The organism is Streptomyces sp. NPDC107562, from assembly GCF_055657325.1.
Window position 1 is genome coordinate 1 of record NZ_JBVKBE010000018.1, and the last position, 54,698, is coordinate 54,698.

The 54,698-nt window shown below is 71.5% G+C and carries 55 protein-coding genes and 4 tRNA genes (1 of these 59 running past the window's edge); 25 read left to right on the forward strand and 34 right to left on the reverse strand.

Features of this window, described 5'->3' with window-relative positions:
• Window positions 1-136: 136 nt before the first annotated feature.
• Both ACZ7LV_RS34110 and ACZ7LV_RS34115 read right to left on the reverse strand, forming a co-directional pair.
• On the reverse strand, window positions 137-1,603 hold the full coding sequence (locus ACZ7LV_RS34110; RefSeq protein WP_471945203.1) for an aminopeptidase P family protein: 1,467 nt from the start codon (window positions 1,601-1,603) through the stop codon (window positions 137-139).
• A gap of 81 nt (window positions 1,604-1,684) precedes the next feature.
• Window positions 1,685-3,193, reverse strand: a complete 1,509-nt coding sequence (locus ACZ7LV_RS34115) for a PP2C family protein-serine/threonine phosphatase (protein ID WP_471945360.1) — start codon at window positions 3,191-3,193, stop codon at window positions 1,685-1,687.
• A 504-nt stretch (window positions 3,194-3,697) separates the two neighbouring features.
• Between ACZ7LV_RS34115 and ACZ7LV_RS34120 the strand changes: the two genes are divergently transcribed.
• Window positions 3,698-4,363 carry a bifunctional DNA primase/polymerase gene (locus ACZ7LV_RS34120; protein WP_471945205.1) on the forward strand — a complete coding sequence of 222 codons (666 nt, stop codon included), beginning with the start codon at window positions 3,698-3,700 and terminating at the stop codon, window positions 4,361-4,363.
• 55 nt (window positions 4,364-4,418) lie between these two features.
• On the forward strand, window positions 4,419-5,048 hold the full coding sequence (locus ACZ7LV_RS34125) for a hypothetical protein (protein ID WP_471945207.1): 630 nt from the start codon (window positions 4,419-4,421) through the stop codon (window positions 5,046-5,048).
• 396 nt (window positions 5,049-5,444) lie between these two features.
• On the opposite strand, the gene ACZ7LV_RS34130 is transcribed toward ACZ7LV_RS34125, so the two are convergent.
• The 3 genes from ACZ7LV_RS34130 to ACZ7LV_RS34140 form a co-directional block, all read right to left on the reverse strand.
• Window positions 5,445-6,410, reverse strand: coding sequence for a DUF5926 family protein (locus ACZ7LV_RS34130; RefSeq protein WP_471945209.1), 966 nt, complete (start codon window positions 6,408-6,410; stop codon window positions 5,445-5,447).
• Between the two features lie 798 nt (window positions 6,411-7,208).
• Window positions 7,209-7,847 carry an ATP-binding protein gene (locus ACZ7LV_RS34135; protein ID WP_471945211.1) on the reverse strand — a complete coding sequence of 213 codons (639 nt, stop codon included), beginning with the start codon at window positions 7,845-7,847 and terminating at the stop codon, window positions 7,209-7,211.
• Between the two features lie 139 nt (window positions 7,848-7,986).
• Window positions 7,987-8,814 (reverse strand): glycerophosphodiester phosphodiesterase, encoded by an 828-nt coding sequence (locus tag ACZ7LV_RS34140; protein ID WP_471945213.1) that lies wholly within the window; start codon window positions 8,812-8,814, stop codon window positions 7,987-7,989.
• A gap of 237 nt (window positions 8,815-9,051) precedes the next feature.
• Here ACZ7LV_RS34140 and ACZ7LV_RS34145 point away from each other — a divergent pair, with 237 nt between their 5' ends.
• The 4 genes from ACZ7LV_RS34145 (at window position 9,052) to ACZ7LV_RS34160 (ending at window position 12,254) form a co-directional block, all read left to right on the forward strand.
• Window positions 9,052-10,542 carry a S1C family serine protease gene (locus ACZ7LV_RS34145; protein WP_471945215.1) on the forward strand — a complete coding sequence of 497 codons (1,491 nt, stop codon included), beginning with the start codon at window positions 9,052-9,054 and terminating at the stop codon, window positions 10,540-10,542.
• Between the two features lie 133 nt (window positions 10,543-10,675).
• Complete coding sequence (locus ACZ7LV_RS34150; protein WP_471945217.1) at window positions 10,676-11,545, forward strand: GNAT family N-acetyltransferase; 870 nt, start codon at window positions 10,676-10,678, stop codon at window positions 11,543-11,545.
• A gap of 84 nt (window positions 11,546-11,629) precedes the next feature.
• Window positions 11,630-11,716, forward strand: a tRNA-Ser gene (locus ACZ7LV_RS34155).
• A 181-nt stretch (window positions 11,717-11,897) separates the two neighbouring features.
• Window positions 11,898-12,254, forward strand: coding sequence for an antibiotic biosynthesis monooxygenase family protein (locus ACZ7LV_RS34160; RefSeq protein ID WP_471945219.1), 357 nt, complete (start codon window positions 11,898-11,900; stop codon window positions 12,252-12,254).
• Window positions 12,255-12,389: 135 nt separating this feature from the next.
• Here the strand turns inward: ACZ7LV_RS34160 and ACZ7LV_RS34165 are convergent, their stop codons facing one another.
• Both ACZ7LV_RS34165 and ACZ7LV_RS34170 read right to left on the reverse strand, forming a co-directional pair.
• A complete protein-coding gene (locus tag ACZ7LV_RS34165) occupies window positions 12,390-12,821 on the reverse strand; it encodes a hypothetical protein (protein ID WP_471945220.1) in 432 nt (143 codons plus the stop codon).
• A gap of 9 nt (window positions 12,822-12,830) precedes the next feature.
• Complete coding sequence (locus ACZ7LV_RS34170) at window positions 12,831-13,706, reverse strand: bifunctional DNA primase/polymerase (RefSeq protein WP_471945221.1); 876 nt, start codon at window positions 13,704-13,706, stop codon at window positions 12,831-12,833.
• A 362-nt stretch (window positions 13,707-14,068) separates the two neighbouring features.
• Between ACZ7LV_RS34170 and ACZ7LV_RS34175 the strand changes: the two genes are divergently transcribed.
• The 7 genes from ACZ7LV_RS34175 to ACZ7LV_RS34205 all read left to right on the forward strand — a co-directional run bounded on the left by ACZ7LV_RS34175 (window position 14,069) and on the right by ACZ7LV_RS34205 (window position 20,591).
• Complete coding sequence (locus ACZ7LV_RS34175) at window positions 14,069-14,392, forward strand: hypothetical protein (protein ID WP_471945223.1); 324 nt, start codon at window positions 14,069-14,071, stop codon at window positions 14,390-14,392.
• A gap of 218 nt (window positions 14,393-14,610) precedes the next feature.
• A complete protein-coding gene (locus ACZ7LV_RS34180; protein WP_471945225.1) occupies window positions 14,611-15,678 on the forward strand; it encodes a bifunctional MaoC family dehydratase N-terminal/OB-fold nucleic acid binding domain-containing protein in 1,068 nt (355 codons plus the stop codon).
• The gene (locus ACZ7LV_RS34185) at window positions 15,675-16,070 is read left to right on the forward strand and encodes a MaoC family dehydratase (RefSeq protein WP_471945227.1); all 396 of its coding nucleotides are present in this window, start codon (window positions 15,675-15,677) and stop codon (window positions 16,068-16,070) included. Before ACZ7LV_RS34180 ends, ACZ7LV_RS34185 begins: the two co-directional genes overlap by 4 nt.
• Window positions 16,067-17,206 (forward strand): lipid-transfer protein, encoded by a 1,140-nt coding sequence (locus ACZ7LV_RS34190; RefSeq protein WP_471945229.1) that lies wholly within the window; start codon window positions 16,067-16,069, stop codon window positions 17,204-17,206. Before ACZ7LV_RS34185 ends, ACZ7LV_RS34190 begins: the two co-directional genes overlap by 4 nt.
• A 208-nt stretch (window positions 17,207-17,414) precedes the next feature.
• Window positions 17,415-17,972, forward strand: coding sequence for a SigE family RNA polymerase sigma factor (locus tag ACZ7LV_RS34195; protein ID WP_401674816.1), 558 nt, complete (start codon window positions 17,415-17,417; stop codon window positions 17,970-17,972).
• Window positions 17,973-18,123: 151 nt separating this feature from the next.
• Window positions 18,124-19,779: a long-chain fatty acid--CoA ligase gene (locus ACZ7LV_RS34200; RefSeq protein WP_471945231.1), complete on the forward strand. Its 1,656-nt coding sequence runs from the start codon at window positions 18,124-18,126 to the stop codon at window positions 19,777-19,779.
• 71 nt (window positions 19,780-19,850) lie between these two features.
• Window positions 19,851-20,591 carry a hypothetical protein gene (locus ACZ7LV_RS34205; protein ID WP_471945232.1) on the forward strand — a complete coding sequence of 247 codons (741 nt, stop codon included), beginning with the start codon at window positions 19,851-19,853 and terminating at the stop codon, window positions 20,589-20,591.
• A gap of 83 nt (window positions 20,592-20,674) precedes the next feature.
• Here the strand turns inward: ACZ7LV_RS34205 and ACZ7LV_RS34210 are convergent, their stop codons facing one another.
• Entirely contained in the window at window positions 20,675-25,018 is a 4,344-nt protein-coding gene (locus ACZ7LV_RS34210; RefSeq protein WP_471945234.1) for a hybrid sensor histidine kinase/response regulator, read from the reverse strand.
• Window positions 25,019-25,303: 285 nt separating this feature from the next.
• Window positions 25,304-25,798 (reverse strand): SSI family serine proteinase inhibitor, encoded by a 495-nt coding sequence (locus ACZ7LV_RS34215; protein ID WP_471945236.1) that lies wholly within the window; start codon window positions 25,796-25,798, stop codon window positions 25,304-25,306.
• A gap of 180 nt (window positions 25,799-25,978) precedes the next feature.
• On the opposite strand from ACZ7LV_RS34215, the gene ACZ7LV_RS34220 reads away from it, so the two are divergent.
• Both ACZ7LV_RS34220 and ACZ7LV_RS34225 read left to right on the forward strand, forming a co-directional pair.
• Window positions 25,979-26,069, forward strand: a tRNA-Ser gene (locus tag ACZ7LV_RS34220).
• 194 nt (window positions 26,070-26,263) lie between these two features.
• Window positions 26,264-26,336 (forward strand) — tRNA-Arg (locus ACZ7LV_RS34225).
• 77 nt (window positions 26,337-26,413) lie between these two features.
• Here ACZ7LV_RS34225 and ACZ7LV_RS34230 read toward each other — a convergent pair.
• The 11 genes from ACZ7LV_RS34230 to ACZ7LV_RS34280 all read right to left on the reverse strand — a co-directional run bounded on the left by ACZ7LV_RS34230 (window position 26,414) and on the right by ACZ7LV_RS34280 (window position 33,658).
• Entirely contained in the window at window positions 26,414-27,640 is a 1,227-nt protein-coding gene (locus tag ACZ7LV_RS34230; protein ID WP_471945238.1) for a site-specific integrase, read from the reverse strand.
• A complete protein-coding gene (locus tag ACZ7LV_RS34235; protein ID WP_070388538.1) occupies window positions 27,637-27,840 on the reverse strand; it encodes a helix-turn-helix domain-containing protein in 204 nt (67 codons plus the stop codon). The genes ACZ7LV_RS34230 and ACZ7LV_RS34235 overlap by 4 nt, the downstream gene beginning before the upstream one ends.
• Window positions 27,837-29,228: a replication initiator protein RepSA gene (gene repSA, locus ACZ7LV_RS34240; RefSeq protein WP_471945240.1), complete on the reverse strand. Its 1,392-nt coding sequence runs from the start codon at window positions 29,226-29,228 to the stop codon at window positions 27,837-27,839. Before repSA ends, ACZ7LV_RS34235 begins: the two co-directional genes overlap by 4 nt.
• A complete protein-coding gene (locus ACZ7LV_RS34245) occupies window positions 29,225-30,292 on the reverse strand; it encodes a DNA cytosine methyltransferase (protein ID WP_471945242.1) in 1,068 nt (355 codons plus the stop codon). The genes repSA and ACZ7LV_RS34245 overlap by 4 nt, the downstream gene beginning before the upstream one ends.
• Window positions 30,289-30,534 (reverse strand): hypothetical protein, encoded by a 246-nt coding sequence (locus tag ACZ7LV_RS34250; protein ID WP_386119057.1) that lies wholly within the window; start codon window positions 30,532-30,534, stop codon window positions 30,289-30,291. The genes ACZ7LV_RS34245 and ACZ7LV_RS34250 overlap by 4 nt, the downstream gene beginning before the upstream one ends.
• Before the next feature lie 5 nt (window positions 30,535-30,539).
• The gene (locus tag ACZ7LV_RS34255) at window positions 30,540-30,722 is read right to left on the reverse strand and encodes a hypothetical protein (protein WP_355469287.1); all 183 of its coding nucleotides are present in this window, start codon (window positions 30,720-30,722) and stop codon (window positions 30,540-30,542) included.
• Between the two features lie 92 nt (window positions 30,723-30,814).
• Entirely contained in the window at window positions 30,815-31,111 is a 297-nt protein-coding gene (locus tag ACZ7LV_RS34260; RefSeq protein WP_355469289.1) for a hypothetical protein, read from the reverse strand.
• 13 nt (window positions 31,112-31,124) lie between these two features.
• Entirely contained in the window at window positions 31,125-31,307 is a 183-nt protein-coding gene (locus ACZ7LV_RS34265) for a mobile element transfer protein (protein ID WP_125494957.1), read from the reverse strand.
• A gap of 16 nt (window positions 31,308-31,323) precedes the next feature.
• A complete protein-coding gene (locus ACZ7LV_RS34270; RefSeq protein WP_471945245.1) occupies window positions 31,324-31,965 on the reverse strand; it encodes a DUF2637 domain-containing protein in 642 nt (213 codons plus the stop codon).
• Between the two features lie 23 nt (window positions 31,966-31,988).
• A complete protein-coding gene (locus ACZ7LV_RS34275; protein WP_471945247.1) occupies window positions 31,989-33,326 on the reverse strand; it encodes an FtsK/SpoIIIE domain-containing protein in 1,338 nt (445 codons plus the stop codon).
• 2 nt (window positions 33,327-33,328) lie between these two features.
• Complete coding sequence (locus tag ACZ7LV_RS34280; RefSeq protein ID WP_471945248.1) at window positions 33,329-33,658, reverse strand: SCO3933 family regulatory protein; 330 nt, start codon at window positions 33,656-33,658, stop codon at window positions 33,329-33,331.
• Window positions 33,659-33,816: 158 nt separating this feature from the next.
• Here ACZ7LV_RS34280 and ACZ7LV_RS34285 point away from each other — a divergent pair, with 158 nt between their 5' ends.
• A complete protein-coding gene (locus tag ACZ7LV_RS34285) occupies window positions 33,817-34,611 on the forward strand; it encodes a GntR family transcriptional regulator (RefSeq protein WP_228951651.1) in 795 nt (264 codons plus the stop codon).
• Window positions 34,608-35,273 (forward strand): YdcF family protein, encoded by a 666-nt coding sequence (locus tag ACZ7LV_RS34290; protein WP_471945249.1) that lies wholly within the window; start codon window positions 34,608-34,610, stop codon window positions 35,271-35,273. Before ACZ7LV_RS34285 ends, ACZ7LV_RS34290 begins: the two co-directional genes overlap by 4 nt.
• 750 nt (window positions 35,274-36,023) lie before the next feature.
• Here the strand turns inward: ACZ7LV_RS34290 and ACZ7LV_RS34295 are convergent.
• Both ACZ7LV_RS34295 and ACZ7LV_RS34300 read right to left on the reverse strand, forming a co-directional pair.
• Window positions 36,024-36,215 (reverse strand): hypothetical protein, encoded by a 192-nt coding sequence (locus ACZ7LV_RS34295; RefSeq protein ID WP_471945251.1) that lies wholly within the window; start codon window positions 36,213-36,215, stop codon window positions 36,024-36,026.
• A 245-nt stretch (window positions 36,216-36,460) separates the two neighbouring features.
• On the reverse strand, window positions 36,461-36,967 hold the full coding sequence (locus ACZ7LV_RS34300; protein WP_471945253.1) for a hypothetical protein: 507 nt from the start codon (window positions 36,965-36,967) through the stop codon (window positions 36,461-36,463).
• 330 nt (window positions 36,968-37,297) lie between these two features.
• Here ACZ7LV_RS34300 and ACZ7LV_RS34305 point away from each other — a divergent pair.
• Window positions 37,298-37,371, forward strand: a tRNA-Ala gene (locus tag ACZ7LV_RS34305).
• Between the two features lie 280 nt (window positions 37,372-37,651).
• Here the strand turns inward: ACZ7LV_RS34305 and ACZ7LV_RS34310 are convergent.
• Entirely contained in the window at window positions 37,652-38,221 is a 570-nt protein-coding gene (locus ACZ7LV_RS34310; protein ID WP_471945255.1) for a hypothetical protein, read from the reverse strand.
• Window positions 38,222-38,356: 135 nt separating this feature from the next.
• Between ACZ7LV_RS34310 and ACZ7LV_RS34315 the strand changes: the two genes are divergently transcribed.
• The 5 genes from ACZ7LV_RS34315 to ACZ7LV_RS34335 all read left to right on the forward strand — a co-directional run bounded on the left by ACZ7LV_RS34315 (window position 38,357) and on the right by ACZ7LV_RS34335 (window position 43,367).
• Complete coding sequence (locus ACZ7LV_RS34315) at window positions 38,357-38,689, forward strand: hypothetical protein (protein WP_471945257.1); 333 nt, start codon at window positions 38,357-38,359, stop codon at window positions 38,687-38,689.
• Between the two features lie 379 nt (window positions 38,690-39,068).
• Complete coding sequence (locus tag ACZ7LV_RS34320) at window positions 39,069-39,971, forward strand: DUF2797 domain-containing protein (RefSeq protein WP_471945259.1); 903 nt, start codon at window positions 39,069-39,071, stop codon at window positions 39,969-39,971.
• An 81-nt stretch (window positions 39,972-40,052) separates the two neighbouring features.
• Window positions 40,053-40,793 carry a response regulator transcription factor gene (locus tag ACZ7LV_RS34325; protein ID WP_471945261.1) on the forward strand — a complete coding sequence of 247 codons (741 nt, stop codon included), beginning with the start codon at window positions 40,053-40,055 and terminating at the stop codon, window positions 40,791-40,793.
• A gap of 163 nt (window positions 40,794-40,956) precedes the next feature.
• Window positions 40,957-42,465, forward strand: a complete 1,509-nt coding sequence (locus ACZ7LV_RS34330) for an MFS transporter (protein WP_471945263.1) — start codon at window positions 40,957-40,959, stop codon at window positions 42,463-42,465.
• Between the two features lie 140 nt (window positions 42,466-42,605).
• On the forward strand, window positions 42,606-43,367 hold the full coding sequence (locus tag ACZ7LV_RS34335) for a TetR/AcrR family transcriptional regulator (protein ID WP_471945265.1): 762 nt from the start codon (window positions 42,606-42,608) through the stop codon (window positions 43,365-43,367).
• 42 nt (window positions 43,368-43,409) lie between these two features.
• Here ACZ7LV_RS34335 and ACZ7LV_RS34340 read toward each other — a convergent pair whose 3' ends face one another.
• From ACZ7LV_RS34340 to ACZ7LV_RS34350, 3 genes are all read right to left on the reverse strand, one after another.
• Window positions 43,410-44,825 (reverse strand): FG-GAP repeat protein, encoded by a 1,416-nt coding sequence (locus tag ACZ7LV_RS34340; RefSeq protein WP_471945266.1) that lies wholly within the window; start codon window positions 44,823-44,825, stop codon window positions 43,410-43,412.
• Between the two features lie 145 nt (window positions 44,826-44,970).
• Complete coding sequence (locus ACZ7LV_RS34345) at window positions 44,971-45,441, reverse strand: PPOX class F420-dependent oxidoreductase (protein WP_471945267.1); 471 nt, start codon at window positions 45,439-45,441, stop codon at window positions 44,971-44,973.
• A gap of 56 nt (window positions 45,442-45,497) precedes the next feature.
• Window positions 45,498-45,851 carry an STAS domain-containing protein gene (locus ACZ7LV_RS34350; RefSeq protein ID WP_471945268.1) on the reverse strand — a complete coding sequence of 118 codons (354 nt, stop codon included), beginning with the start codon at window positions 45,849-45,851 and terminating at the stop codon, window positions 45,498-45,500.
• A gap of 299 nt (window positions 45,852-46,150) precedes the next feature.
• On the opposite strand from ACZ7LV_RS34350, the gene ACZ7LV_RS34355 reads away from it, so the two are divergent.
• The gene (locus ACZ7LV_RS34355) at window positions 46,151-46,831 is read left to right on the forward strand and encodes a GAF and ANTAR domain-containing protein (protein WP_471945269.1); all 681 of its coding nucleotides are present in this window, start codon (window positions 46,151-46,153) and stop codon (window positions 46,829-46,831) included.
• Window positions 46,832-46,843: 12 nt separating this feature from the next.
• On the opposite strand, the gene ACZ7LV_RS34360 is transcribed toward ACZ7LV_RS34355, so the two are convergent.
• The 3 genes from ACZ7LV_RS34360 to ACZ7LV_RS34370 all read right to left on the reverse strand — a co-directional run bounded on the left by ACZ7LV_RS34360 (window position 46,844) and on the right by ACZ7LV_RS34370 (window position 50,714).
• The gene (locus ACZ7LV_RS34360; protein ID WP_471945271.1) at window positions 46,844-47,665 is read right to left on the reverse strand and encodes a YceI family protein; all 822 of its coding nucleotides are present in this window, start codon (window positions 47,663-47,665) and stop codon (window positions 46,844-46,846) included.
• 76 nt (window positions 47,666-47,741) lie between these two features.
• Window positions 47,742-50,165 carry an MFS transporter gene (locus tag ACZ7LV_RS34365; protein WP_471945361.1) on the reverse strand — a complete coding sequence of 808 codons (2,424 nt, stop codon included), beginning with the start codon at window positions 50,163-50,165 and terminating at the stop codon, window positions 47,742-47,744.
• 99 nt (window positions 50,166-50,264) lie between these two features.
• Entirely contained in the window at window positions 50,265-50,714 is a 450-nt protein-coding gene (locus ACZ7LV_RS34370; RefSeq protein WP_471945273.1) for a MarR family winged helix-turn-helix transcriptional regulator, read from the reverse strand.
• Between the two features lie 182 nt (window positions 50,715-50,896).
• On the opposite strand from ACZ7LV_RS34370, the gene ACZ7LV_RS34375 reads away from it, so the two are divergent.
• Window positions 50,897-51,091: a hypothetical protein gene (locus tag ACZ7LV_RS34375; protein ID WP_401674770.1), complete on the forward strand. Its 195-nt coding sequence runs from the start codon at window positions 50,897-50,899 to the stop codon at window positions 51,089-51,091.
• An 8-nt stretch (window positions 51,092-51,099) separates the two neighbouring features.
• On the opposite strand, the gene ACZ7LV_RS34380 is transcribed toward ACZ7LV_RS34375, so the two are convergent.
• From ACZ7LV_RS34380 to ACZ7LV_RS34400, 5 genes are all read right to left on the reverse strand, one after another.
• Window positions 51,100-51,903 carry a hypothetical protein gene (locus tag ACZ7LV_RS34380; protein WP_471945275.1) on the reverse strand — a complete coding sequence of 268 codons (804 nt, stop codon included), beginning with the start codon at window positions 51,901-51,903 and terminating at the stop codon, window positions 51,100-51,102.
• Between the two features lie 39 nt (window positions 51,904-51,942).
• Window positions 51,943-52,878, reverse strand: coding sequence for an RNA polymerase sigma factor SigF (locus tag ACZ7LV_RS34385; RefSeq protein ID WP_365450011.1), 936 nt, complete (start codon window positions 52,876-52,878; stop codon window positions 51,943-51,945).
• A gap of 337 nt (window positions 52,879-53,215) precedes the next feature.
• Window positions 53,216-54,106, reverse strand: a complete 891-nt coding sequence (locus ACZ7LV_RS34390; protein WP_471945277.1) for an RNA polymerase sigma factor SigF — start codon at window positions 54,104-54,106, stop codon at window positions 53,216-53,218.
• Between the two features lie 145 nt (window positions 54,107-54,251).
• On the reverse strand, window positions 54,252-54,545 hold the full coding sequence (locus ACZ7LV_RS34395; protein WP_471945279.1) for a Dabb family protein: 294 nt from the start codon (window positions 54,543-54,545) through the stop codon (window positions 54,252-54,254).
• Window positions 54,545-54,698 carry the 3' portion of a hypothetical protein gene (locus ACZ7LV_RS34400; RefSeq protein WP_471945281.1) on the reverse strand. Its footprint extends 23 nt past the window's final position, so 154 of the gene's 177 nt are visible here — the last part of the coding sequence; the start codon falls outside the window, past its right edge — the gene reads right to left on this strand; the stop codon is at window positions 54,545-54,547. The genes ACZ7LV_RS34395 and ACZ7LV_RS34400 overlap by 1 nt, the downstream gene beginning before the upstream one ends.

Here is a 54,698-nt window from a genome sequence, read left to right on the forward strand (position 1 = left end):
GCAAAAAAGCAGAAAGGGGGAGGAGGGGGTCTGCGGTGGAGGGGTGGGGAAAAAACCACACCCCCAACAAAGGCAGGGGTGGCCAAAAACACCCCCCTCTTCCCCCCCCCCGCCGCCGCATGTCACTCGGCCCGGTTCAGCCCTTGAGCGAGGCCATCCACTCCTCGACCTCGTCCGACCGCCGGGGAAGCCCCGCCGACAGGTTGCGGTTGCCGTCCGCGGTCACCAGGATGTCGTCCTCGATCCGGACGCCGATGCCCCGGTACTCCTCGGGGACGGTCAGGTCGTCGGCCTGGAAGTACAGGCCCGGCTCGACGGTCAGGCACATCCCCGGCTCCAGGACGCCGTCCACATAGGTCTCGGTCCGCGCCGCCGCGCAGTCGTGGACATCCATCCCGAGCATGTGCCCGGTGCCGTGCAGCGTCCACCGGCGCTGCAGGCCGAGCTCCAGCACCCGCTCGACCGGGCCTTCGACGAGCCCCCACTCGACCAGCCTCTCGGCGAGCACGCGCTGGGCGGCGTCATGGAAGTTCCGGTACTTCGCCCCCGGCTTGACCGCCGCGATGCCGGCCTCCTGGGCCTCGTACACCGCGTCGTAGATCTTCCGCTGGATCTCGCTGAACCGCCCGTTCACCGGCAGCGTCCGCGTCACGTCCGCCGTGTAGTACGTGTGCGTCTCCACGCCCGCGTCCAGCAGCAGCAGATCACCCGAGCGCACCGGCCCGTCGTTGCGCACCCAGTGCAGCGTGCAGGCGTGCGGCCCGGACGCGCAGATGGAGCCGTAACCGACGTCGTTGCCCTCGACACGCGCGCGGAGGAAGAACGTGCCCTCGATGTAGCGCTCGCTGGTCGCCTCGGCCTTGTCGAGGACCTTCACGACGTCCTCGAAGCCGCGCACGGTCGAGTCGACCGCCTTCTGCAGCTCGCCGACCTCGAACTCGTCCTTGACCAGCCGCGCCTCGGAGAGGAAGACCCGCAGCTCCTCGTCGCGCTCGGCGGTGACCTTGTCGGTCAGCGCGGCCTCTATGCCGGCGTCGTAGCCGCGCACGACGCGCACCGGGCCGGTCGCCTCGCGCAGCGCGTCGGCCAGCTCGCGGACGTCGGAGGCGGGGATGCCGAGGAACTGCTCGGCCTCGGCCAGCGAGTGCCGGCGGCCGACCCACAGCTCGCCCTGGCCGTCCAGCCAGAACTCGCCGTTCTCGCGGTCGGAGCGGGGCAGCAGGTAGATCGTGGCCTTGTGGCCGTCGTTCGTGGGCTCCAGGACCAGGACGCCGTCCTCGGTCTGGTCGCCGGTGAGGTAGGCGTACTCGACCGAGGCGCGGAAGGGGTAGTCCGTGTCGTTCGAGCGGGTCTTGAGGTTGCCCGCGGGGATCACCAGGCGCTCGCCCGGGAAGCGGGCGGAGAGCGCGGCGCGGCGGGCGGCCGTCTCGGCGGCCTGCGGGATCGGCCGCAGGTCGTGCAGTTCGGTGTCGGCCCAGCCGGACTTCATGTTCTCGGCCAGCTCGTCGGACACGCCCGGATACAGTCCGTTCTTCCGCTGCTTGATGGGCTCTTCCTCAGAAGTCTCCACCGGGGTCTCCGGGAGCTCTTCGGCCACGGTCATCCTCCTCGATACGGCACTCGACCTCCTCCATCGTACGGTCGCACGAAAGGGGGCCCAGGGCCGGAAGACCCATGACCGGCGTCACTCGAACCGCGCCGCCAGCAGCACCACGTCCTCCTCGCTGTCGGCCGAGTCCAGTCCGTCCGGCAGCACCGTCCGCAGGACGTGGTCGGTGAGCGCGTCCGGGTCGCGCCGCTTGGCCCGCGGCACCCCGGCCGCCGCCGCGTGCAGCCGGGCGAACGCCCGGTCCATCGGGTCGCCGGTGCGCTGGAGCAGTCCGTCGGTGTACAGCAGAACCGTCTCTCCGGGCTCTGCCTGCACCTCCACGCTCGGTGCCTCCCAGCAGGCGAGCATGCCGAGCGGCGCCGAGACCGAGGTCTCCACGAACTCCGTGCGCCGCTCCCCGATCAGCAACGGAGGACAGTGCCCCGCACCGGCCAGCGTGATCTTGTGCAGGGCCGGCTCGACGTAGGTGAACAGGGCGGTGGCCGAACGCGCGGGCTCGGTCAGCCGGAGCAGCAGCTCCAGGTCGGACAGGACGGCGACCGGATCCTCGCCCTCCATCACGGCGTACGCGCGCAAGGAGGCCCGCAGCCGCCCCATCGCGGCGACCGCGCTGGGCCCCGACCCGGTGACGGACCCGACGGCGAGCCCGAGGGCCGCGTCCGGCAGCGGCAGCGCGTCGTACCAGTCGCCGCCGCCGCGCGGGCCGGTGCGGTGCCGGGCGGCGAGCTGGACGCCGGAGACGCGGGGGAGGCGGGAGGGGAGCAGTTCCTCGGAGATGGTCGCCATGTTCGCGCGGGTGCGCTCGACCTCCAGCAGCCGGGCGAGATGCTCGGCGGCGTAACGGGTGTAGAGACCGGCCAGATGGCGCTGCCGCTCGACCGGCTCGGCCGGTTCGTCGTAGAGCCATACGGCGGCGCCGAGGCGGCCCGCGGCCTCGGCCGACAAGGGGAGCGCGTAGCTCGCGGCGTAGCCGAGACGGTGGGCCACCTCGCGGTGGCGTGGGTCGAGACCGTCCTCGGCGAACAGGTCGGGCCGGACGATCTCCCGCGCACCACCTGGCGGGCCCACCGGGGTGTCCAGCAGGTCGCCGTAGGGCATCGCGCCGCGCGGCACGGTCTCGATGTGTCCGAGATCCGCCTGGGCGAGGCCCAGACCGATGGTGCTGCACGGGCCGAGGCCGTCGGCCGGTTCCAGTACGACGAGACCGCGCCGGGCGCCCACCAGGGCGGCTCCGGCGCGCAGCAGTTCCTGGAGGGCGGCGGCCAGGGAGTCCGTCCGGGCCAGGCGTTCGGTCAGTTCGTGCAGCGTGGTCAGGTCCGAGACCCAGCCGGCGAGCCGATCCTGCAGGAGGGCACCGGGGCCGGTGGTGACGGCGGCGGTGGCCGGTGAGGAGGGCGCGACAGTGTGTGCGGGGGGCGGAACGGCAGAATCGATTCCGGCCACTTTCGGAGGGTGCGGGGCGTTCATGGCGTCCGGCTTTCCGACCGGTGCGTTTTGCTCAGAAGCATCGCAAACCCCCATGTCATTTTGCGCCGCTAGCGGTGTCTCCACATGTACACGCACTCGTGAGGGGATGTCCAGCATTGTCCTGCTGGGATTCCTGGTGTCCATGGGCTTGTTGTGGTTCCGGGACGGATCTCCCGGGATCTCTTGCGGAAAGCGGAAGTTGGCTGAAAACTGCTTCGGGTAATGCCCTATTGCGGTCGACTGGGCTTGCTCGACGGAGCGTCACAGCGGTCGTGATGGGTACGTACTCGGTGAAGGCCAGGGGTGGTTGGGGGACACCCGGAACCTGGTGACGGAGCCGGGCGTCCTAGCCATCGACGACCGAGCCCCATCCTCCCGTGACGGCGGCGAAGAGAAATACGCGCGACGGCAAACGCCATACTTCGCCACCCCACGCCACGCCCGTGCATTTGATGGACTGCGTAGGGGCGCGGCACTGCCCACGCTCGGCCCATAGGGGTTAGCCCGTGCTGGATAGCCGGGATGTGATGCGCCAACAGGTACGCACAGTGAAGTGATCGACACATGATGTGATGTGGACCACGGTGTTGCCAGGCGTGCAACGGAAAGGAACGAGCGCTCATGCGCGAGATCCTCGGAAGGCGACGCAGGCTCCTGACCAGGCGTAACGACGGGAAGCCTGAAATGCTCAGCGCGGCCCTGACCTTTGCGACGGAATGGAAATGGCCCGTACTCCCGGGCGTCACGGCGGACCCGCAGGGCCGGGCCCGTTGCGGCTGCCCCGATCCGGAGTGCACGGTGCCGGGAGCGCACCCCTTCGACCCCGGCCTCCTCGCGGCCACCACCGACGAGCGCATGGTGCGCTGGTGGTGGACCAACCGGCCCACGGCGCCGATCGTCCTGGCCACCGGCGGCACGGCACCCTGCGCGGTCAGCCTGCCGGCCCCCGCGGCCGCCCGCGCCCTGGCCGCGCTGGACCGCTCGGGCATGCGCCTGGGCCCGGTCCTCGCCTCCCGCACCCGCTGGGCCGTGCTCGTCAGGCCCTACTCCATGGAACAGCTGGGCGAACTGCTGTACGCGAAGGACTTCGTGCCCGGCTCGCTGCGCTTCCACAGCGAGGGCGGCTACGTCGCGCTGCCGCCGTCGGAGACCGGTCAGGGGCAGATCCACTGGGAGCGTGCCCCGCTGCCCGGCTCGGCCGCTCCCTGGGTGCCCGACGTGGAGGCCGTGGTGGACGCCGTGGTCGACGCGCTCACTCGTACGGGTGTGAGCGCACCCGAGTTCTGAGGGTGTCGGGCGCGCGCGGAACCGGGTGCCCGGCACCAGTCGTTATCGTCCCCTCATGAATCTCCGCCTGCTCGCTCTCGCGGCCGTCGTGACGTGTGCGGTGGCGCTGCCGCTGGCCATGGCGTCCGCGGGGCCCGCGGGCGACGACCGTGACGCCAAGGCCGCGCCGGCTCCTGGACGCGGTGCCGTCAGGGCGCCGGTCGACGAGGGGCCGCGCGGCGACGCCGGGTCTCCCGGCGAGGACGCCGCCGTGCCGGACCCCGCCCGCTCGGCCCACCTCCTCGGGCTGGGGCTCGCCACCGCCACCCGCTGCGGCCCCGAGGTCACCTCGCCCGACGGCATCGAGGCGCAGACCTGTGTGCTGACGCAGGGCGAGGAGACCTGGGCGCGCACGTACTACCGCAACGCGACGGGCGACGCCCTGGACGCCGTGCTCAGCATGATGGGGCCGGACGGGCGGACCGTGCAGATGCGGTGCACGGTGAGCGCCGAGGACGAGCCGGCCAGCTGCGAGACCCCCCGGGAGCGGTCGCACGGCGAGCCGGCGGCCTACTCGGCGATCACGGAGTTCGGTGCGCGTGGCGGAGCGGGACCCGCTCTGCTGCGCTCGGGAAGCCACTCCGGGCACACCTCGGCGGGCGACCTCGGCGGCGACTCGGGCAGTGAAGCCGACCTCGGGCAGTGACGCCGGTCTCCGGCAGTGACGCCGGCCTCGGGCAGTGACTGCGGCAATCGCTTCGCGCGCGACTCCGAAAGTGGCATTCGGAAGTAATTCTGCGAGCAACTCCGCCGCGCATACGCGCAGTTGATGCGTCGCGCCGTTCCGTGAGTGGCGCCGCACATGGAAAGACCCGGTTGCTGGCGACGGGGGATGCACCAGCAACCGGGATACTGAAACGGTAACAAGAGATCGGCGGTTCGCAAATTCGATCTCTTGTTTTCCTCGGCCTTTCGGACACCGACTGGCTTGTCCACAACGGGAGTTGCGGCGGGACGCACCCGTTCCGGGGGAGTTCGTTCGGCTGACCGACCGGTCAGCCGAACGCGTCTGAGGCCTCGAGGGGCGTCGAGGGGCTGTGCGTCAGCTGAGCGTGACCTGCCGGTTGGTCAGGCCGCCACGCGCACGGCGCTCGTCCGCGGTGAGCGGCGCGTCCGTGGTCAGCGCGGCGGCGAGCCGCTCGGCGAACTCGGCCGCCGGCTTCTCGATGTCGTCCGCGGTGACCCCGCTCGGCAGGTCCCACACCGGCACGGTCAGGCCGTGCCCGCGGAACGAACCGACGAGCCGCGTGCCCTCGCCGAGGCCGGACCGCCCCGCCGCGTGCAGCCGCGCGAGAGCGTCCAGAAGCTGCTCCTCCGGGTGCGGCATGACCCAGCGCAGGTGGTTCTTCTCCGGGGTCTCGCACCAGTACGCCGAGTCGACGCCCTGGAGCTTGACGGTCGGGATGGCGGCGGCGTTGGCCCGCTCCAGGGAGGCGGTCACGTCCGGCGTGGCGTTCTCCGGGTCCGGCACCCAGAACTCGAAACCGGGGTGCACCACGGGCTCGAACGGCGCCTCGGGGTCGAGCAGGTCCTGCAGGCGGGGCCCGTCGGCGGGGGCGCGGCGGCCCTTGACCGGCGTGCCGGGCTGCACCTCCAGGGCGCGCGTCAGGGTGTCGGCGAGGTCGCGGCTGATGTCGCCGGACGCCGTGTCGTTCTGCAGGCCGAGCAGGACCGAGCCGTCGTCGCGGCGCAGGGCGGGCCAGGCCATCGGCAGCACCGTGGCGAGCGTCACCGAGGGGACGCCTTCGGGGAGGCCGTCCTTCAGCGTCAGCTCGGCGGTCGCCGCCGGGACCAGCTCGCGCAGGGCCACCCAGTCGCACTCGCCGGGCAGGCCCTCGAACGGGCGGTGCACCAGCTCGGTCGCGGCCTGCGCGGCGGCCCGGCCGTGGCACGCCTTGTAACGGCGCCCGCTGCCGCAGGGGCAGGGCTCACGGGCGCCGACAACCGGGATCTCTCCGTCCGTGAGCTGCGGGCGCTTGGCCTTCGTCTGGGGGCGCTTCTTGGCCATGTGGGTGTCTCCCGGTTACGGCTCGTCTGGTACGGCGGGAGCCTAGCCGCTCGCGCGCGAGGTGACGGGACCCTGTGGACGCGCGGGGCGTTGTGGACAACCGGCACGGCATCCAGGGCAAGGGTGCGGTCCCCCTGAGGCGAAGGCTGCGCAGGCGGGGCTGCGCCCGGCGGGAGCGGGCGGGTCGGTGCCGTGGGTGGCCGGCGGGCGCCTGCCGTCCGGCGGGGCGCGGAGTGCGCGGCGATCCGCAAACCCTGCGCTGGGTTCTTCCGGCGGACGGTCCGTGTCGGCCCTGGGCCGCTGACCGTGACGGTCCCTGCTGTCCTCGGGCGGTCGACGGAAGGGCCCCTGTCTGCCTCGGCCAGGGCAGGGGGCCCGGCAGGGGCCCCGTGCCGCCGGGGGCACGCAGCCGACCCCTGGCCGTTGACGGGGCTGCCGACGCTGGTCAGTGACGTGGGGGCCCCGCCGACGCCGGGCCGTTGACCTGGACCGGTTCAGTCGGCCCGGGCCGTGAGACGGGACCGGTTCAGTTGGCCCGGGCCGTGAGACGGGACCGGTTCAGTCGGCCCGGGCCGTGAGACGGGACGGGTTCGGTCGGCCCGAACCGTTGACGGGGACGGTCCCTCCGCCCTCGGGCCATCCATGGCCACGGATGGGGTCCCAGCCGACGCCGGGCCGTTGATCAGGGCGGGTCCGGCCGGCCACAGGCTCGTCGCAGCAAGCCCCCGCAGGTGCGGCGCGCTGCCGGAAGGTGCTCCGTCGTGGCCCGGTCGTGTCGGCCGAAGGCCGCAGCACGGCTCAGTCCAGGTCGTCGAACGCGTCCGTGAAGTCCAGCTCGGGCAGGGCCGAGACGGGCGGGGCTGTGACACGCGTAGCGAAGTCCTCGCGGCGGTGCCCCGCAGCCGGATCGTGCACGCCGTCGTGGACCACCACCCACACCGTGACCTCGCCCTGGGTGTCGTCCCGTACGCCCCAGTCGTCGGCCAGCGCCGTGATGATGTTGAGCCCGCGGCCGCCGTGGGCGGTCACCGAGGGTGTCGCCGGGGCCGGACGCGTCGGTCCGCCGCCGTCCGTCACCTCGACCAGCAGCCTGCCGCCCTGGTCCACGCGCCACGCGGCCCGGACGTCACCGTCCCCGGCCAGGGCCTCACCCAGCGGCCGCCCGTGTTTGCACGCATTGCTCAAGAGTTCGGAAAGGATCAGAACGGCGTCGTCGATGACCGATTCCGGCACACCGCCCCTGCGCAAGTGATCGCGCATTCGGTGCCGCGCCTTGCCCACGCCCGCAGGGCCATGGGGTACGGCCATGCTCGACGACGTGGGCACCTCCTGTGCCACCACCAACGCCACCCCCGAGACCTCCTTCGCCCCACGCCACGGTGTGGATGCCCCATTGGCCTGTACCGGAAACCGGCCGTTCCAGGTCCGGAGACGCATTCGCAACGTTCGAACACGGACCGAACGCGCCGGAGCACTCCCTGTGACGGGCCGGTCAGCGTATGGCTGGAATTCGACGGTGTGGCCGAGATCGGAGAATGGTGCAGGAAAGCCCGGAGGTCAAGGTTCGTTTCATGGGTCAGCGACCCAGTTGGTCCAGTACCGCTCGCGGGCGGTTGGTGATGATGGCGTCGATGCCCAGGTCAACGCAGAGATCCACGTCCTCGGGCTCGTTCACGGTCCACACGTGCACCTGGTGCCCGGCCTTCTTCAGGCGCTGGATGTACGCCGGGTGATTGCGCACGATCCGCATCGAGGGGCCCGCGATTCGGACACCCGCGGGCAGTCGCCCGTCCCGCAGCCGGGGGGACAGGAACTGCACCAGGTAGACGACGGGCAGCGTCGGCGAGGCGATCCGGACACGGTTCAGCGAGCGCGCCGAGAAGCTCATGACCCGTACGGCGGACTCCTCGGGGGCGGCCGGGGCGTCCAGCCCGAACCGCTTCAGGAGTATCAGCAGCCGCTCCTCCACCTGCCCGGCCCAACGGGTGGGGTGCTTCGTCTCGATCGCCAGCTCCACCCGGCGCCCGGCGTCCGCGACCAGCTCAAGCAGCCGCTCGAGGGTGAGGACGGAGGTCTCGGCCGGGTCCTCCGGGCGGTGCACCCAGTCGGGCTCCTCGTCCCGGTGGTGCAGTGACCCGCGGTACTTCCAGGAACCGAAGTCCAAGGTGGCGAGGTCGGCCAGCTCCAGGGCGGAGACCGCGCCGCGGCCGTTGGACGTACGGTTGACGCGACGGTCGTGGACGCACACGAGGTGTCCGTCGGCCGTCAGCCGGACATCGCACTCCAGGGCGTCCGCCCCGTCCTCGATCGCCCTTTTGTATGCGGCCAGGGTGTGCTCGGGGGCGTCCTCGGAGGCCCCGCGATGGGCGACGACCTGGATCTGGTGCTGTCGTGCGTGGGTCACCCGCGTCATGGTGCCACCGGCCCTGGGTAGCCGGGGAGGCGGAGTGATTTTGGCCGCGGTCGGAATGCGACTCTTTAAGCGGACTGGTCCCATATAAAGGTGAGTCGAACACCCACAGCTACCGCTTATGGTGCCCTGACGGCCTGTGGGAAAAGCTGACGGCATACAAACGCACCAGCGAGCGCAGAGACAGCGGCATCGCGCCTGACCAACAGCAGTGGACCGAGGAGACAAGCTGTGAGCACCGAGAACGAGGGCACTGCGGTACCCCCGGCCCCGTCCGCACCTCCCGTGCCGGTGGACACTCCCGCAGCCTCCCCGCAGCAACCCGCACACGCCCCCTACGCCTCCGCCGAGGACGGCCCGACGGCGCAGATGCCGGTCACACCGCCCGGTGCCCCGGGCACCGCGGGCGCCCCGGAGCAGCCGCCCCATGCCCCTGGGATACCGGCGTACGCGTCCGCGAACCCCCAGGGCGGTGCCCCGGGCGGGGCCCCCGAGGGTGGCTGGCCGCCCCCGCCGCCCCCCACGCACGCCTACCCCGAGCCCGGCCCCGGCGGCCCGGGTGACGGCTCCGGCTGGGGAACGCCGTACGCGCAGCCCGAGCCGAAGCCCCGGAGGCGGCGCGGCGGACTGCTCGCCGCGGTGGCGGTGGCCGCGCTGGTGGCGGGCGGACTGGGCGGCGGCATCGGTTACACGCTGGCCAAGGACGACGACTCCAGTTCCACCACCGTCTCCGCCTCGGACAGCGGTGGCGACCTCAAGCGGGACGCCGGCACGGTCGCCGCGGTGACCGCCAAGGCGCTGCCGAGCACGGTCACCATCGAGGCCGAGAGCAGCAGCGGCGAGGGCGGCACGGGCACGGGCTTCGTCTTCGACACCGAGGGTCACATCCTCACCAACAACCACGTGGTGGCCGACGCGGTCGACGGCGGGAAGCTGACGGCGACGTTCCCGGACGGCAAGAAGTACGACGCCGAGGTCGTGGGCAACGCGCAGGGCTACGACGTCGCGGTCGTCAAGCTCAAGAACGCGCCCTCGGACCTGAAGCCGCTCACGCTGGGCGACTCCGACAAGGTGGCCGTCGGCGACTCCACGATCGCCATCGGTGCCCCCTTCGGTCTGTCCAACACCGTGACGACGGGCATCATCAGCGCCAAGGACCGCCCGGTGGCCTCCAGCGACGGCACCGGCAGCCAGGCGTCGTACATGAGCGCGCTGCAGACCGACGCCTCGATCAACCCGGGCAACTCCGGCGGCCCGCTGCTGGACGCCAAGGGCAATGTGATCGGCATCAACTCCGCGATCCAGTCCAGCAGCAACGGCGGCTTCGGCACCGGTCAGTCCGGCTCCATCGGACTGGGCTTCGCCATCCCGATCAACCAGGCGAAGTACGTCGCCCAGGAACTGATCAAGACGGGCAAGCCGGTGTACGCGAAGATCGGCGCGTCCGTCTCCCTGGAGGACTCGAGCGGCGGCGCGAAGATCACCGACACCGGCGCGGGCGGCACCGACCCGGTCGAGGCGGGCGGCCCCGCCGACAAGGCCGGTCTGAAGCCGGGCGACGTCATCACCAAGCTCGACGAGACGGTGATCGACAGCGGCCCGACCCTGATCGGCGAGATCTGGACCCACAAGCCCGGCGACAAGGTGACGATCACCTACGAGCGCGGCGGCAAGACCGACACGGTCGACGTCACGCTTGGTTCACGCGTCGGCGACAGCTGAGCCCGGCGGGCGCGCCCGCCGGCCGACGGGGGTGTCCCTCACAGAGGGGCACCCCTTCCGCATGGCTTCCCGGGGGTGCGAGACATGGAGGAGAGTCACGGACGCGCGCCCGCGGGATGCGAAAGCATGAGGCATGCGACCGGATGACTGGCACCTGACCGACGACGTCGACGAGTTCCTCGCCCGGGCCGGGGACTTCCTGCGCTCCCGGCCCGGCCGGCACGTCATGCAGCTGACGTGGGCCGAGCGAGTGCGCAAGCGGGGGGCGCACGCGTTCGGACCCGGGTCCCCCGTCTTCGGCGCGCTGGAGCGGGCGGGGAAGGTCGAGGCCACCTTCTACCGCCTCCCCTCCCGTGGTTACGGCCTCTCCCCCCTCACACCCGAGCAGGCCGACTCCCTCGCCGCCCGCCTGGCCGCTCTCGGGCACCCCGTGCCCTCCGTCGGCGCGGACCAGGGCACCGTCACCGCCTTCGCCGAGGCCTGGCAGCGGCACACCGGCGTGACGCCGAGACCGCGCGACATACGGCTCCGTCTGTACCGCCTCGGCACGCTCACCCCACCCGAGCCGCCGCCGGCCGGCCGGAGCCGCGTCCTCGGCGAGGGGGACCTCGACGAGGCGATGTTCTGGTGCGGCGAGTTCGCGAAGGCCGTCGGGGAGGACGTCACGCTCGACGCCGGCACATGGGCCGAGAGCCGCTTCGCCGACAAGCGGTACACGCTCTGGGAGACCCCGGACGGCACCGCGGTCTCCGTCGCGGGCATGAACCCGCTGATCGGCGGCCAGATCCAGGTGGACATCGTCTACACCCCGGCCGACCTCCGTGGACGCGGCTACGCGGCCGCCGTGACGGCGGAGGTGAGCCGCGCCGCGCTGGCCGCGGGCGCCCAGGACGTCGTCCTGTTCGCGGACCGGTCCAACCCCACCAGCAATGCCCTCTACCAGCGACTCGGCTATCGCACGCTCGACGACTGGGGGTCCTGCGACTTCCCCGACGGCGACTGAGAACCCCGCGGCCCGCCGGACCACCGCCCCACGCACCGGCACCTCCCGGTACGCTGTATCCGCTCCGCCACTGGTGGGCGCGGAGGTGGGTTGCCCGAGCGGCCTAAGGGAACGGTCTTGAAAACCGTCGTGGCAGCGATGTCACCGTGGGTTCAAATCCCACACCCACCGCATGTGCACGGCCCCTGACCAGGAACGTCGGTCAGGGGCCTTCGCCCTGCGCGGTGTCTGTCAGTGACCGTCGTTCCCTACGGCATTGCCTGGCGGGTGGAGGGCGATCGCGTCCTCGTACCCGGTAAGGCGGCGGAGGTAACCGCTGGAGGGTTGGGGTGTCCCGCCCTACGGTGGCGGCATGAGCGATCACTCGGAAGGGTCTGTCGCACCCGTCGCGGCCCATGAACCCCCTTACTACGTCGCTGTTTTCACCACGGTTCGAACCCAGGACCAGAGCGGCTACAGCGAGACCAGCGCACGCATGGAAGAGCTGGTCAAGGACATCCCTGGGTTCCTGGGGATGGACCACGCGCAGACTCCCGGCGGGCTGGGCATCACCGTCGGATACTTCCGCGACGCCGACGCGCTCACGCAGTGGCGGAGCAACGCCGAGCACCGCGCGGCGCAGAAGCGCGGGCGGGCCGAGTGGTACCGGAGCTACACGCTGCATGTGGCGAAGGTGGAACGGAGCCACGACTTCACGCGAGCGCACTGAGCCGTGGTCGAACACGAAGTCTGTCCGGGCGTCGAACTCCTCCTTCGACAGGCCTTCTCCTCTTTCTTCCACAACCCACTGGGCCTTCGTGCCCACCTTCCTGGTGTTCCGGTGGAGGCCGTGCGGGGTGCGGGGTCAGAGTTCGTGGTCCTGGGCCAGTTCTTCCCAGTCCAGGTCCAGTAGGGCCGGATCCGCCTCGTGTCCCGACGGCGTCGTCGGTGTCGGCTGGAACCAGACCACCGTCAGCCGCGAGCGGTACAGGACCGGGTCGTGGGACCCGTCCACCGGTGTGGAACGGAACGCCCCCGCACAGGCCACCGCCGGCAGCACCTCCACCGGCCCGAAGGCACCGGCCGTTTGGTCGGGGTACTCGCGCGGCGGTGGCACCAGGTGGACCCGCGTCGTCGGGTGGGCCCGTTGGGTGCTCCGGACCAGCGCGTTGATCCTCATGTCGTTGACCGGCGCGCAGGGATAGCCCTCCAACAGGTCGCCGTACGTCGACGACATGAGCAGCTCCGTCAGTTCGATCGAACGGCCGCGGGCGAGGACGATCCGGGTCAGCGACATGGGCCCACCCTACGGGCGGTGCCCGGTCAGGCGGGCGGCCGAGGCGATCGTCGCCCGCGCCTCCCGTTCGCTCAGGCCCGTCCCGAGCGCCGCCGCGACGAGCGCGGGGATCAGGTCCGGGGTCAGCCCGTTCTCGTAGGCGCGGCAGGCCGCCCAGAACAGGCGGGTGTTGCGCTGCCCCTCGTGCGCGGCGAGGACGAACTGGACGAGGCCCTGACCGTGGCCGCCACCGTGAGCGGACCCCGCGTTCGGCGCGGTGGGCGTACGGGGCGGTGGCAGGAGCAGGCGGAGCAGCGCCGGTGGGCAGGGGGCCGGGCCCAGGTGGGCCGTGCCGGGTGCGGTGCCGTAGACGCCGTGGTCGGTGCGGGAGCCGGGGCCGACGAGGTAGCCGCCGGCGCCGCGGATGTCGATGCCGGGTGCGAGGCGGCCGGCCGAGTTGGGGACGACGGTGTCCGGGGGGCCGGTGAGCCACAGGTGGCGGCCGCCGCTGGGGGTGAGGACGACCACCGTCTGCGGGATGGTGAAAAGGTGCCGCAGCGCCAGTTCGCGCAGGGCGGCGGAGGAGTCCGTGCCCGACTTGGTGTCCAGGTCGAGGCCGATCAGATGGTGCGGGGGCAGCCCGCAGGCGATGCCGTATCCGGTCGCCCAGGGGGCGGCGGCGAACAGTTCGCGGATCCGGCGCGGGTCGGTCGAGGCGTCGTACACCCCGTGTCCGAAGCGGCCGCACTCACCGTGGCACGCGGGGGCCGACGGATCGGTGCGGTGGGGGGAGCGGAGGGCCGGGAGCTTGGTCCGGGACAGGGGGATGACGGCCAGACCGCGTTCGGCGGCTGACAGGGCGTGTGCGAGGGCCAGCGTCGTGGCCTGCCGGTCGATGGTGGCCATGCCTCTATTTTCGTACGAGTGTTCGAAGAAGGGAAGAGGGGGTGTGTTCGACACGCCGGTGACCAGGCGATTGTCGGAAAAGTTGGCGGAACGCTTCCCCTCTTGTGCCGCTTGGAGGGGAGGCGCCCCCTGTGCCCTGAAGCGTGGACTCGACATGGCCTTAGGGGTTTATCGACTTGTCATCACGCTTGAGGGCGAATCACCGCTTCCGGGGTGGTTCGCCGGGGATTCGGTGGGCAATCCTGATCTCGCGACGTCGTGCTCACACCGCCGGGGTGGTCGGCCAACTGCCCTGGTGAAAGCCGTACTTCACGCGCTCCAGGCCGTCCGGCCGGGCGTATTTGCTACTGGAGGAACCCAACATGGCAAGCATCCGTACCGCTCGCGTGGTCGCCGCCGTCTCCGCCCTTCCGCTCGCAGCCGTCCTCTTCGCCGGTGTTGCGACGGCGGACAACGGCGCCTTCGCGGACAACGGATCGACCGCCTCCGCCACCAGCGCGCTCGCCGGCATCGTCGGCAGCGGTGTCGGCGGCAACAACAACGGCAACTCGTCCACCACGCAGCAGCAGGCGGTCGGCGCCGGCGCCTCGAACCAGAGCAACACCGCGCAGGTCGACGACTCGGCGTACACGGCCGTCCAGCAGGGCAACGAGAACGTCGCCGTCAACTTCTACCCCTGGTGGTGAGCTGAGGGGTCGGCGCGCGGCGCCGGTCCTCTCGACTCACGCGTGGGGCGTGTTCATTGGGGTGAACAAGGTCAGCCGGCGCGGCGGTGCTCCTGCACCGCCGCGCAGGCGTTTTCCCGTGCCGCCCGCGGACGGCCCGTGCCGCGTGTTCACCGGCCTTGACAGTCCTCCTGATCTGACGGACAGTCAGAAACTGTCCTCGGGAAGGGGTACGGGCCATGGCTGACGACGACGAGCTGTTCGCGCGCCTCAAGGCCTGCGAAGGGCGCCCCGCCACGCTCGCCGGCACCGGCAAGGACCCCGTCAACCTGCCGATGATCCGCCACTGGTGCGAGGCCCTCGGCGACACCAACCCGGCGTACACCGGCCCCGGCGCCGTCGCCCCGCCCACCATGCTCCAGGCCTGGACGATGACCGGCTTCCCCGGCCCCGCCACCTACGCACCTGCCGCCTCCGCCGCCTCCGCCGCTTCCGTCGGCCCCGCCTCCGCCGGCCCTGCCGCCTCCGCCGGCCCTGCCGCCTCCGCCGGCCCTGCCGCCTCCGCCGGCCCCGCCTCCGCACCTGCCACCTCCGCCCACCCCGCCCACCCCTCCGGCCCTCCCGCCCGGACCCCGGTGTACGACGAGCTCCTGCGGCTGCTCGACGAGGCGGGCTGCACCTCGGTCGTCGCCACCGACTGCGAACAGGAGTACCTGCGCCCCCTGCGCCCCGGCGACGAGATCACCTTCGACACGGTGATCGAGTCGGTCTCCGCGAGAAAGACCACCAGGCTCGGCACCGGCTACTTCGTCACCACCCGCACCCGCGTCCACGCGGGGGGCGAACTCGCCGGGACCCACCGTTTCCGCATCCTCAAGTACGCCCCTGCGCGACGGCAGGCCCCGGCGGCGATCCGCCCCCGTCCCGTCGTCAGCCGCGACAACGCCGGTTTCTGGGAGGGCGTCCGGCGGCACGAGCTGCTCATCCAGCGCTGCTCCGGCTGCCGCGCCCCGCGCTTGCCCTGGCTGCCCGGGTGCCCCACGTGCGGCGGCCTCGACTGGGACACCGTGCGGGCGTCCGGACACGGCACGGTCCATTCGTACGTCGTCATGCACCATCCGCCCTTCCCGGCCTTCGACCCGCCCTACGCCGTCGGCCTGATCCACCTGGAGGAGGGGGTGCGGATCGTCAGCAACGTGGTCGGGGTGCCGTACGACAAGGTGCGGATCGGGATGCCGGTGCTGCTGGAGTTCCGCAGTTACGACGACGAGCTGGTGCTGCCCGTCTTCCGAGGAGGACCGTCGTGAACGTGGGGGACGAACTGCCGCCCCTGGCCGTCGAGATCACCCGCACCCTGATCGTGGCCGGGGCGATCGCCTCGCGCGACTACCAGGACGTCCACCATGACCCGGAACTCGCCCGGCAGAAGGGGTCGCCGGACATCTTCATGAACATCCTGACCACCAACGGCCTCGTCGGCCGCTACGTCACCGACCACTTCGGCCCCGCCGCCGTCCTGCGCAAGGTGGCCATCCGGCTCGGCGCGCCCAACCACCCGGGCGACACCCTGGTGCTGAGCGGCCGCGTCGAGGCGCTCGACGGGCCGACGGCCGTGGTCCGGGTCACCGGCGACAACGGCATCGGCCGGCACGTCACCGGCACGGTGACGCTCACGCTGCCCAGCGGGGGCACTCCGTGAGGGCCGCGATCGCCGGCGTCGGCGCCACCGAGTTCTCCAAGGACTCCGGCCGTAGCGAACTGCGGCTGGCCGTCGAGGCGGTGCGTGCGGCGCTCGACGACGCCGGGCTGACGCCCGCCGACGTGGACGGCATGGTGACCTTCACCATGGACACCAACCCGGAGATCACCGTCGCCCAGGCGTGCGGCGTCGGCGAGCTGTCCTTCTTCTCCCGCGTCCACTACGGCGGTGGCGCGGCGTGCGCGACCGTGCAGCAGGCGGCGCTCGCGGTGGCGTCCGGGGCGGCGGACGTGGTCGTCTGCTACCGCGCGTTCAACGAACGTTCGGGCCGCCGCTTCGGTTCCGGCGTCCGGCACCGGGAGCCGACGGCCGAGGGGGTGGCGCTGGGCTGGGTGATGCCGTTCGGGCTGCTCACGCCCGCGTCCTGGGTGGCGATGGCGGCGCAGCGGTATCTGCACACGTACGGACTGACCGCCGAGGAGGCCTTCGGACCGGTCGCCGTCATGGCCCGACGGCACGCCGCGGCCAATCCGGCGGCGTACTTCCAGGGCCGCCCGATCACCCTCGCCGACCACGCCGCCTCGCGCTGGATCGCCGAACCGCTGCGGCTGCTGGACTGCTGCCAGGAGACGGACGGCGGCCAGGCCCTCGTCGTCACCTCGCCCGAACGCGCCCGGGACCTGCGGCACACCCCGGCCGTGATCGCGGCCGCCGCCCAGGGCGCGGGCCGCGCGCAGGAGCAGATGACGAGCTTCCACACCGGCGACCTGACCGCACTGCCGGAGGCCGCGGTGGTGGCGCGGCGGCTCTGGCGGACGGCGGGCTGCGGCCCGGCCGACATCGACGTGGGGATCCTCTACGACCACTTCACGCCGTTCGTGCTGATGCAGCTGGAGGAGTACGGGTTCTGCGGGCGCGGTGAGGCGGCCGGTTTCGTCACCGAGGACCGGCTGCCGATGAACACGCACGGGGGACAGCTCGGGGAGGCGTACCTGCACGGCATGAACGGGATCGCGGAGGCGGTACGGCAGCTGCGCGGCACGTCCGTGAACCAGGTTCCGGGGGCGGAACGGGTGCTGGTGACGGCGGGGACCGGTGTGCCGACGTCGGGACTGGTGCTGACCTCCGGCACGTGAACCCACCCGGCGCCGGTCGGGGAAACCACCGGAAGCCCGCGTTCCGTACGCCCCCTAGGGGGAGCAGAGGGGCGCACCCGCAGTCGGGGTCCATCGCTCGTCCACCTCCAGGAGGTGCAGCGGGCCCCACCTCTACACCCTGAGGGGGACCCGGCTTCGGGACCTGCGGGCGATTCGCGCGAGGGGGTCCCGAACCTAGCTTGGAGCCATGACCGCACCCGTCTGCACCACCGCATCGAACGCGGCCGCACCTCGCACGCAGACCCTCACGTACCCGTCCTTCGCGTCGTACGTCCGGGCCCGCCAGCCCGTGCTGCTGCGCACCGCCCGGTCGCTCACGGCGAACCCGTGCGACGCGGAGGACCTGCTGCAGACCGCGCTCACCAAGACGTACGTCGCCTGGGAGCGCATCGAGGACCACCGCGCGCTGGACGGCTACGTCCGCCGCGCGCTGCTCAACACCCGTACGTCGCAGTGGCGCAAGCGCCGGGTGGACGAGTTCGCCTGCGACGAGCTGCCCGAGCCCGAGCCGCTGCCCGGCGGTGACGACCCGGCCGAGCAGCAGGCGCTGCGCGACGCCATGTGGCGCGCGATCACGAGACTCCCGGCCCGGCAGCGGGCGATGGTTGTCCTCAGGTACTACGAGGATCTGAGCGAGGCCCAGACGGCCGAGGTGCTCGGCGTGTCCGTCGGCACGGTGAAGTCGGCGGTGTCCCGGGCGCTGGGCAAGCTGCGCGAGGACGCCGAACTCGGGCTGGTCCGCTGAGCTGAGCTGGGAGTTGTTCTCTCTCGCGGCCTTCTGTTCGGCAACGTGAGGTGATCGATCAGCCGGATCTAGTGACATACCGCTCGGTATGTGCGCAGAATCAGCGCACGCCTTACCGCCGCGTAGGCAATGTCGCCCCGGGAGGACCGCCGTGCTGAGCACCATGCAGGACGTACCGCTGCTGATCTCGAGGATCCTGGCCCACGGGTCCACGATCCACGGATCGTCACAGGTGATCACCTGGACCGGCGAGGGCGATCCGCAGCGCCGCTCCTACGCCGAGATCGGCGCCCGCGCCGCCCAGTTGGCGAACGCCCTGCGGGACGACCTCGGGGTCGAGGCCGACGACCGGGTCGCCACCCTGATGTGGAACAACGCCGAGCACGTCGAGGCGTACTTCGCGATCCCCTCGATGGGCGCGGTCCTGCACACCCTGAACCTTCGGCTCCCCCCGGAGCAGTTGGCCTGGATCGTCAACCACGCCGCCGACCGCGTGGTCGTCGCCAACGGCTCCCTGCTCCCGCTGCTGGCGCCCCTGCTTCCGCACCTGAAGACGCTCAAGCACGTCGTCGTGGCCGGCCCGGGCGACCGCTTGCTGCTCGCCGACGCGGACGTCCAGGTGCACGAGTACGAGGACCTGATCGCCGACCGGCCCGTCACCTACGACTGGCCGGAGCTCGACGAGCGTCAGGCCGCGGCCATGTGCTACACCTCCGGCACCACGGGCGACCCCAAGGGCGTCGTCTACAGCCACCGTTCGGTCTACCTGCACTCCATGCAGGTCAACATGACCCAGTCGATGGGCCTGACCGACGAGGACACCTCCCTCGTGGTCGTCCCCCAGTTCCATGTCAACGCCTGGGGTCTGCCGCACGCCACCTTCATGACCGGCGTCAACATGCTGATGCCGGACCGCTTCCTCCAGCCCGCCCCGCTCGCCGAGATGATCGAGCGGGAGAAGCCGACGCACGCCGCCGCGGTCCCCACCATCTGGCAGGGACTGCTCGCCGAGCTGACCGCCAACCCGCGCGACGTCCGCTCCCTCACCCAGGTCACCATCGGCGGCTCGGCCTGCCCGCCCGCCCTCATGACGGCCTTCGACGAACTGGGCATGCGGGTCTGCCATGCCTGGGGCATGACCGAGACCTCCCCGCTGGGCACGGTCGCCCGGCCGCCGGCCCACGCGGTCGGCACCGACGAGGAGTTCGCCTACCGGCTCACCCAGGGCCGCTTCCCGGCCGGCGTCGAGGCCCGCCTCACCGGTCCCGGCGGCGAGCGCCTGCCCTGGGACGGCGAGTCCGCCGGTGAACTGGAGGTACGCGGTCCCTGGATCGCGGGCGCCTACTACAACGGCCCCGACGCCGAACCCCTGCGCCCCGCCGACAAGTTCAGCGAGGACGGCTGGCTCAAGACCGGTGACGTCGGCACCATCGGCCCCGACGGCTTCCTCACCCTGACCGACCGCGCCAAGGACGTCATCAAGTCCGGCGGCGAGTGGATCTCCTCGGTCGACCTGGAGAACGCTCTGATGGCCCACCCGGATGTCGCCGAGGCCGCCGTGGTCGCCGTCCCCGACGACAAGTGGGGCGAGCGGCCGCTGGCGACGGTGGTGCTGAAGGAGGGCTCCTCGGCCGACTTCGAGACCCTGCGCGCCTTCCTGGCCGCCGAGGGCAAGATCGCCAAGTGGCAGCTCCCGGAGCGCTGGACCGTCATCCCGGCGGTCCCGAAGACGAGCGTCGGCAAGTTCGACAAGAAGGTGCTGCGCAGGCAGTACGCGGCCGGGGAGCTGGACGTCACCCAGCTCTGACAGCCACACCCGTCCGTGCGGCGGCGCTCCGTCGCCGCCGCATCGACGTGACGGCCGACAGCACAGCGGAAGTGATCAACGACGCACCGTGTCCGGCGCACCGGTCCGACCGGATGATCGTCTACTACGTCATGAACCTGACGTACTCAGCACGCGGCGTCCCGCTCCGCCCGGTCGCGGCGTTCCTCGCCCTGGCCGGTGTCGTCGGAGCCGTGCTGGTCGGCCGAGGCGGTCTGGACACCGTGGTCGGCTGCGGTCCGGCCCAGGACCCCTTCCCCTCGCAGACCGCCCAGGACTGGGTCGGGAACGCCGACCACGTCGTCGTGGCGGCGCCGGTCCGCGAACAGGAGACCGACCGGCGCGAGTTCGAGAAGGGCGCGTACCGCTACCGGATCGACCGCGAGGTCACCCTGCGCACCGACGACGTCCTCTGGTCGGCGCCGCGGCCCCGCCGGGCGATCGACGAGAGCTTCGAACTCACCGCCCCCGGCTGGCGCGTGCTGCGCGCGAGCGGCGAGCGCGTCGAGCGGACCGCCGCCTCCGCGCCCCGGCTGGAGGCCGGCCACACCTATCTGCTCGCCGTGCGCTGGACGGCTGACGGCTGGGCGGTCCTGGGCGAGGGCGCGGCCCTCCCGTTCGACGACCGCGTGGCGGGACGGGGCGAATGGTGCGGGCGGGTCCTCTCCGAGGAGGACGTGGCCCGCGGCGAACGCTTCTCCCGCCGTGTCGACGACAGCCTGGAGAAGTCCGTCCACGGCCACGGCGAACAGGCCGTCCTCAGGGCGCTGAGGAGCGCGGGCGGGGTGGGGTGACAGGGTGGCCGCTGGGGCGGGGTGGGCGGGCGTCGGTGGAGCAGGGTGGTCCGGGGGCCGTGGTTCCCGTGGGGCGGTGGGGGTCAGTTGGTGCCGATACGCGACAGCAGCTCCACGATCCGGCTCTGCACCTCCGTGCTCGTGGACCGCTCGGCCAGGAACAGCACCGTCTCACCGGAGGCGAGCCGTGGCAGGTCGGCCTGGTCGACGGCGGCCGTGTAGACGACCAGCGGGGTGCGGTTGAGCTGCCCGTTGGCACGCAGCCAGTCGACGATCCCGGACTGCCGGCGATGCACCTGCATCAGGTCCATCACCACCAGGTTCGGGCGGAACTGCCCCGCGAGCGTCACCGCGTCCGCGTCGCCGGCCGCCCGCGCCACCTGCATCCCGCGCCGCTCCAGCGTCGCGGTCAGCGCCAGCGCGATCTCCGCGTGCTCCTCGATGAGCAGCACCCGTGGCGGGTGCTGCTCGCTGTCCCGTGGGGCGAGGGCCTTCAGCAGGACGGCGGGGTCGGCGCCGTACGCCGCCTCACGCGTCGCCTGTCCGAGCCCGGCCGTCACCAGGACCGGCACCTCCGCCGCGACGGCCGCCTGACGCAGCGACTGCAGCGCCGTCCGCGTGATCGGCCCGGTCAGCGGGTCCACGAACAGCGCCGCAGGGAAAGCGGCGATCTGCGCGTCGACCTCCTCGCGCGAGTGCACGATCACCGGCCGGTAGCCGCGGTCGCTGAGCGCCTGCTGCGTCGACACGTCCGGCGCGGGCCACACCAGCAGCCGGCGCGGGTTGTCCAGCGGCTCCGGCGGCAGCTCGTCGTCCAGCGGCTGGGGCCGCGGCGGATCGGCGACCTCGACGGCCCCGCCGGGACCGTCCAGCGGCTCCGGCCCCTCGGCGGCGTTCTCGTCCGGTGCCCCTATGGCGTACGACCGCCCGGCGCCCTCACTCGCCGGTCCGGGCAGCCGCGACTGCCCCGACTGCTTCTGCTGGGCGGACGGCGGCTCACCCTGCGGATGCGGGCGCGCGGTGGCCGGCTCCGGCGGCGTGCCCAGCTTGCGGCGCCGGCCGCCACCGGTCGGCTGGTGCGGGGGCGGCGTGGACCCGGCCGACGGCTGCTGCACCTGGGCCGCCTGCCGGGTGAACGGCACTCCCTGGCCCAGCGTCCGCACGCTGATCGCCCGGCCCTGCGTGGAGTTCGGATCCACCGGCGCGGCGCCGGCTGCCTCAGCGGGCAGCGGCTGTGCCATGCGTGCCTGGGTCGCGGTGGTCGGGCCGGCCGCCGTCTCCGGGGGCAGCGGGGCAGCGGGGGCCGGGGGCTGCGGTGCGGACGGCGCCTGCTCGGGGGCGGGCGTGCCCGCGCTCTCGTCGGCACCGGCGCTGGCGGGCCACTGCTGCGGGGGCGGCGTGCCGTGGGTCGTCCCCGCCTCGGCGGGCAGGGGCTGCCCGGCGGCCGGGGCCTGCGACGGTACGGCGGTCTGCGCCGACTGCGGCTGCGCCGGTACGGGCCGGCCGGGGGCCGACTGCTGGGCCGTTCCGGTCGTACCCGGCAGCGGCTGCGCGACGCCCTGTGCGGGAACGCCCTGGGCGGGCACGCCGGGCTGCTGCGCGGGAACGCCCTGCGGCAGGGCGGCCGGAGCGGCCTGGGCCGGCGGCGCACCCGGGGCGGCGGGGACCGCCTGGGGCTGGGCCTGGGCCGGAATCGCCTGGGCCGGGATGGCCTGCGCGGGCGCCCCGTTGCCCTCCGTCTGCGGGGCGGCCACTCGACGGCGCCGCCCGGTCGGCGCGCTCGCCGGATGCGGCTGCGGCGGAGTGTGGTCCTCGGACTGGTCGTGCGGTACGGCGTCGTGCCGACCGTGGTCGTCGGGGTGCTGGGCACCGGGCGATCCCTGGTTCGGTACCTGAGGCACCTGGACCTGCACCTGTGCGTGTGCCTGTGCCTGTGCCTGTGCCTGCACCTGCGCCTGTGCCTGCGCCGTGCCGATGTGCGGGACGGCCTGCGGACCGCCCTGCCCCGGCACCTGGACCGCGACCGGCCCCGGACCCTGGGGCTGCCCGGGCGCGGGAACCGGCGCCTGCGCCGCCGCGCCCCGGTCCGCGTCGGCGGGCGGGAGCGCGAACACCGTGCGCGGGCCCGTCTCCTGTGCCGCGGCCCGTTCCTGAGCCGCCGCCAGCGCCCGGCGCCGACGCCCGCTCGCCTGCTGCTGCCCCTCGGCGCCGGCCCCGGCCGGGACGACCGCGGCGGACGCGTCAGGCACGGGAGCCGACGCGGCGTCCGGGGCACCGGCGGGCAACGCCGCGGGCAGAGCGTGCTGTTCGCCCGCCGCCCGCCGGGCCCGCCGCCCCGTGCCGGAATCGGGCACGCCCTGCGGCGGAACCGTCCCGCCCAGGCCGTTCGCCGCCGCCGCGGTCCCCGCCGCGTGCTCGGCGGCGGTGACGACGGCGCCCTCACTGACGTCGTCACCCGCCGCGTCCGTCGTACCGCCCGGCAGGGCGAGTTCGGCGCCCTCGGCCGGACGTCCGCGCCGGCGCCCGGTGCCGCCACCGGCCTCGGCGGGGTCGGCCTCGGCGGGTGCCGGTGCCACCTCGGGCGCGGCCCGCCGCCGACGGCGTCCGGTCGGGGCCGCGGCCTCGGTCTCGGCGGCCCCGGCCTGCGGCACCTCGCTCTCCAGGAAGGCGTCCACGGAGGCCCGGCGCGCCCGCCGCCGCCCGCCGCCGGAGGCCTCCTCGGCCTCGGGCGCGGCCTCCGGCACGGCCGGAGCGGCAACCGCCCCCGCCCCGCCGCCGAGCGGCACCTCGAGCACGAACGCGCTGCCGCTCATGCCCGGCACCTCGTGCGTCTGGAGCACGCCACCGTGCGCGCGGACGATCCCGCGCACGATCGGCTCGTGCACCGGGTCTCCCCCGGGGTAGGGCCCCCGGACCTCGATCCGTACGACTTCGCCGCGCTGCGCCGCCGCGACCACGACCGTGTTGTCCATGTAACCGCCCGCGGAGACCGGCGCGTTGCCGGTCGCGTCCACGCCCGCCACGTCCGCGACGAGATGCGCGAGCGCGGTGGCCAGGCGCTGCGGGTCGACCTCGGCCTCGATGGGCGGCGCGTGCACGGCGAACTGCACGCGACCCGGGCCGACGAGCTCGACGGCTCCGTCGACACCGGCCGCGACGACCGCGTCGAGCATCACCTTCGTCCGCGTGATCGCCTCGGCGCCGGCGTCGATGCGCTGGTAGGCGAGGACGTTGTCGATGAGCTGGGTGATCCGGGAGTACCCGGCGGAGAGGTGGTGCAGGACCTGGTTGGCCTCGGGCCACAGCTGGCCCGCGTCGTCCGCGGCCAGCGCCGCCAGATCGCGGCGCAGCTCGTCGAGCGGTCCCCGCAGGGAGCGGCCGAGCAGCGTCAGCAGCTGGTCGTGGCGACCGGCCAGGGCCTCGTAGCGGTCCTTCTCCCGCTCGGCGAGCGCGGCGTACCGCTCCTCGCTCGCCGCCACCTCCTCCATGTGCTGCTCGCGCAGCTCCTCCAGCTCGGTCACGTGCTGCTGGCGCAGGGCGGTGAGGTCGGAGGCGTGCTCCTCGGAGAGCCGTTCCAGCTCCTCGGCGTGCCGCTCCTCGACGGCGGACTTCTCCTCGGCGAGGACGTCGTAGGGACGCCGGTCGGCGAAGGTCATCACGGCGCCGACGAGCTGGTCGCCGTCCCGGACGGGCGCGGTCGTGAGGTCGACGGAGACCTTGTCCCCGCCCTTGGACCACAGCACCTGCCCGCGGACCCGGTGCTTGCGTCCCGAGCGCAGCGTGTCGGCGAGCGCGGACTCCGCGTACGGGAAGGGCGACCCGTCGGCGCGGGAGTGGAGGACGAGGTGGTGCAGTTCCTTGCCGCCGAGTTCGCCGGCGCGGTAGCCGAGGATCTGGGCGGCGGCCGGGTTGACGAGCACGATCCGGCCGTCGGTGTCGGTGCCGACGACGCCCTCGGACGCGGCGCGCAGGATCATCTCGGTCTGCCGCTGCGAGCGGGCCAGCTCGGCCTCGGTGTCGACGGTGCCGGACAGATCGCGCACGACGAGCATCAGCAGCTCGTCGCTGGTGTAGTTGTAAGTGTCGTAGGCCTGCTGGCCGTTCTCCAGGTTGGCGCTGGTGACCTCGACGGGGAACTCGCTGCCGTCCGTCCGCCGGGCGGTCATCCGGGTGGGCTTGGTCCGCCCGCGCGGGTCGATGTGGTCGGGGCGCCGCATGGAGCCCGGGATGAGCTTCGAGTCGAACTCGGGCAGCAGATCCAGCAGCCCCCGCCCGACCAGGGCGGTGCCGGGCGCCTCGAAGGCCTCCAGCGCGATGGTGTTCGCGTTGACGACGGTCCCGTTCGCGTTGACCAGGACCAACGCGTCGGGCAGCGCGTCCAGTATGGCTGCGAGGCGAGCAGCGCCTCGGGATGGCCTGCTGCTCACGAGACGCTTCCCTCCTGTTACCGCACCTTGCCGACCGCTCGGGCCATCTTGCCAACCGGCCCGCGACGTGTCACGCGAGGGAGTCTAAAGGCTGGGGTCGGCCTCGCGACGCGGGATGAGAGAGAGGTCGCACGACGAAGTGACACCGAACGGGAGTGCGTACCGGCTCCCGGCACACCACCGCCACGCGCCGTTTGCGCCCCCTGCGCCGGATCTTTACGTGTGGGGGTGGAGGGAGGGCGGGGGCGCGGCTCGGGGTGCCGGGGTCGAGGGTTATGGGTGGATCTATGCGCGGCCCGTCGCGGGGAGCAGCGGGACGAGCCGGTCCCAGCGGGAAATTTCGCAACCGTTGCTGCGGTCGAACGTGGCATCGACGGGGCGTCCTGCCCACGTCCCGGTGACGCGGGCGGTGGCGGCCCCGCCGTACTGCATGGTGCACATCGTGTCCCGGGGAACCGGCGCGAAGACGTCCTGTCCCCAGCGGGTCTCCCTCTCCAGTGCCTGACAGGCGCCCTCGGGGTCCGGGTGGCTCCCGCCACTCGGGTGGCACCGCACCTCGAAGGTCCCGTCGGCACCACCGCTCACATCGCTCACGGTGACGGTGAGGTGATCGGACTCGCGGCCGGCGTGCGGCCGGGGGTGCTCGCGGTGCTCGCGGTGCTCACGGTGCTCGCCCAGGAAGGGGGAGGGCGGGGCGGCGGCCGCGGGGCCGGAGAGGGAGGAGAGCGCGGCGAGGGAGGCGCCGGCGGCGAGGGCGAGCCGGGGCAGCGTAGTGCTCATGACCTGCAACATGACCTGACTAACGCCTCACGGCCGCGGATGTTGCGCGCGCCCCACCGGCGGGGAAGCCCTTTGCCCTGCGGCCCGGCTGCCTAGTACCGTGGGGGGCGATTGGTGACAGCACGCTCGACTGTGTCATCATCTGCACACACCGCTCGCGCACGCGAGAGCGGCTGTGCTGGAGGCGTCGCCTAGTCCGGTCTATGGCGCCGCACTGCTAATGCGGTTTGGGCCTTAAAGCCCATCGAGGGTTCAAATCCCTCCGCCTCCGCGCATCACCGAAGCCCCTGGTCCTCCCCGGACCGGGGCTTCGGTCGTTTCACCGCTCCGGATGGCGTTTTCGCAGGTCACAAGGGGTGCGGCTAACGGATTTCACATGGCGGCGGCAGTCATGTAATGTTCTTCCTGTCGCCGCGAGCGGGCCGGAAGGGCCGGGAGCGGCGGGAACAACAGAACAACGAACAAGCACTCGTAGCTTAACGGATAGAGCATCTGACTACGGATCAGAAGGTTGCAGGTTCGAATCCTGCCGAGTGCACACAGGTCAAAGGCCCCGGAGTAATCCGGGGCCTTTGTCGTTTCAGGGCCGTACAGCAGCGAAGTACAGCAACCGCATCAACCGGTGCCGCCCATCGCGTCCGACAGCTTGCCGATCGCGGCCCGCACTTCGTCCTCGCTCGCTTCGGCGTAGACCTCCATCGTCATGGCGATCTGGGAGTGCCGCAGGATGCGCTGCGCCACCTTGGGGTGCACCTTCAGCGCCACCAGAAGCGAGCTGCACGTGTGCCGGGTGTTCCGGAGCGGGATCACCCGCAGGCCGGCGCGACGGGCCCGCAGGGCGAACATCCGTGTCATGTTGCCCGGCTCGATCGGGGTGCCGTACTTCGTGGTGAAGACCAGATCGTGACTGTTCTGCCAGAGTTCCCCGGCAGCCTTCCGGTCCCCGATCTGCTGGGCACGGCGCATCCGCAATGCCTTGAGGCAGAGTGCCGGCAGGGGAAGGAAGTCGTCGGATTCCTCGGTCTTGGTCTCGCGGTGCAGGATCTGACGCCCGGCCCGCTGGATCTGGTGATCTACGTACAGCTCACCCCGTTCGAAGTCGACGGACTTCCACGTCAGTCCGAGGACCTCACCACGACGCAGGCCGAGGCTGAGCACCAGGACCCAGGCGGCGAAAAGGTGGTCCTCCCGTGCGGCGGAGTCGGTGAGGAACTGGCCCGCCTCAGCGACCGACCACGGCTTGATGCGGCGGCGCCGGGGCTTGGGCACCTTCACCAGGGAGGCAACGTTCTTGCTGATCTCCTCCTCGGTGACCGCGTGCGTGAGGGCAGCCCGCAAAGCGTCCCGGGCGGCCTGGATCACGCGACGGGAGGGGTATGCCTCGCAGCATTCCCCGACCGCACAACACCTCCGCCGCGAGGGCTCACGCTTCGAGTCCTTGCCCTGGGCACAGCACTGGCAGACGCCGGCCAACTTGGTCAGCCACTCGCGGACATCGCGCACCGTGAGCCGGTCGAGCCGCTTCGCACCGAGGTGGGGAACGATGTAGAGCCGCACGGACCCCTCGTACGAGACGTACGAAAGGGGAGCCAGGTTGGGCTTGACCACTGAGTCGAGCCAGTACGAAAGGAACGCGGAAACCGTCCGGTGGCGTGTGGCCACAGGGCCTCGCTTGGCCTCAGCGTGGAGGGCAAGCCACTTCTCGTGGACCTCTTCCCGGGTCTTGCCGTAGGCGTACTTGCGTGCCCTCTTGCCGTCCGGCTTGGTTACCCAGACGTAGGCCGCGTACCCGTTCTTGTACGGGTAGATCGAGCCCTCACCGTTGCCGCGCTTGCCGCTCACGCCGCCTCCTCAGCCTGCGAGACGACACGGGCCACGTACTCATCCACCCACGCCGGAAGGATGCGCCGGTTACGACCGACCTTTACCGAACGGATCTCGCCGGTAAGGACGAGCATCTTCGTCTTGGAGAGGCCGAAGTCGAGCATCTCGGCAACTTCTGCTGTGGTGTACCACTTGCGCGTGATCACAGCCGTGGTCATGTTGCGGCTCCTTCCAGGTCGAGCAGGGCGGGTAGTTCTTCGCGGGCGGTTTCGCGGTTGTGCTCGATGTCCCGGCGGATGTTGGCGGCGAGCCAGGATTCGCCGGGGGTGTGGCCGTGGCCGGCGTAGGTCCAGTGGGCGAGGGTGAGCGTGGTGGCGTCCTCGTCGTCGGGGGCGGCCAGGCCGAGGGCGGCGCGTTGCTGGGCGGCGCGGTAGTCGGCGCGGGTCTGGCGCAGTTCGCCGAGGGTGGTCGAGTAGCGGCGGGACTTCGTGGAGAAGTGGCCGCGGAAGCCGAGCATGTGAGCCCAGTCGCGGAGCTTGCGGTCCGGGTAGAGCGGGTGCAGGTCGAGGCACGCGGTGATGAGCCGGGCCGGGTGGTCGGGCACGCCGAGCAGGACGAGGGCGTCTGCGCTGCCGATGCGGCGGTCTACGGTGCCGGTGGTCTCGGCGGCCTTCGTGGCGTACTTGGCGACGTAGGAGGCGACGGCCTGTTCGGTGATGTCCTCGCCGTCGCCGAAGGCCCGGATGGGGCGTACGTCGAGCTGCGTTCCCCACGTGAGGGTTCGGGCGGGCTGGTCCCCGGACGGGGGCACGTCGACTTCCACGCGTGCGGCAGCGGCGTGGATCGCGTCGGTGAGCAGGTCGAGGGTGGCCCAGGCCGGCGGCGGATCGTCGGGCCCGTCGGGTCCGTCGAAGCGGACGACGGCATGGAAGTGCACGGCGCCGCGCTTTTGGTACTCGGCGACCTTGCCGAAGGACACCCGGGACTGCTCCTTGGCGGCTTTCTGGGTGAGGCCGGCGCGCTTGGCGATCTCGCGGCGCAGGTAGATCGTGAAGTAGCGCCACAGCTCGGAGGCGTGGTTGTTCCACAGCACGGCGCCCGCGTAGTCGTACATGTCGGGGTTGAGCGGGGTGCCCAGCTCCGGGGCGTCCTCGCCATGGCGGGTGCCGCAGCGGCAGGGCCGGTTGCCGGGCCGGTTGTGGACCGGGCCGAACGAGGGGGCGGTGAGGGTGGCGAACACCCGCGGGTGGTCCCGGATTGTCTCGGGTGTGCCTTTGGCGGGGTCGCCGACGAGGCCGGCGCGGATGAGGTGGTAGGTGTCGCCGGCGTAGGTCCAGGCGCAGGAGGGGCAGCGGGAGGCCCGCCGGTTGCCGCAGGCGAGGCGGAGCCGTCCGCCCGGCTCGACGTCGGTCGAGTAGGAGTGCAGCACCTTGCCGGTGACAGCGTCGCGGGTGACGGTCGCGCCCTGGAGGTGGATGGGGTCGGAACATCCGCCAGTACGGCGGATCTGGTCCTGGATGCGGTCGAAGCCGGTGGACCCGGCCAGCCTCAGCACGTCGGCGAGGGTGGCCGGGTCCAGGCCCGCCATGGTGGCGGTGTCGGTCACGCGGCCACCTCCAGGGCGGCGGGAACGAGGGGGCTCAGGACGGCGGCGGCCAGTGGGGCGGGTACGGCGTTGCCGATCTGCTCGAACTGCTTGGTGCGCGACCCGGCCCACGGATAGGCAGCGGGGAAGCCCTGGAGGATGGCGGCTTCCTCGACGGTCAGGCGGCGGATCGGGTGCCCATCCGCGTCGATCCAGGAGACGTCATTGAGGGCTTTGGCGAACAGCAGGGTGGGTGCGGGTTGGTCGAGGCGCCGGCGGGTGGCGGAGGGGCGGTTGCCGACGCGGAGCATCCAGGACCGGGCGCGGCCGGTCAGCGCCCAGGAGGGGCCGGTGGTGGGGAAGCGGCTTCCGCCGGTGGTGTGGTTGCCGCGCGTGATGACCTCTCCGGGCGGGCAGCCCAGGACGTCGCCCATCGTGCGCCAGGTGGGCAGGCCGTCGCCGAAGAGGTCGGCGGCGGTGCCGCCGTCGGCGTGGGTGGGCTCCGGGGGCAGCGCCGGACGCGTGCGCGAGGCGATCAGGAAGGCCCGGCGGCGGGTCTGGGCGAGGCCGAAGTCGGCGGCGTTGAGGACGCCGGTCCAGGTCGAGTATCCGGCGGCCGTGAGGGACCAGGCGGTGTGCTCGAACAGGGGCAGTACCGCGGGGACTTCTTCCAGGGCGATCCACTCGGGGTGCAGGTCGAGGGCATAGCGGAGCGGTTCGACGACAAGCAGCGACCGAGGGTCGGTGCAGGTGGCCCGTGCGGTGGTGCGGGTGTCGTGCCCGCGGGTGAGGTCGTCCAGGACCTGGTGGCACAGGGGCAGGTCGGTGTTGCCCGCGCGCAGGCCGGCGGCGCTGAAGGTCTGGCATGGGGGGGAGGCGATGAGCCCCGTGACCTTCCCGCGCAGGGGCGCGGTGGGGTGGGCGGCGACGTCGGCGCGGATCGTGGTGTGTCCGGGGGCGGCGCGGGTGGCGCACACGGCCGGGTCGATCTCGATACCAACGTCTCGCAGGCCGAGGGTACGCAGTCCCTGGGACCAGCCGCCGGGGCCGGCGAACAGGTCGAGGATGCGGCCGGGGGCGGTCATCGGGCACCGCCCTTGCGGCTCTTGCGCGGCGGGTCGGAGTGGAACCGGTGGGTGCCGAGGTCGCGTCCGTCGTGCTCGTGCCGGGTGGCGTTCGGGTTGCGGTCGTTCCAGTCCTCCGCGCACACCTTGTGGACGGGCTCACCGGCGTGGGAGCGCAGGGGGGTGGGCTTGCCGCACTGGGTGCACGGGCAGTCGCCGGCGTGGTCGTAGTGCTGTCCGGAGTTCCAGTTCAGGAGTCCCACGACCGTCACCGCCCCATCCGGGTCACGACGAACGCGGGGGCGGTGGTGCCGGTGCCCTTGCAGGCCGTGCAGGTGATGCGGAGGGTGGCGCGGGTGCCGTCCTGGTGGCGGGTGCCGGTGGTGATGGCGACGACGGGGAAGCCGTCGCAGTCGCGGCAGACGCGCGTGATCTGGGCGTGCTGAGGCATGATGAGGCTGCCCTTTCGGGTCCGTTGGATCTGGATTGGTGGAGCCGTCCGGGGCGGCGGAAACTTGGCGGTTGAGGCCGCCCCGGCCGGTGTTACTTGCTGCTCAAGTGCTTGCGCTTGGACGTGCGGTTGATCGTGTAGGTGAGCCCGCCGGTGGCGGAGAGGACCGCTACGGCGGCGCCGGCGATGACCTGGACGAGGAAGGCGACCACGAGCAGCACGGCGACCGATCCCGTGACGACGACGAGCGTCAGGACAATCGGGCCCGTGTAGGAGCGGGGGGCCTGTTGGACGATCACGACGCGTCGCAGGTCGGTGCCGGGCGGGATCTGCCGGTAGAGGTCGGCGGGGATGTGTCCGGCGCGGATCTGGTCTTCGGGGAGCTGCATGGCGTGCCTCCTTTCAGGTGCAGCGGTGGGTGCGGGCGGCGAGTTCGGCCGCCGAGCGGTCACGGTGCTCGGTGGAGAATCCGCAGTTCGGGGCGGTGCAGGCGGCGGTGTGTCGGGTCTGGCCGCGTCCGTTGTTGAACGTGCCGACCCTCACGGGGCCGATGCGGATCAGGTCGTAGAAGCGGTTCGGGCGCATGCGGGGTCATCTCCTTTCAGGCGAGTTGGGCGACGATCGCGCCGGCGAGGTCTTCGGGAACGCCGAGGCGAGCGCGCAGGGTGGCGGTGTCGATGTCCGTGCCGGTGCGGGTGCGGTGCTCGGTCGCGACCTTCCGGGCGTGGTCCACCAGCGCCGGCGGCACAGCCGAGGCCGGGGCTTGCGGGAGCGCCGGGGCAGGTTCCGGCGTCGGGATCTCCGGGGGCTGCTCAGGCTGCTCGGGTCGGTCGACCACCGGCACGGGCCGGGGCGCAGACTCACGGTCCGAGTCTGGTGCGGGGTCGGTGGGGGTGTGGGCGAGGAGGGTGCCGCCGAGGAAGGCCAGGGCGGGCCAGCCGGCGACGAGGATGCGCAGCCAGGCCGGGACGTGGTCGAGGTCGAGGAGCCCGGCGGTCGCGATGTTCGCGCCGAGCGAGGCGACCAGAGCGACCAGGAACCAGAACCAGGCCAGCTTCGAGCGCTCGGTACGAAGGCGGCGCCACACCGCGACCAAGAGCAGGTCGACGGAGACGGGGTAGGCCCACGCCTTCCATCCGGTCTGTCCGGCAGCTTCGGCGAGGTCGTGCAGGTGGGCGAAGGACAGGGCACCGGCGATCACGGCCTGAATGAGGACGGCGTCGATGCGGATCGAGCGGGACATGGCTCTTCACCTCCCCTTCGGGGTCAGGTCTGCGGGGTGACCAGCGGGGGCGTGGTGGGCATCGGCGGCACCACCTGCCGGGCCGGGGGCCGGAAGGGCTCCAGGAACGGCAGTTCCGGGGTGAGGTGGGCGAAGTCCCGGCACACGGCGGCGGCTTCGGCCGGCGTGGTCTCGGGGGTGCGGATGCGGGACCAGCCACCGGAGGTGTCACCGGCCACCGCGACACCGGGACGATCGGCCCGGATCGAGGTCGCCGCCATCACCGCGTCCGGCGCGATGTCCCCCAAGCCCATCTCGGCGGTCTGCTTGTCATTGACTCGGTGCACCACACGGCCCGTGAGCTGGGCCCGGAGGGCGGTGGCGCCCCTGCCGAGGTCGGAGCCGAAGCGCTGCCCGCAGACCTCCAGGTAGATGCCGATCGCGCGGGCCATCTGACCGAGGCGCACGAGCTGCATGACCGTCCGGTCCCGGGCCGCCTCGTCCTTCTTCGAGGTGACGAAGAACAGCTCTGCGACCTCATCGATCAGGACGACCAGCGGCACCGGCCGCAGCTTGGCCGGCAGGTCCCACACGTCCGAGACGCCGTAGAGCGCGAGGAGATCGAAGCGCTCCCCCATCTCCAGGACCAGCGCGTCTATCAGCCGCCCGGCCATGTCCGGGTCCGTCGCCAGCGCGGACAGGCGGGGCGCGTAGCGGCTCTGCTCGACACCGCGCTTGCAGTCGATGCCGATCAGCCCGACCGGCAGCTTCGCGAGGCCCTTGATCAGGTTGCGCTGGTAGACGGACTTGCCGGACTGGTTCGCGCCGAGGGTCAGCGCCATGGGAACCGCCCGGTAGTCCCGCTCGAAGACCGTGCCGTCCTCACGCAGGGCCACCGGAACCGTGAGATCACGGGGCTGTGCGGAGCGCGGGAGGCGGACCCGGCGCAGGACGTCGTAGCCCGTCATCCGCAGTTCCACATAGCCGGGCCGGGTCTCGGACACGGTGACCGACTGGACGCCGAAGGCGTGGCGCAGCCGCTCGCAGGAGGCGGCGACGTCGGCGGGCTCCAGGCCGGCCGGAAGGCGCAGGGTGATGCGCAGCCCGGTCGAGGAGGGACGGACCCGGCGGACCTTCGGCGGCACCGGGCGGACCTCGCGGCGGGCCAGGTTGCGGGTCATGAACGCCCGCAGCCCGGACGGCTGCACGGTCAGCCCGCACACCTCCATCGTGGACCGGTACGAGAAGGTGAACCGGCCCCAGGTGAGCGGCAGGCCCACCGTCGACCAGTACACGCGCGGCGCCCGGTGCTTGGCGTAGCCGAGACCGCCGGCACCCGCCAGGGCGCCCGTGGCCTCCAGTAACAGCGTCAGGTCGCTCATGGTCAGGCCGCCGCCGTGATCGCGACCGCGCGGAACGAGATCCCGTGGCGCTTCTGGCCGTTGAACTCGTTCTCCCAGTCACGGGCCTTGAGGCCGACCACCCGCACCGGCATGCCCGGGGCCAGACCCTCGGGGTAGCCGGTCTCGGGGATGGTGACCTGGTAGAGGTTGCCCTCACCCTCGTCCGAGACGAGCAGGCCCACGGTCGACAGGCCCGCACCGGTGTCCCGGTCCACGGCCCGCTCACCGGTCTTCTTGTTGGCCATCTTCGGTTCCGGCGCGGTCGCCACGAACACGGCAGCGGTGGAAAGGTCGATCTTGAAGGACGGCATTGAAACTCCCTGCTTGACGATGGAGCAGCCCAATAGAGGCCGCTCATCCTCGCTGTCCTAGGACTGCGAGCGACAAGAGAGATATTGCACCGCAGTCCTAGGACTGTCAACAGTCCTAGGACTATGTTTCACTGGACTCCGTAGAGAGGGGTTGCGTGATGGCGCCGAAGTGGCGGGAGCTGGCGGACAAGCTGGCCGAGGAGATCAAGCGGGGTGACTACCCCCCGGGCAAGCAGTTGCCGCACATCCGGGAGTTGGTCGAGGCCGGCGAAGGCTCGAAGGCGACCGTTCACGCCGCCTATAAGGCGCTGGAAGCCGAAGGTCTGGTCACCTCGTCCCGAGGACACGGCACGGTCGTTCGGCACCAAGTCCCGCTCAAGCGACTCGGCATCGCTCGGTACGACAAGGCGAAGTGGCGGGACGGCGACGAGGTGGCTTTCATCGCCGACCGTGTGGCTTCGGGGCGGGCGTACCGCCGTAATGAGCAGACCCAGACGGTCAGCCTCGTTGAAGCGCCGGCGGAGGTGGCAGACGCACACGGCCTGCCAGTGGGCGCCCCGGTCTACGCCCGCGCCCGGCTCGTCAAGGAGGGTGACCAGCCGACACATACCCTCACCAGCTACTACCGGCCCGAGCACGTTGAGGGCACGCGCATCGTTGACCCGACACCAGGTCCCGCCGGCCGGGGTGGTGGCTTTCGCGTGCTGTACGACGCGGGGTACGAGATCGATCACATGCGAGAGCGGATCTTTGCCCGCGCTGCGAAGGCTGACGAAGTGAGCCTTCTGCAACTACCGCCCGGGGAGCCGGTGGTCGAGCTGCACCGCACCACCTACACGGCGGACGGCACCGTGGTGGAGTTCGCCATCGGCGTGCACGCTGCGTCACGCTTCGCCTGGGAGTACGACTTCGAGGTACCGGACTCGGCGAAGGACAGGGAAGACCAGCAGTGATCTCTACGCAGAACTGGGCCGACACGCGACGTCTGTGGGAGTACCACCAGATGGGCCACACGCCCCGGCCCTGTTCTGTCGCGATCGGACTCGGCAGTCACGACCTGGGCGTCGCCGACACGGCAGCCGAGCTGTACGAGCGCGGCATGGCTCCGCTGATCGTGTTCACCGGCGCGACCAGCCCCACGACGCGAGAGCGCATGCCACGAGGTGAGGCCGTCCACTACCGGGAGCGGGCACTTGAGCTTGGAGTCCCCAGCTCAGCGATTCTGGTGGAGCCGCGGGCGAGGAACACCGGGGACAACATCCGCTTTTCGCGAGAGCTGTTGGAGGAGGCCGGCGTGGACGTGGCGTCGGTCTTGCTGATCAGCAAGCCGTACGAGGAGCGGCGGGCCTACGCCACGGCACGCAAGCTGTGGCCAGACGTCGAGATCGTCAGCGCGTCCAGCCCGTTGACGCTGACCGAGTACGTCGACTCCCTCGGCGATGCCCGCATGGTGATCGACATGCTCGTGGGCGCGCTACAGCGTCTCCTGGTCTACCCGGGACAGGGCTACCTGATCAGCCAGCCCGTACCTGCCGACGTGATCGAGGCGTACGAGCGCCTTTGCCGAGCCGGGTTCACGAGCCGACTCCTGACCACCGAGGCACCTTCGGCCTGACCAGGCGACAGCGAGAGCTGTTACAGATTTCTCTACCTCATCGAGAGCTGTTACAGATTTCTCTACCTCATCAAGCCCCGGCTGCGCTCCGCTCCGCCGGGCGCGCTTCCCGGCTCGGCTCCGGGCGCCGCTCCTGCCTTCGGCCCGCTCCGCCCGCGCTGCGCCGACGCGCGCCCACTGGTGGATAGGGCCGGAAGCCATGAGGCGAGCACCGCATAGAACGAAGCGCGGTCAAAGACGATGCCTCCGGCGGGGGATCGGCCGGCACCGGGATGGAGGGGGCGCCGTCGCCGACCGCGGGTCCGTAGAGGGCGTGCGCGGGGTGCTCCCATCCCGACCACCGTCGACCCAGGCAGAGCCGAGCAGACGCGGCCCAGGGGCGTCAAGGTCGTTCGTACAGTGGCGCGCTCCACCTTGACGCCCCTGAACCACGCCTGCTCCACGGTGTGTGGGTCGACGGCGGACGGGATGGGAGCCGGGGAGAGCAGTGGGAGCGGGAGTGATATTGCCGACCCCGACGAGCCGGCAGCCGGTACATCGTCGTACGCTGATAGTCCGCCTACAGGATTCGTTCGGGTGAGGAAGACGTGGCCCTCTGGACAGAGAAGCCACGATCCTGTGCAATGGCACTCCTCCGGACGGCTTCGTGCTCGACCGCGAGGGCAAAGGGAGAGGGGTGAAAGGCCGATGGCCCTCCACCCCTCACGGGTAGAACTGGCGCTAGATGGCTGCAACCATCAAACGCCTCAGCTAGGCGGTACGCGCCTGGTGCAGCGTCCGGTAGGCGGCTTCGCCCTTGCGGTCGATGCACGGCGGGAACGTGGCTCCCGCCTCATGGAAGGTCGAGACGCCGTACTGGTCGGTGTAGGTCCCGGTCGTCGGCACGCGCTGACCGGTCTTCCACTCCCCGTTGGGACCCTTCGGCCCATGTCGTCGGTTCATGTTGATTCTCTTTCTGTGAGTTGATTCGGTGAACGTCGTTGACCTGAATGCACGGAGGACCGCGACTCAGGACGAATCGACCTCTGCTACGTGCGTATGCGGAAGTGGTTGGTTCGAACTGCGAGTTCCCGGCAGCACGCAGCAGGGAGCTGTCTGTCTGCGCCCAGACGGCTCGATTTCGGGATACGCAGGACAGCCCCACTGCATGGAGTGTGGGACCTTGTGGGCTTCGAAGTAGGGGCGCGCTAGCTCTCAACGCTGCCCCCAGTTGCCCTGTGCTCCGAAGGATCACCCTGGACTGTGGAACTTAGAACCCACGATCTGTCTGGCATGCGAGCTACGAGCCCAGCCTTCAGTGCGCGCTGGTAGATCATGTTGATGGCGGACTTGGGCGCCCTCCACGCCGGATCCACCCAGCCGCGACTTTTCCATTCCTCCGTGATCTCGGGCATACGCATCGGCCGTTGGGCGTCGGCCAAGATCTGTGCGGCCCGACGTACAGAGGGGGACAGCTCCCCTCGCCTTCGAGCGCCGCGGGTCTCCTCTACGGCCGACGCGGTGGACACCTCGACGGCTGGCCCGAGTTCGAAGCTCCGGCCAGTGTCCCCGGGTTCGAAGATCTGCTTGAGCCCATACACCACCGAACGCAGGTTGCGAACACGTTCCTGCACCTCGCGAAGCTCAGCCTCAGCTTCGACGAGTTGCCGTTGCGCCACCCCCAAAGCGTCCCGAAGCGCCTGGTTCTCTCCCATGATCCTCACGGTACCACATCTGAACGAGCGCATGAGTGGCAACGTTTAAACGCAACGTTTGCGTTGAAGCCACAGTGTGCTCGGTCTGAGGCATGGTCAACCTTGGAAGTGCTGGTTCCTGCGTCCCGGATCCGGCCACCGAGGCGGTTGCTCGCCATTTCAGATATCGAACAAATGGGCGGAAGCTGTTCGTGTCGGCTCCACCCTGTTGGCTTTACGGGTGGTTCCGGGCTGAAGGGGTGCGGGGAAGTCTCGTGCATGTGGCAGGGGGCGACGTTTCACGTGAAACACCTGATTTGCCTCAAGTTCCCCTCATGCGCTACTACTTGAGATGCTTGTAGCTCAGCGGATAGAGCAGCCTTCTCGCGAAAGGCAGGTCACGGGTTCGAATCCCGTCAGGCCCACCGGGGGCGGGGACGTGCTCCGCACTCCTCGCCTCCACCAATCCCCGCACGTTGCGGTACAGCAGCGAAGTACAGCAACCGCAGAACCCTGGTCCACCCGGTACCGCTGCTGGGGAACCGTCGATAGTCCGGCTTGACCGTCATCGATCGACCTGCATAGAGCTACGGATCAGAAGGTTGCAGGTTCGAATCCTGCCGAGTGCACAGCCGATCCGAGGCCCTGTGGAGCGATCCACGGGGCCTCGGGTTTTTGTGTCGTCGCGTGGACAGGGGCCGGCGATCATTCCGGTGGTGTCGGCCATTGGTCCGTGAGGCCGAGGCGGGCGGCGCCCCATGGGGAGAGCGTCATGGGGCCGGCCCAGCCCTGCCGGACCAGCGCCACCTGGGACGGCAGCGGGCGCACCGGGTACACGTCCCTGCCGCGCGCCCAGTTCGCCAGCAGCCCGAGGGTCGTGTCGACCGACGAGACCACCATGGTGATCCTCGCTCCGCCGCTGCCCCAGGTGTTCCACTGCGCCCAGCCCTCGGCGCGGGTCTCGACACCGAGGCGGGCGCAGGCCGCCTCGTAGGTCTCCTCCGTTGCCGGAGGGGAGGGGGTCGGGCGGAGCAGGACCACGCCGGCCAGTCGAACCGTGGGCCGGTCCTCCTCGGGCAGGCAGCCGTCGCCGGGGAAGTGGTGGTGCCGTATCTCCCGGGCGAGCGCGTTCACCGCGCGCTGCAGCGGGGTGGCGTCGTCCGGGTCGGGTGCGTAGGAGAGGTGGCCCGCGTCGAGCGCCGCGGCCGTCACCGCCCTGGCGAGCCGCTCGATCTCGCGCAGGTGGTCCAGTTCGGAGAGTTCGGGGCGAGGCACGCGACCGAGTGTGGCAGCGGCGCGCCTGACGGGAAACCGGGTATCAACGTGTCGTGCGCTTGCGCAAGTTGCGGCGGCTATTCGGGTGATTAGAGTTGTTATATCCGGAAGAAGTGCGTGTGAGAGGGGACAGGCATGCCCGCTTCACGAAGAGGAGCCGCCGTCCTGAGTTCGGCGGTGATCGCCCTGAGTCTCGGTCTGATGCCCGTGACCTTCCAGCAGGCCGCCGCGGCCACGCCCAGTGGGACCCATGTCGGTGCGGCGACGCTGGTGCCCGAGCAGAGCAGGGACTACCGCCGGGGCTTCGGCGACGGATTCAAACAGGGGTTCCGCCAGGGTGAGCGCAAGTGCGACGCGTACGACAACCGCCGGGCGCGCAGCGGATTCCCCGAGCAGAGCAGGGACTACCGCCGCGGATACAAGGACGGCTTCAACGTCGGGTACCGCACGGGTCAGCGGTCCTGCTGACGGGGCTGGTGTCCTCATCGACCGGCCAGGCGGGGCACGTTCAGGGCCAGGGTCGCCAGAGACAGGATGAAGTACGCCGACCGCGCGCCCAGTTGGGTGTCGCCGACGCGCAGGTGGGCGCCGAGGGCCGCCAGGAAGTACAGGACGAGGGCCGCCGCGGCGCAACGTGCCGAGCGCGGGGACGGCGAGACCGGCCAGGAGGCCCAGCGAGGCCGCCGCCAGCAGGGTGCCCAGGGGGCGGCCCGGTGAGAACGAGGTGGGGGTGGACATGGCGTGCTCCCGCTCGGCCGGTGGTCGTCGGTCGGTCACCGGTGTGACGGCCCGGGCGGGGCAGAGGTGACCGGTCGTTGTCAGTGGCTGCGCCTACGCTCGGACGTCGATGGCTGACGTGTGGAAGTGCTCGGGGCTGCGGTGGACCGACGGCGCGCCCGTGCTCGCCTGGAGCGGGGGCCGGCGAAGCGTGCTCGACCGGGGGAAGAGGGTCGCCTTCGGGGTGGTGGAAGGGGGTGTCCGCAGGTGCGTGGGGGCGAGGGGACACGCGTGTCCCCTGGGCGCCGTCGTGACGGGGCGGAGTACGGGGGCGCGATGCGAGGAGTGCGGGCGGCTGGACCGGGCGCATTCCGTGGCCGCCGATGCCGTGCCCGACGATCCGCGGACGTACCACGTGTATCTGGCGTGGTTCGGACCCGGGATGGTCAAGGTCGGGATCACCGCCGTGGAGCGCGGCGAGGCCCGGCTGCTGGAACAGGGAGCCGTCTGCTTCAGCTGGCTGGGTGCCGGGCCCTTGATGGCCGCCCGGCGGGCCGAGGAGATGCTGCGGGCCGCCTCGCGGGTGCCCGACCGGATTCCGTACGCCGCCAAGCGGGCCGTGCGCGCCGCCCTGCCCGGGACCGCGGCGGAGCGGGCCGCCGAGATCGCGGAGCTGCACGCGCGGGCCACCGCTCTTCCCGCGTGGCCCGAGTCGCTGGAGCGCAGGCCGTTCCGCGCCGTCGATCATGTGCGGGCGTTCGGGCTGGACGCGGCGCCGGGCGCGGTCGGCGAGGTGAGTGAGCTGGTCGCCGGCGGGGTGGTCAGCGGCGAGCTGGTGGCCGCCGCCGGACCCGATCTGCATCTCGACACGGGCGGGCGGGTGGTCGTGCTGGACACGCGGCTGATGAGCGGGTGGGAGTTGATCGCATCGTCGGCCGGGGCTCCGGCTCCCGCGGGCCGAGGCGCGTCCGTCCTCACCTTCCCCGTCCGAGAGTTCCCCCGGGCGGACGCCGCGCAGGACGGTCTCTTCTGACCGACGCCGCCCGCGCCTTTCTCAGGCAAATCACAGGGTGCCGCAAGGGCGCTCTCAGAGGCGGCCGTCAGGGTGACGAGCATGACCACGATCTCGCCCCAGGGGCGCACCGAACTGCTGAGGCCGGACGGGAGCCCCGTCCGGGTGCTGGTGGTGGACGACGAGATGTCGATCACCGAGCTGCTGTCCATGGCCCTGCGCTACGAGGGCTGGCGGATACGCAGCGCGGGGGACGGCCAGGGGGCCGTACGGGCCGCGCGCGAGTTCCGGCCCGACGTGGTCGTGCTCGACATTGTGCTGCCGGACATGGACGGGCTGGCCGTGCTGGGCAGGCTGCGCCGGGAGCTGCCGGGCGTGCCCGTGCTGTTCCTGACCGCCAAGGACGCCGTCGAGGGCCGTATCGCCGGGCTCACCGCGGGTGGCGACGACTACGTCACCAAGCCGTTCTCCCTGGAGGAGGTCGTCGCGCGGCTGCGCGGGCTGATCCGGCGGTCCGGTGCCGCCGACCGGCACCCGGACTCGGTGCTCGTCGTCGGCGACCTCACGCTCGACGAGGACAGTCACGAGGTGACGCGGGCCGGGGTGGGCATCCATCTCACGGCCACCGAGTTCGAGCTGCTGCGCTTCCTGATGCGCAATCCGCGGCGCGTGCTCAGCAAGGCGCAGATCCTCGACCGCGTCTGGTCCTACGACTTCGGCGGGCAGGCCAACGTCGTCGAGCTGTACATCTCGTATCTGCGGCGGAAGATCGACGCCGGCCGGGAGCCGATGATCCACACCCGGCGCGGGGCGGGTTACCTGATCAAGCCAGCCGTGTCGTGATCCGGCGACGCCGGCGACGAGCCGCGCGCGCCCCTCGGGTGACCACACCTGGGTCGCCGCCGTCGTCGGCGCCCTGAACGTCGTCGCCCACGCCGCCGCTGACGCCCCCCGTACCAGCAGACCTTCTTGTACGCCGTATGGGAGCCACTATACGCTGTATGGCATGTCGACGACCTCCCCCGTCAAGGCCCCCGAAGGGACGCCGGCCGGTCATCCGCAGCGCTGGCTGATCCTCGGGGTGATCTGCCTCGCGCAGCTCACCGTCCTGCTGGACAACACCGTGCTGAACGTGGCGATCCCGTCCCTGACGCAGGAGTTGGACGCGGCCACCTCGGACATCCAGTGGATGATCAACGCCTACTCGCTCGTGCAGTCGGGTCTGCTGCTCAGCGCGGGCAGCGCGGCCGACCGCTACGGCCGCAAGAAGATGCTGATCACCGGTCTCGCCCTGTTCGGCGTCGGTTCCCTGGTGGCCGGGGTCGCCGACACCACCGGGCAGCTGATCGCCGCGCGGGCCGGGATGGGCGTCGGCGGCGCGCTGCTGCTGACCACCACCCTCGCCGTGGCGATGCAGATCTTCGCGCCCGAGGAGCACCCGAGGGCGATCGGCATCTGGAGCGCCGTCAACGCGCTGGGCTTCGCGACCGGCCCGTTGATCGGCGGCTTCATGCTGGACCACTTCTGGTGGGGCGCGATCTTCCTGATCAACCTGCCGGTGGTGGCGATCGGCCTGGTCGCGGTGGTGGCGCTGGTGCCCGAGTCGAAGAACCCGCAGGGCGACCGGCCCGACCTGCTCGGTGCCCTGCTCTCCACGATCGGTATGTCCTCGCTGGTGTTCGCGATCATCTCCGGTCCCGAGCACGGCTGGACGTCGGGCCGGGTGCCGGCCGGCGGCGGCGTCGCCTTGGTCGCGCTCGCGCTCTTCGCCTGGTGGGAGAGCAGGATCGCCCACCCGATGCTGGACCTGCACTTCTTCCGTGACCAGCGGTTCACGGGTGCGGTGGCCGGTGCGGTGCTGATCACCTTCGGCATGGGCGGCGCGCTCTTCCTGCTCACGCAGCACCTCCAGTACGTGCTCGGGTACGGGCCGCTGGAGGCCGGCCTGCGCACGGCGCCGCTCGCCCTCGTGGTGGTGCTGCTCAACTTCTCGGGGCTGTCGGCGAAGTGGACGGTGCGGCTCGGCACGCCGGTCTCCATCGGGATCGGCATGGTGATGATGTCGGCCGGGCTGGTGTCGATCGCGACGCTGGCCTCCGAGGGCTACGCCGGGACCCTCCTCGGGCTGGTGCTGATCGGCGTGGGCTGCGCCGTCGCCAACCCCGCGATGGCGCACGCCATCATGAGCGCGATACCGCCCGCCAAGGCGGGGATGGGCGCCGGGATCAACGGCACGCTCGCGGAGTTCGGCAACGGGCTGGGCGTCGCCGTGCTCGGCGCCGTGCTCAACTCCCGGTTCGCGGCGCTGATCCCGGTGGCCGCGACGTCGCTGCCGGCCGCGTTGGCCTCGGCGGGGTCGTCCGCCGAGCGGCAGGAGATCACCGAGGCGTTCTCGTCGGGGCTGCGGACCAGCCTGTTGGTCGGTTCGGTGGCCGTGCTGCTGGGCGGCTTCCTGGCGGCCGCGTTACTGAAGCGGGCGGAGCGGCTGGATCCGGTGGATCGGGCGGACGCCTGAGAGCGCGCGCCCGGGGTTGCCGGTCGCCGCGCGGGCACCGGCCGCAGGGAGTGATTCGCCACGGTCTCCCGCGCCCGCCCCATGTCGGGCGTCGCGGCCTAGCCTTGTGATCAGGGACCCACTGTCGAGGAAGGTGCGCCATGGCGAAGGCAGCGGCGGGGCGGGCGGCGCGGACCAGCGTCTGGCTGGAGGAGAGGACGCGCCGCAGCGGCGGCCGGAGCGGCCAGCCCTCGGGCCTCGACCGCCGGCGGATCACCGAGGCGACCGTGCGGCTGCTGGACGCCGAGGGCCTCGCCAAGTTCTCGATGCGGCGCCTGGCCACCGAGCTGAACGTCACGGCGATGTCCGTCTACTGGTACGTCGACACCAAGGACGACCTCCTCGAACTCGCCCTGGACACCGCCTTCGGCGAGCTGCGGCTGCCGGACCCGGACGCCGCCGAGGACTGGCGCGACCAACTGCGCGCACTCGCCACCGAGTACCGGGCGCTGTTGGTGCGCCATCCCTGGCTGTCGCCGCTCGCGGGGACGTACCTCAACATCGGGCCGAACCACCTCGCCTTCTCCCGTGTCGTCCAGCGAGTGATCCGCAGGACAGGGCTTCCGGCGCACGGCGTGACGGGCGCCATCTCGGCGGTCTTCCAGTTCGTCTACGGCTACGGCACGATCGAGGGCCACTTCTTCGCCCGCGCCGCCGAGACCGGCATGGCCCCGGACGACTACTTCCAGGAGGCCATGAGCTCGGTGAGCGAGGTGCCGCGGACCGCCGAGGTCATCGAGGAGTCCAAGAGCCTCATGGCGGCCCGCGGCGGCGACACGGTCGCGGAGATGATGGACCGGGACTTCGTGTTCGCCCTGGACCTCCTGCTGGCCGGCATCGACGCCATGGTCGAACGCGGCTGACCGGGCCGCCGTCCCCGCAGCGACCCCGCGACCGCGGGTGGGTCAGTCCGCCAGGGCCGCGCCGACGTACGAGCGGGCGCCAAGGCCCAGGTACTGCCCGGTGAGCAGGACGGAGCCGGTGCCCGTCGGGCCGGCCGGCGTGCCCGGGAGGAGGTGGAGGGTTCCCTTCTCGTTCGCCGTGGCGACCAGTTCGGCCCGTCCGTCGTGGTCGAAGTCGCGCAGCAGGACCGACGATCCGAACCAGGAGTCGCCCTCTTCACCGGGATGGCCCTCGACGCCGGGTGTGCGGACGTCGTACTGGTGGGCGTTCCTGCCCGTGAGGCCACCCCTGCCGCCGCGCAGTACGGTGACCGCGCCTCCCCGGACGATATTCGTGCCGAGCCTCTGGCCCGGGACGCCCGCCGCGAGGTCCGGGTAGCCGTCGCCGTTCGTGTCCGCGGCCGATACGTCGTACCCGAAGTCGTCGTACGACTCGGCCGTGCCCGGGACACCGGTGGTGGCCTGGCTGAACGAGCTGACCGAGGTGCTGGGGCCGACCGAGGTGCCCCTGAGGACGTGTACGGCGCCGCCCTTGCCCGAGCGGTGGATCCCGAGCGCGAGGTCGCCGTAGCCGTCCTTGTCGAAGTCGGCGACCACGGCGGTCGGATGGGAGATGGCCCCGCGTGGGAGACCGATCTTCCGCGGCGGAGTGGCCGGTCCACCCGCGCGGCCGCGGTAGAACCAGACGCGGTCGGTCCAGGTGTCCGAGTCGTAGCCGAGGACCGCGAAGTCGGCGGTGCCGTCCTTGGTGACCTTGCCGGAGACCATCAGTTCCGGCTTGATGTCCTCGCCGTCGATCGGGTCGAGGTTGGTGGCCGTGCCGCGCGAGCCGGTCTTGGTGAACGGACCGCGGACGACGTAGACGTAGTCGTCGGTGATGGCGACGACGTCCTGCTTGCCGTCGGCGGTGAAGTCGCCGACGGCGACGTCCTTGGCGAAGCCGCAGTCCGTGCAGCTCGGGCTCCTGAACGACGTCCCGTTGGTCAGGCCCGCCTTGGAGCCCCACAGGATGGTGAAGGTGCCGTGGTAGGCACCGTCGTCCTCGCCGGGGGCGGTGACGACGACGTCTCCGTATCCGTCCGCGTTCATGTCGGCCGCGGTGACCTTGTCGCCGAAGTAGTCGTTCGTCTCGGCGGTGCCCGCGATGTACGGGGTGTTCTGCGTGATCACCGACCGCTTGGCGGTGTCGAGGCCGCGGGCGGTGCCCCAGACGACCACCACGGCGCCCGCCTCCTTCTTGCCGCCGGCCGTGGCGATGCGGTCGCCGAGGACGAGGTCACGGTGTCCGTCACCGTTGAAGTCGTCCGCGAACCTCGCGGCGGCGGCGGTCGCCGGAGCGGCCGGCACCAGCGGGGTGAGGCCGCAGGCGAGGAGGCCGGCGGTCAGCAGGAAGGCGCGCTTGCGCAAGGTGTCTCCCACGGTCGGGACGGGCGGACCCGGGAGCCCGGTGTCGCGATCAGGAGACCTGCGAAAAGTGGCGGAGGTTGCAGGGGAGGCAGGTGAACATCCGGGGTTCTGAGGCCTGTTGCGAAAGCGGCCTCGGCCCCGCGACGCCCGGCAGGCTCTAGTCCCCCTCGACCAGACGTGCCGGGAAGCCGCCCGTGGCCACCGGGCCCCACCGTTCCGGGGTCACCCTGATGATCGACTTGCCCTGCTTCACCATGGCCTGCCGGTACTCCGCCCAGTCCGGGTGCTCGCCGGCGATGTTGCGGTAGTACTCCACGAGCGGTTCCACGGAGTCCGGGGTGTCGATCACCTCGGCGGTGCCGTCGATCTGGACCCAGGGCCCGTTCCATTCGTCGCTGAGGACGACGAGGGCGACGCGCGGGTCCCGCTTGGCGTTGAGGGTCTTGGCGCGCTCCGGGTAGGTGGACACGACGATCCGGCCCGAGTCGTCGACCCCGCAGGTCAGCGGCGACGCCTGCGGGGAGCCGTCGGCGCGGCGGGTGAGCAGCAGGGCGCGGTGGCGAGGACGTACGAACTCCAGGAGCTCGTCGAGCGAGACGCGGGTGTTGGTCGCGATGTTCGGTGCCATGGACGGCAGCCTAGGGGTGGCGGGGCCGGGTGAGGGTGTCCCTGGTGGGGGCAGGGTCACGCGTCGAGTGCCTCCGTCAGGTCGGGGTGGACCGGGACGTCCCGGCGGACGCCGGTCACCTCCAGGACCCGGCTCGGCACGCGGTCGGGGGGTGCCACCACGCGGAGGCGGACGTGCGGGGGCAGATGATGGCGGACGTCCGCGACGAGGCGGGCGCCCTGGGAGTCCATGAACTCGGTGCCGGTGAAGTCCAGCACCAGCAGCCGCAGCTCGCCGGCGCGGGCGTCGGCGACGGCGGCCGTCGCGGCGTACAGGGCCGCGGCGTTGCCGAGGTCGATCTCGGGGGGCAGGGTGAGCAGGGTGCAGCCCGGCAGGTCGCGCACCCGGCACGGGGTCGGGAAGGGGGTCACGGCACTCACCTGGCAGACGGCATAGGCAGACGGCAGACGATCGTCCGGTTCCGAATTCCGAATTCCGATTCCGAAGAGGCCGCTTCCTGACCCGTCGGCCCATTCCACCACGGCTGCCGCCTGGTTCAAAGGTGTCCGGAAAGACCGTCAGCCGGGCGTCACCTCAGTGCAACGGAGCAGATAAAGTGCTGTCCGTCCTGTGCTCGCAGTCGGGAATGTGCTGCGGAGCTCTCCTGCGCACGGCCTTGTGGCCGCGCTCGCTGAAGAGGTTCGTGGTGACTGCGTCCGAGTTTTCTGGTTTGCACCGTTTTCCAGCTGGTTTCGAGCTGGCCGAAGCGCTGACGGTGGCGGCGCAGCAACTGCACGGGACCCTCACTCCGGACACCACCCTGAACACCGCCGTGCAGCTCGCGGTGCGGCTGCTGCCGGGCGCCGAGTACGCCGCGATCTCGGTGATCGAACGGGACGGCGACCGTCGCACGGTGGCGTGGAGCGACGAGCTGGTCCGCGCCGTCGAGGCGTTCGGCAGCGACGGCGTCCGGCCGCCCTACTGGACCAGGCTGTGGAACGCCCCCGTGGTACGGCTCACCGACAGTGAGGCCGAGGAGGGCGGCGAAGGCCCGGCCGGCCTCGGGCTGCGCTCGGCGCTGGCGCTGCGGCTGCGGGCCGACAAGCGGAGCCTGACGGTGCTGACGGCCTACGCCCGGGGGCCGCACGTCTTCGACGACGTGGCGACCCGGATCGGCCGCCTGTTCACCGCGCACGTCAGTATCGCCCTGGACTCCGCGACCGTGCGCGAGCAGCTCACCGAGGCCATGCGCACCCGCGACCTGATCGGGCAGGCCACGGGGATCCTGATGGAACGGATGAACATGGACGCGGGGGAGGCCTTCGAGAGCCTCGTGCGCGCCTCCCAGCGGGAGAACATCAAGCTGCGTGACCTCGCCCGCCGGCTCGTGGACGCGCACCCCACGGCGTGAGCCGGGGCGGGCTCACGCCACCGGCAGCGACTCCCCCCGCACCGCCTGCACGTCCAGCTCCACCTTGAGCGTCGTTCCGATGGCGGCGATGCCCGCCTGCACGACCTGGTTGTAGTGCATGGCGAAGTCCTCGCGCCGCAGTTCGGTCGTCGCCCGGAACGCGGCCCGGGTACCGCCCCAGGTGTCGGCGCCGGTGCCGAGGTAGGCGAGGTCGAGGTCGACCGGGCGGACGACGCCGTGCAGGGCGAGTTCGCCGTGCACCGTCCACCGGTCGGCCCCGGCCGCCGTGAGACCCGTCGACCGGTAGGCGATCTCCGGGTACCGCTCGACGTCCAGGAAGTCGGGGGAGCGCAGGTGCTGGTCGCGCATGCCGTTGCCGGTGTCGATGGTCGCGGCCCGGATGACCGCCGTGACCCGGGACTTGGCGATGTCGTCCGGGGCGATCTCGATCGTGCCGGCGAAGTCCGTGAACCGGCCCCGCACGCTGGAGATGCCCAGGTGCTGTGCGACCGCCGCCACGCCGGAGTGCGCCGGGTCGATGGTCCACGGCCCCGGTGGCGGCAGCTCCGCCCCGCCCTGCCGGGACAGCGTGACCGCGCCGACCTCGGCCCGCCCGCTCGCCGTGACGATCGCGCTCGCGGCCGTGGGCACGTACCCGACCGCCGTGACGACGACGGTGTACGCCCCCGGCTCCAGCGGCGTCGCGTCCCGCACCGCGCCCTCGGCGTCCGCCTCGGCCCGCAGTACCTGCGTGCCCCTCGCGTCCGTCACGGTGACGATCGCGTGCGACACGGCCCATCCGTCCCGGGTACGGATCCTCGCGGTCAGTCCCATGTCCTTCGTGACTCCCTGTACTGGAACCGGCCCGTGACGGGGCACCCGCCACGGGCCGGATCTGATCCTCTTGGAACTACTCGCCGGGGTGGGCGAGTTCGATGTCGTGACCGTCGGTGCCGGTGCCGCCGACGGACAGCGCGGTGGCCACCGGCGGGTAGCCGGTCGCGATCACCGTGTAGTCGCCGACGTTCAGGTCGGTGAAGGCGTACGCCCCGTCCGTCCCGGTCGTCGCGGTGCCGACGACGTTGCCGGCCGCGTCCACCAGCGTCACGCGCGCGTCGGCCAGCGGCCCGTGCGGCGCCCGTACGACGCCCTGCACCTGGGCCCCCGCGTCCAGGTCGACCTCGATCCGGGTGACGCCGGTGCCGCCCACCTCGACGGGCAGCGCGCGCGGCCGGAACCCGGCGGCGTTGACGGCCACCGTCACGGGCCCGGGCACCAGCTCGGCGAAGCCGAACTCGCCGTGTTCCCCGGTGGTCTGGCTGGCCAGCAGGTCGCCCCGGACGTCGGTGACGATCACCATCGCGTCCTTCACCGGCAGCACGCTCCCGGCCGCCCGCACCACACCGGTCAGCCCGCTGGTGCCGCTGAGCAGGATGTCGTACGACACCGGCTCGCCCCCCACGACCACGGTGGAGGCCTGCGGCTGGAAGCCGTCGGCGGAGGCGATCAGGACGTACGAACCCGTGCCCGGCGCGTCCACCGCGTACGCCCCGTCGGCCTGCGCGACCGACCGGCCGAGCTGACGGCCGGAGAGCGAGATCAGCGTGACGGCGGCCTGCGGGACCGGCACGTTGTCGGCGCCCCGGACATGACCGCGGACCGGGATGCCGCCGGGGACCGGCGGTTCGGTGGCCACGGCGACGGCGGCCGCGAGCCGCTGGGTGCCGTCGGGGCCGGCCTCGGTGTCCGTCAGGACCGGCCTGCGCGGCAGCGGCTCGGCGGCGGGAGCGGCGGCCTGGGCCGGGATCTCGTCGTCGGCGGCCTGCGCCAGCGCGCCCTTCGTCCTCAGCGGGACCTCCTTGATGAACAGCGAGCACACCAGCGCGAGCAGCGCGACCGGCGCGGCGTACAGGAAGACGTCCGCGATGCCGTCGCCGTAGGCGCTCTCGAAGAGGGTGCGCAGCGGTCCGGGCAGCGCGTCCAGGTCCGGGATGCTGCCGCTGGAGTTCGAACCGGCGAGCGCGGCGGCCGACTGCGGGTCGAGCGCGGACGCGCCCTCCTTGACGTAGTCCGTGATGCGGTGGGTGAGCACCGCGCCCAGCGCGGAGACGCCGACGGCGCCGCCGAGGGAGCGGAAGAAGTTCACCACGGAGCTCGCGGCGCCCAGGTCGCTCGGGGCCACCTGGTTCTGCGTGGCGAGCACCAGGTTCTGCATCATCATGCCGACGCCGAGGCCGAGCAGCGCCATGTAGACCGCCACGTGCCAGTACTCGGTGTCGTAGCGGATCGTGCCGAGCAGGCCGAGTCCGCCGGTCACCAGCACACCGCCGGCCAGCAGCCACGCCTTCCAGCGCCCGGTGCGGGTGATGACCTGCCCGGAGACGGTGGAGGAGACGAACAGTCCGCCGATCAGCGGGATGGTCAGGACGCCCGACATGGTCGGCGACTCGTCCCGGGCGAGCTGGAAGTACTGGCTGAAGAAGATGGTGCCGGCGAACATCGCGATGCCGACGAACAGCGAGGCGAGCGAGGCCAGCGTGATGGTGCGGTTGCGGAACAGCCGCAGCGGCACGATCGGCTCGGAGGCCTTCGTCTCGATCAGCAGGAAGATCAGGAGCAGCGCGACCGTGCCACCGACCAACGCGTACGTCTGCCAGGACACCCAGTCGTACTTGTCACCGGCGAAGGTCACCCAGACCAGCAGCAGGCAGACCGCGGCGGTGATGAAGAGGGCGCCCGCCCAGTCGACCTTGACCCGCCGCTTGACGACCGGCAGGTGCAGGGTGCGCTGGAGGACTATCAGGGCTATGACGGCGAAGGGGACGCCGACGTAGAAGCACCAGCGCCAGCCGAGCCAGTCGGTGTCGGTGATGACGCCGCCGATGAGCGGTCCGCCGACCATGGCGGTCGCGAAGGTGGCGCCGAGGTATCCGTTGTAACGTCCGCGCTCCCGCGGGGAGATCATCGCCGCGAGGATGATCTGCGCCAGGGAGGACAGACCGCCCATGCCGATGCCCTGCACCGCGCGGAAGGTGATCAGCATCGCCGGGTTCTGCGACAGACCGGCCGCCGCCGAGCCCAGCATGAAGATCACGAGGGCCAGCTGGATCAGCAGCTTCTTGGAGAAGAGGTCCGCGAGCTTGCCCCACAGCGGGGTGGACGCGGTCATCGCCAGCAGCGACGCGGTGACCACCCAGGTGTAGGCGCTCTGGCCGCCGCCGAGGTCCTGGATGATGTCGGGCAGGGCGTTGGAGACGATCGTCGAGGAGAGGATCGCCACGAACATGCCGAGCAGCAGCCCGGTCAGCGCCTCCATGATCTGCCGGTGCGTCATCGGGGCACCCGAGGCGTGCGAGCCGTGGCCGCCGCCTCCGTGCTTGGCGTGGGCCCGCACACCGGCTGGTGTGGATGTTGCCATGGGCTTCCTTTTCTCCTACGTGTTTGCGGGTGTACGGGTGCAGTCGTCGAAGCTCGCCCGGAGCCTGGCCATCAGTTCGATCAGCCGGCCGACCTCGTCGTCGTTCCAGTCGCTCAGCCGCTGGGCGAGCAGGTGTGTGGTGCGCCGGGACAGCTCGTCGAGCTGATCCAGGCCGCTGGGGGTCAGGCGGAGGATGCGGGAGCGCTTGTCCGCCGGGTCCGGCAGACGTTCGATCCAGCCCCGCCCGGCCACGTGCGCGACATGGCGGCTGGTGACCGACATGTCCACGCTGAGCAGCTCGGCGAGCCTGCTCATCCGCATGTCGCCGTACCGGCCGAGCAGGGTGAGGACGGCGGCGGAGCCGCTCGGGCACTCGGGCGGCAGGATCCGTCCCATCTCCCGTTTGACGGCCGCGAAGGCGCTGAACTGACGCGCGAGTTCCTCGTACTGCGCCCGCTCTGCCATGACCTCTCCCAGTTCAGTTGCTTAGAGCAACCATAGAAAGGTTGGTTGCCGCAGGCAAACTAAATCGGGGGCAGCGCCATAAAAACTTGGCAAAGGCAAGTATTGCGACCGTAAACGTGCAGGTCGGGCCTGGTGCGACCCCCACTTGGGCCCGTCAGGCCTTTTCGCTAGGGTCTCGGGGCATGGCTAACAACCCGGGTCCCCAGGGCAACCACGACCCCGCAGGCAACACCCAGATGTTCCGCGCCTTCGTCGACGAGGCCCCGCAGGGCAGGCAGCAGGCGGCCGCGCCGGCCGGCCCGCGCATCGGTCTGATCGTCGGCATCGTGGCGGCCGTCGTCATCGTCGCCGCGGTCGCCTGGCTCGCGCTGAAGTAACCGCCCCCTCACTCCCACCGGACGGAGACGTCCCGCGTCTCGACGTGCATGCCGAGCGGCACCCGCCAGGCGTCCACGCACACCGTCCAGGTCTTTTCCTTCCGCGCGCCGGCCGCGATCGGCGCCGGGAGTGCTTCGGACGACTCGATCGTCGCCCAGTCGATCCCGAGCGCGCCTATGACGTGCGTGCCGAAGGTGACCGTGCCCGAACGCACCGCTGTTTCGCCGGTGTTGTGGAAGGCGACGGTCACCCGCTCGCACCACCGCTGGTCCGCGGGCGCGCGCACCGGCGTGCCCATGCTCACCTCGGCGGGTCCGGCGGGCGCCGACGGGACGGGCGCCGGTGTCGGGCTGTCCGGTCGTGTGGGCGCCGGCGAGGGTGGCTCGGTCGCCGTGCCGCCGGTGCCCGTGTCGGTGCTCGCGCCCGTGGAGGGTGCCGTGCGGCCGTCGTCCACCGGGGCGGAGGCCTCCAGGGTCGGTGAGGTGCCGCCCGGCCGCCGATCCGGGGCCGCGGGTGCTCCGGCGGCCCGATCCTCGTGGCTCTCAGGTGAGTCGCGCCCCGGTGCCGTCCCGTCCGGTGTCCCGGTGCCGTCGAGCGGCACCAGGGTGACCTCGCCCGGCGGCGCACCCGGTGTGCCGGGCGCCCGCGGTGGGCCGCCCGCCGGGCCGACCGCGACGTACCCGCCGCCCCCGTCCCCGCCGCCGCAGGTGGCCAGCAGGCCGCCCGTGCACACGAGGGCCGCCGCGGCACCCAGCAGGGCGCCACGGCGGCGAGGCGACCGTGTGCTCCACGCGCTCCATGCCTCACGCATCGCGCCAGTGTGGCTGACGATGCGTCAGGAAGGAAGCCGTCAGTCGGAGATGAGGCCCTCGCGCAGCTGTGCCAGCGTGCGGGTGAGCAGCCGGGAGACGTGCATCTGGGAGATGCCGACCTCCTCGCCGATCTGCGACTGGGTCATGTTGGCGAAGAAGCGCAGCATGATGATCCGCCGCTCCCGGGGCGGGAGTTTGGCCAGCAGCGGCTTCAGCGACTCGCGGTACTCCACACCCTCCAGCGCGGTGTCCTCGTAGCCGAGGCGGTCGGCCAGCGAGCCCTCGCCGCCGTCGTCCTCGGGGGCCGGGGAGTCCAGCGAGGAGGCCGTGTAGGCGTTGCCGACCGCGAGGCCGTCGACGACGTCCTCCTCGGAGACGCCGAGCACCGTGGCGAGTTCGGTGACCGTCGGGGAGCGGTCCAGCTTCTGGGACAGCTCGTCGCTGGCCTTCGTCAGGGCCAGGCGCAGCTCCTGGAGCCGGCGCGGCACCCGCACCGACCAGGACGTGTCGCGGAAGAACCGCTTGATCTCGCCGACGACGGTCGGCATCGCGAACGTCGGGAACTCCACGCCGCGTTCGCAGTCGAACCGGTCGATGGCCTTGATCAGGCCGATGGTGCCGACCTGGACGATGTCCTCCATCGGCTCGTTGCGGGAGCGGAAGCGGGCTGCCGCGTAGCGCACGAGGGGGAGGTTGAGCTCGATCAAGGTGTCCCGGACGTACGCGCGCTCCGGGCTGTCCTCGCCGAGAGCGGCGAGCCGCAGGAACAGCGAGCGGGACAGGGTGCGGGTGTCGAGGTCCGCGGAGGCCTGCGGAGCCGGGACGTCCGCGGCCGCGAGGGCCGGGGCCGGTGCGGCCGCCAGGGCCGAGACGTCATCGATGGGGTCGAGCGCGTCGTGCGCGTCGAGCGCCTCGGGCGCTGTCTCGCTCTTGGTGAGCGTCAGCACCTTCGAGCTGCCCTGGTCTGCGGACATGCCACCCCCTTTGGGTCGCGGGACGGTCGCGGCGAACGCTCCTCGTTGCGGAGCGCAGCCTTCACCTGAATACCGGAGCCGGGGCACCGGCAAACGCGCTTCCCGCAGAATGTCACATGTCGGCAACGCGCTGTAGTGACATGTCGACATGCGAGATGCGAATACGCCCTGGCAGAAGGGGGTCTGACGGATATTCGGGACGCAAGGACCACCAAAGTGCCTGGTGAGCGATTCGCTCTCCACGGTGACGCGTCGATCCCGCATTCGGTTGTGCGCCGGTTCGATTCGCGGCTGTGCGGTGATCCCGTTCGCTCTTGCGCCCGATGGGGCGCAGGAGTTAGGCGTCGATGCGGTTCGCCGAGCGCAGACGCTGGAAGCTACGCGCCAGTAGCCGGGAGACGTGCATCTGGGAGACGCCGAGTTCCGCGCTGATCTGGGACTGCGTCAGATTGCTGTAGTAACGCAGCAGCAGGATCCGCTGCTCGCGCTCGGGGAGCTGGACCAGCAGGTGCCGTACGAGGTCGCGGTGCTCCACGCCGTCCAGGGCCGGGTCCTCGTAGCCGAGCCGGTCGAGCAGTCCGGGCAGTCCGTCGCCCTCCTGGGCCGCCTCCAGCGAGGTCGCGTGGTACGAGCGGCCGGCCTCGATGCAGGACAGCACCTCGTCCTCGGTGATGCGCAGCCGCTCGGCGATCTCGGCGGTGGTCGGGGAGCGCCCGAACGCGGTGGTCAGGTCCTCGGTGGCGCTGTTCACCTGCACCCACAGCTCGTGCAGCCGGCGTGGTACGTGCACCGTGCGGACGTTGTCCCGGAAGTACCGCTTGATCTCGCCGACGACGGTGGGCATCGCGAAGGTCGGGAACTGCACGCCGCGGTCCGGGTCGAAGCGGTCGATGGCGTTGATGAGGCCGATGGTGCCGACCTGGACGACGTCCTCCATCGGCTCGTTGCGGGAGCGGAAGCGGGCTGCCGCGTAGCGCACCAGCGGGAGGTTGGCCTCGATGAGCGCCCCCCGTACCCGGGTGTGTTCCTGTGTGCCCGGCTCCAGGTTCTTGAGCTGACCGAACAGCACCTGGGTGAGCGCCCGGGTGTCGGCGCCCCGGCTGCTGCGCTGGGGCGCGGGTTCGGGGGCGGGGGTTTCCGGTGCGGCTGCTTCTGAGGCGGGTGTCTCCTGGGGCGGGGCTTGAGGCGCAGTACTGGCCGGCACGGTCAACTCCACCTCATGATCCATCAACTCATCCGTCAAAAGCGGTCATAGCATCACAAGACATGTGCACTGTGTGCAAGCACCGCATAATGCCGTGTTGACGGCAAGTTGGGGCATAAGACGCAAGTGAGCCCCCCGCCGTTACGGTGGGGGACTCGTGGCCGTGGGTCTAGAACTCGTAGTCCGCGATCACCCAGGTGGCGAACTCCCGCCACAACGCGACGCCCGACTGATGGTCCGGATGTTCCAGGTACCGGCTCAGGGCGGCCCGGTCGTCGAACGAGGAGTTGATCGCGAAGTCGTACGCGATGGGGCGGTCGCTGAAGTTCCAGCCGAGCTCCCAGGAGCGGAGCTCGTCGATGCTGCCGTCGAGGGCGCGGAAGGCCTCCACACCCGCGACCACGCGGGGGTCGTCGCGCTCGACGCCCTCGTCGAGCTTGAAGAGGACCAGGTGGCGGATCATCACTCTCCTCCGTTGGCGATCCAGGTCATGAAGTCGCCGACGGCCCCGGCGGCGTCCGATATGCCCTCGAACCCTATCTGGACGTAGTCCGCGGCCTTGGCGGGATCGGTGATGATCACGTAGAGCGCGAAGACCACGAGAACATAGACGGCG

Coding starts and splice junctions, on each gene's coding strand:
- ACZ7LV_RS34110 (WP_471945203.1), bottom strand. CDS start 1,603: ATGACCGTGGCCGAAGAGCTCCCGGAGACCCCGGTGGAGACTTCTGAG.
- ACZ7LV_RS34115 (WP_471945360.1), bottom strand. CDS start 3,193: ATGCTGGACATCCCCTCACGAGTGCGTGTACATGTGGAGACACCGCTA.
- ACZ7LV_RS34120 (WP_471945205.1), top strand. CDS start 3,698: ATGCGCGAGATCCTCGGAAGGCGACGCAGGCTCCTGACCAGGCGTAAC.
- ACZ7LV_RS34125 (WP_471945207.1), top strand. CDS start 4,419: ATGAATCTCCGCCTGCTCGCTCTCGCGGCCGTCGTGACGTGTGCGGTG.
- ACZ7LV_RS34130 (WP_471945209.1), bottom strand. CDS start 6,410: ATGGCCAAGAAGCGCCCCCAGACGAAGGCCAAGCGCCCGCAGCTCACG.
- ACZ7LV_RS34135 (WP_471945211.1), bottom strand. CDS start 7,847: ATGCGTCTCCGGACCTGGAACGGCCGGTTTCCGGTACAGGCCAATGGG.
- ACZ7LV_RS34150 (WP_471945217.1), top strand. CDS start 10,676: ATGCGACCGGATGACTGGCACCTGACCGACGACGTCGACGAGTTCCTC.
- ACZ7LV_RS34160 (WP_471945219.1), top strand. CDS start 11,898: ATGAGCGATCACTCGGAAGGGTCTGTCGCACCCGTCGCGGCCCATGAA.
- ACZ7LV_RS34165 (WP_471945220.1), bottom strand. CDS start 12,821: ATGTCGCTGACCCGGATCGTCCTCGCCCGCGGCCGTTCGATCGAACTG.
- ACZ7LV_RS34170 (WP_471945221.1), bottom strand. CDS start 13,706: ATGGCCACCATCGACCGGCAGGCCACGACGCTGGCCCTCGCACACGCC.
- ACZ7LV_RS34175 (WP_471945223.1), top strand. CDS start 14,069: ATGGCAAGCATCCGTACCGCTCGCGTGGTCGCCGCCGTCTCCGCCCTT.
- ACZ7LV_RS34180 (WP_471945225.1), top strand. CDS start 14,611: ATGGCTGACGACGACGAGCTGTTCGCGCGCCTCAAGGCCTGCGAAGGG.
- ACZ7LV_RS34195 (WP_401674816.1), top strand. CDS start 17,415: ATGACCGCACCCGTCTGCACCACCGCATCGAACGCGGCCGCACCTCGC.
- ACZ7LV_RS34215 (WP_471945236.1), bottom strand. CDS start 25,798: ATGAGCACTACGCTGCCCCGGCTCGCCCTCGCCGCCGGCGCCTCCCTC.
- ACZ7LV_RS34235 (WP_070388538.1), bottom strand. CDS start 27,840: ATGACCACGGCTGTGATCACGCGCAAGTGGTACACCACAGCAGAAGTT.
- ACZ7LV_RS34245 (WP_471945242.1), bottom strand. CDS start 30,292: ATGACCGCCCCCGGCCGCATCCTCGACCTGTTCGCCGGCCCCGGCGGC.
- ACZ7LV_RS34255 (WP_355469287.1), bottom strand. CDS start 30,722: ATGCCTCAGCACGCCCAGATCACGCGCGTCTGCCGCGACTGCGACGGC.
- ACZ7LV_RS34260 (WP_355469289.1), bottom strand. CDS start 31,111: ATGCAGCTCCCCGAAGACCAGATCCGCGCCGGACACATCCCCGCCGAC.
- ACZ7LV_RS34265 (WP_125494957.1), bottom strand. CDS start 31,307: ATGCGCCCGAACCGCTTCTACGACCTGATCCGCATCGGCCCCGTGAGG.
- ACZ7LV_RS34270 (WP_471945245.1), bottom strand. CDS start 31,965: ATGTCCCGCTCGATCCGCATCGACGCCGTCCTCATTCAGGCCGTGATC.
- ACZ7LV_RS34275 (WP_471945247.1), bottom strand. CDS start 33,326: ATGAGCGACCTGACGCTGTTACTGGAGGCCACGGGCGCCCTGGCGGGT.
- ACZ7LV_RS34280 (WP_471945248.1), bottom strand. CDS start 33,658: ATGCCGTCCTTCAAGATCGACCTTTCCACCGCTGCCGTGTTCGTGGCG.
- ACZ7LV_RS34285 (WP_228951651.1), top strand. CDS start 33,817: ATGGCGCCGAAGTGGCGGGAGCTGGCGGACAAGCTGGCCGAGGAGATC.
- ACZ7LV_RS34295 (WP_471945251.1), bottom strand. CDS start 36,215: ATGAACCGACGACATGGGCCGAAGGGTCCCAACGGGGAGTGGAAGACC.
- ACZ7LV_RS34300 (WP_471945253.1), bottom strand. CDS start 36,967: ATGGGAGAGAACCAGGCGCTTCGGGACGCTTTGGGGGTGGCGCAACGG.
- ACZ7LV_RS34315 (WP_471945257.1), top strand. CDS start 38,357: ATGCCCGCTTCACGAAGAGGAGCCGCCGTCCTGAGTTCGGCGGTGATC.
- ACZ7LV_RS34320 (WP_471945259.1), top strand. CDS start 39,069: ATGGCTGACGTGTGGAAGTGCTCGGGGCTGCGGTGGACCGACGGCGCG.
- ACZ7LV_RS34325 (WP_471945261.1), top strand. CDS start 40,053: ATGACCACGATCTCGCCCCAGGGGCGCACCGAACTGCTGAGGCCGGAC.
- ACZ7LV_RS34330 (WP_471945263.1), top strand. CDS start 40,957: ATGTCGACGACCTCCCCCGTCAAGGCCCCCGAAGGGACGCCGGCCGGT.
- ACZ7LV_RS34335 (WP_471945265.1), top strand. CDS start 42,606: ATGGCGAAGGCAGCGGCGGGGCGGGCGGCGCGGACCAGCGTCTGGCTG.
- ACZ7LV_RS34345 (WP_471945267.1), bottom strand. CDS start 45,441: ATGGCACCGAACATCGCGACCAACACCCGCGTCTCGCTCGACGAGCTC.
- ACZ7LV_RS34360 (WP_471945271.1), bottom strand. CDS start 47,665: ATGGGACTGACCGCGAGGATCCGTACCCGGGACGGATGGGCCGTGTCG.
- ACZ7LV_RS34365 (WP_471945361.1), bottom strand. CDS start 50,165: ATGACGCACCGGCAGATCATGGAGGCGCTGACCGGGCTGCTGCTCGGC.
- ACZ7LV_RS34370 (WP_471945273.1), bottom strand. CDS start 50,714: ATGGCAGAGCGGGCGCAGTACGAGGAACTCGCGCGTCAGTTCAGCGCC.
- ACZ7LV_RS34375 (WP_401674770.1), top strand. CDS start 50,897: ATGGCTAACAACCCGGGTCCCCAGGGCAACCACGACCCCGCAGGCAAC.
- ACZ7LV_RS34380 (WP_471945275.1), bottom strand. CDS start 51,903: ATGCGTGAGGCATGGAGCGCGTGGAGCACACGGTCGCCTCGCCGCCGT.
- ACZ7LV_RS34385 (WP_365450011.1), bottom strand. CDS start 52,878: ATGTCCGCAGACCAGGGCAGCTCGAAGGTGCTGACGCTCACCAAGAGC.
- ACZ7LV_RS34390 (WP_471945277.1), bottom strand. CDS start 54,106: ATGGATCATGAGGTGGAGTTGACCGTGCCGGCCAGTACTGCGCCTCAA.
- ACZ7LV_RS34395 (WP_471945279.1), bottom strand. CDS start 54,545: ATGATCCGCCACCTGGTCCTCTTCAAGCTCGACGAGGGCGTCGAGCGC.